This window comes from Paenibacillus sp. JT22N15 (assembly GCF_059383755.1).
In genome coordinates this window covers 57,672-115,342 of record NZ_JBXENV010000011.1, presented here as the reverse complement: position 1 = coordinate 115,342, position 57,671 = coordinate 57,672, and the positions used below count along the sequence as shown (strand labels likewise).

Below are 57,671 nucleotides of genomic sequence, written 5' to 3'. Positions count from 1 at the left end.
GCGCGTCGTTTTGCCCCTTACTGTACCAGCGCTTGCAACGGTATCGCTGTTCGTGGCGGTTGGACAGTGGAATTCCTGGTTTGACGTATTTTTGTACAATTCCTCGCGAATTGAGCTGAGTACGCTGCAGTATGAGCTGATGAAAATATTGCAGACGTCGAATACGGCGGCCACCTCATCGACCGCAGCCGACCAGTTCGCTTCCGGCCAGAGCGGGGTGACGTCTGTCACGCCTACCTCGATTAGAGCTACGATGACGATTATAGCGAGCGTACCGATCATTATGGTATATCCGTTTTTGCAAAAATATTTTGTGAAGGGCATGACGGTCGGCGGTGTGAAGGGCTAGTGGAGGAGGATGGGATATGAGCGATAGAAAAGAGGAAAATGCAATTCCGGGGCTTGCTGCACAATACGGCGATTATTTTGATATTGGCGCTGCCGTCAATCGAAGAACGATTAAGACGCAGCAGCAGGTGCTGGCCGCCCATTTCAACAGTGTGACGGCAGAAAATGAAATGAAATTTGAGCTGCTGCATCCGCAGGAGCATCTCTATACCTTCGAGGCGGCGGATGAAATCGCCAGCTTCGCAAAGGAGCATGGCATGAAGCTGCGCGGGCATACGCTCGTCTGGCATAATCAGACGCCGGATTGGCTGTTTGCCGGGGCGAATGGCGAGCCTTCTGCCAACCGTGAAACGCTGCTTGCGCGGATGAAGGCGCATATTGCCGCAGTCGTAGGCCGCTACAAGGGGCAAATTTACGCCTGGGATGTGGTGAATGAAGCCATTGAGGATAAAAGCGGCGTGTGGCTGCGGGATTCGAGCTATTTGCGAATCATCGGCGAGGGTTATATCGCTAAAGCATTTGAGTTTGCCCATGAGGCTGACCCATCCGCGCTGCTTTTTTACAATGATTATAACGAATGCTTCCCCGAAAAACGCGACAAAATCATTCGGCTCGTACGGTCGCTGCTGGATCAGGGCGTACCGATTCACGGCATCGGGCTTCAGGGGCATTGGAATGTGCATGATCCAAGCCTGGACGATATTCGCTCGGCGATTGAGCGTTATGCGGAGCTTGGATTGAAGCTGCAAATGACGGAGCTGGATATGTCCGTATTTGCTTTCGAGGACCATCGCACCGACTTGCGCGAGCCGACTGCGGAGATGCTGGAGCGGCAGGCAGAGCGATATGAGGAGGTTTTTCGTTTATTCAGGCAATATAAAGAGGTACTGACATCGGTAACATTTTGGGGAGCGGCGGACGATTATACGTGGCTGGATAACTTTCCGGTGAGAGGCAGGAAAAATTGGCCATTTGTGCTCGATGAGCAGCATCAGCCAAAGCCCGCCTTTTGGAAAATAGCAAGCTGGTAACAGGAAAAACGGCCTGACGATTCACGGAGCTCAGACTTGCGCCCCGCGAATTGGTCAGGCCGTTTTATTAGAATCGGCTAAATAGGCTGAATAGGGTTTAAGCAGGCGGACAGGCTGCTAGATTAGCTCTTTGCGCGCCGCTAAATAACGGTAGAGGAAAACGCCGGTTATTGCGCATAAGAGCAGGCAGAGGCCGATGAAGCCGTAGCCGGCTTGAAGTCCGCGCAGCAAGCCGATTTGCGTCTCGGCGCCGTAACTATTTTTCACCAGCTGGGTAACTGCGCCTATCAAATAGTTGAAAATAACGCTGCCGATACCCATGATCGTGACTGTAAAGGTAATGGCGGATTCGCTGCCGCGCGGATAGCGCTTGGCGATGAAGGCCATAACGGTCGGATAAATCGGGGCGATGCCAATGCCGGCAGCGGCGAATAGAAACGCCAGCGATTCGCCGCCCCAGACTGCGATAAACGTACAGATCGACGAGACGCCGGCGAAGAGCAGCAGCGACAAGTTAAAGCCGATTTTGTCCGTAAGCGGGCCAAGCAGCAGCCGTGCGCCAGCGAAGCAGAGGAAGAAGGCGGACAGCATGCCGGCTGCGGAAACATTTTTCCAAGCGTAAGCCTTCTCCAGAAAATTGACCAGCCAGCCGCCTACCGCAAGCTCTGCGACGACGCCGAAGGTGAGAATGAGCGCCAGCAGCCACAATGCCGGATCACGCATCAGCTCCCGAAAGCCGGAGCGCGGACCATCTGCGGGATCATCGCCGGGAAATTTGCTCAGCAGCGTCGGTATCATCGGAATGAGACAGAGCGACAGCATAATAAGATACATGCCGCGCCAATCGAGAACATGGCCGTAGACGCTCACTGTAATGAGACCCGAGGCGATCATCGGGGCAACGGTTGAGCTGAGCCCATAGAAAAAATGGGATAAATTCATCATCGTTCCGACATTGCGCACGAAGATGCGCGCCCCGATGACCGCTAGCGCAATTTCCAGCATGCCGTTGCCAATATACATGAGGAAATAGGACGCTCCGAAGAAAGAATAGCTTTTGGAAAAGAAAATAAGTACGCCTGAGAGAACCATCGAGCCGAATGCAACCAGCGTGACCAGCTTGACGCCGAACTTGCGTGTCAGAAAAGCGGTGAAAGAGCAGGCGAGCATATAGCCGAGCGCGTTTAGCGACAGCAAGGAGCCAAGCTGCTGCTCATCAAGGGCGAAATCGTATTGGATCCGGGGAATCGCGGGTCCTTTTACATTTTCAGAAATGCCGAACACAATAAAGCCGATGAAAATAGCTGCGAGCTGCAGCGCATAATTTTTGTTAACGGTACGAAGTCGGTTGAACATTTGCAATAGCCACCTTAAGGGAAGTAAATTTGGTACCTGCTCATTGTATAGACTCACCCGCTTGTTTTCAATATAAGCTTTTTCATCGGCCAATATGAAAGTATAAGGATATGAATGTACAGGAGGCTTGAATCTGGTACGCTAGAAGGGATTTCGCTTCAATGGCCCGAATTATGGTTATAAATAGTTACATAGGGCTAGTTAAACAGGTATGTTTTTGGGAGAGGAAGGACGAGCTGCAATGAAGCAAAACTTATATGTAAATGGTCAGGAAGCAGCTGCACAGCAGTACGATTCATTACGCTCGCCTTATTCAGGCGAGGTAATTGCTGAGGTTGCGAGCGCAACAATCGAGCAGGCCGATCAAGCGATTGAGGCGGCGCTGGAAGCGGCAGCGGTTATGCGGAAGCTGCCCGCCTACCGCCGGGCGGAAATTTTGGCCAAGGTGGCGTCGCTCTTGCAGGAACGCAAGGAAGAAGCAGCGCGCATAGTAGCTATGGAGGCGGCAAAGCCGATCAGGACAGCTCGCGTCGAGGTGGATCGGACCGTGCAAACGTATCAATTTGCGGCGGAAGAAGCGAAGCGGATTCATGGCGAGATGGTGCCCCTTGATGCTGCTCCAGGTGGCGAGGGACGGCTTGCCTATACGCTGCGCGAGCCGCTCGGTGTTATTGGCGCGATTACGCCGTTTAATTTTCCGCTGAATCTGGTTGCCCATAAAGTGGGACCTGCGCTTGCGGCAGGCAACACCGTCGTGCTGAAGCCTGCTCCGCAGACGCCGCTGTCTGCTTATTTCATTGCCAAGCTGTTCGAGGAGGCCGGCCTGCCGCCAGGAGCGCTCAATGTTATTAGTGGAGACGGCAAGCTGCTTGGCGAGAAGCTGGTGCAGGATGCCTGCGTGAAGATGATTACATTCACCGGCAGCCCAGAGGTCGGTATAGGCATTCGCAAGCAGGCGGGACTGAAGCGGGTGACGCTGGAGCTGGGCTCGAATTCCGCTGTCATAATTGACAAGGACAGTGACGTCGATGCTGTCGCGGCACGGTGCGTAACCGGAGCCTACTCGTATCAAGGGCAAATTTGCATATCCTTGCAGCGGATTTTTGTAGTGGACGAGCTGTATGAAGCCTTTGTCAGCAAGTTTATCGCATTAGCTGTAGCGCTGCGGACAGGTGATCCGCTGAGCGAGCATACGGATGTATCCTCGCTTATCTCGGAAACCGCGACGAAGCGGGCGATAGATTGGGTGGAGGAAGCGGTTCAGCTAGGCGCCGAGCTAGCTATTGGCGGCCGAGTCGACGAGCAAGGCGTTATGCAGCCGACCGTGCTGCTTCATGTGCCAGCGGAAGCGAAGGTTTCCTGCAAGGAGGTGTTTGCGCCAATCGTGCTGATCAATAAAATCAGCAGCATCGAGGAAGGCATTCAGCAGGTGAACGCCTCCGATTACGGCCTGCAAGCAGGCATTTTCACGCAAAATATTGGCAAAGCGCTTGATGCGGCGGATGCGCTGCATGTGGGCGGCGTGCTGATCAACGATATTCCTACGTTTCGCGTCGATCAAATGCCTTATGGCGGCGTGAAGCTCAGCGGCACAGGACGCGAGGGCATTAAATATGCGGTGGAAGAAATGCTGGAGATGAAGCTCGTTATTGTGAATCGGAACAAGTAGCCCGGAACAAGTAGCGGAGCGATTCGTCGCTCCGCGCCTAAGCCCTATTTTTATTAGCCAGTTTGTAACTTATAGGGTGGTATATGCGTCTACAATGATAATGAATTCACGGAGAGGAAGATGAATGATGAATATGAATCCTTTTAAAAATATGACCTACAAACGTACCCTGGCTTCGATTTTGGCTGCGAGTCTTATAGTAGGCGCATCTCCTGCCGCATTTGGTTTTCCCGGCATAGAGAAGGCAGCAGCGGCAACGGCTGTGCAAACTTATCGCGTTGTCCCGCAACCGTTTATCATTGACGACTACAAATATTCCATCCCGACGATTAACATTGGCGGCAGCACCTATATTGGCATTCGCTCGCTCAATGAGAAGCTGGGCCTGGATATTACGTGGAATGTGAATAGCCGCACGATTACACTCGATGGAAGAGGCCGCAAGCTAACGGCGAATCCGGAGGATGGCAGCTATGTAATTAATGGTCAGAAGACGTACGGCGATTCGGCCCTTATTTATAAAGGCTCGGCTTATGTGCCGCTGCGCTTCTTGCTGGAGCGGATGGGCTATGGCATTTCCTATGAGAAAGGCAGCAAGACCGTAGTTATTAACACGATTGAGGAAAATGAGCTAACGGTTGCTCTGGGCACGATTCAGGAGAATAACGATAAGCAAACGCTGCTCGTCAATTATCCGGTCATCGAAGACCTTAAGGATAAAGCGGTTGAGGGGAAAATTAATACCTTCCTGAAGCAGGAAGCGGAGTCCTATGCGGCAGCGGGTCAGAAGGATCTTACGAAAGCAACGGCCACAAATGCAGCGTACATTAAGAAAAATCCGGGCACAACGTTTCCCAAGGCGACCTTCGAGGGCATTTTTAATGTGACCTATAATGAACAGGGGCGCCTCAGCCTGTATGTGGATTATTACTCCTACCTGGGCGGAGCGCATGGGATGACCTTCCGCGTGCCTTATACATTTGATCTCAATAACGGCGAGCTGCTGACGTTGAAGGAAGCTGCCGATTACAATTCGAAATACTTATCCATTATTAATGCTTCGATCAACAAGCAAATTAAAGAACGCAAGCTGCCGCTAATTGCACCGTTCGATGGCATTAAATCGAATCGTTCCTTCTACTTAAAGCATGAGGGAATCGCCATCGCTTTCGAGCAGTACGAGTATACGTCTTATGCCGAGGGCATGCCGGAGTTTGTGACGCCATTTGAGGCGTTTGAGTAAGAGTAGAATTTGGATTGCTTAATCTGTATTCCGCCAGTTCTGTCAAGGACTGGCGGAATATTTTTTTGTATGAAAGCTTGTCTCCCTACTGTATAATTTTGCATAGATCTGCTATAATCGTTTTTAATTCCTACTTTAATGGTAGGATTAGTGATGACGCAGGGTGTTATATTCGTAAGCTTGGAAAAACTAACGTTCTGGGAGGTTTTTTATAATGGCTAAGCAAGAAAGACAATATTCACCTGAAACTTTAGCGGTACACGCAGGTCAGCAAATTGATCCCGCTACACAATCGCGTGCGGTACCGATTTATCAGACGACTTCCTATGGCTTTAAAGATACAGATCATGCGGCAAGATTGTTTGGACTTGAGGAATTTGGCAATATCTATACACGTATTATGAACCCAACGACTGATGTGTTCGAGAAGCGGATTACTGAGCTTGAAGGCGGAGTTGGCGCACTTGGCGTGGCATCCGGTTCAGCGGCGATCACTTACTCCATTCTGAACATTGCATCCGCAGGCGATGAAATTGTTTCCTCGTCCAGCCTGTACGGCGGTACGTACAACCTGTTCGCTCATACCCTGCCGAAGCTCGGCATTAAAGTGCATTTCGTCGATTCCTCTGATCCGGAAAATTTCCGCAAAGCGATCAATAGCAATACGAAGGCGGTATTCGCGGAAACGATCGGCAATCCACGTGGCGATGTGCTCGATATTGAAGCTGTTGCTGCGGTTGCCCATGAGAATGGCATTCCGCTCATCGTGGACAATACGTTCCCAAGCCCGTATTTGCTTCGTCCAATTGAACATGGAGCAGACATCGTTGTACACTCGGCGACGAAGTTTATTGGCGGTCATGGAACATCCATTGGCGGCGTTATTGTAGACGGAGGCAAATTCGACTGGGCGCAAAATGACAAATTCCCAGGTCTGACTGAGCCGGACCCAAGCTACCATGGTCTTGTATATACGCAAGCTGTTGGTGCGATTGCTTATATTATTAAAGCTCGCGTACAACTGCTTCGCGATATGGGAGCTTCGCTGTCGCCATTCAACTCGTTCCTTCTGCTGCAAGGTCTTGAAACGCTGCATTTGCGTATGGAACGCCACAGCTCTAATGCGCTTGCCGTTGCCAATTATTTGGAACAGCACGAATCAGTGGAATGGGTAAGCTATCCAGGTCTCGCAAGCCACGCATCGCATGCGCTGGCGCAAAAATATTTGCCGAAGGGCCAAGGCGCGATTATCAGCTTCGGCATTAAAGGCGGCGTAGAAGCAGGCAAAAAGCTGATTCATGGCGTGGAACTATTTTCACATCTTGCTAACGTCGGCGATTCGAAGTCGCTCATTATCCATCCGGCAAGTACGACGCACCAGCAGCTGGATGAGCAAAGCCAGCTTGCATCCGGCGTTACGCCAGGACTCATTCGTTTATCTGTCGGCACCGAAGGCATTGACGATATTATTTATGATTTGGAGCAAGCGATCAAAATCAGTCAGGAGTAAGCGATGTTTGCAGAACAACTTTATACAGGAACGAAGGAAGAGAACGAACGCCTGCTGCTGAAGCAATTGGAGGGGCTTATCGAAGATGAGCCCAGCCAGCTCGCTAATTTGGCCAATGCTTCGGCGCTGCTCCAGCAATTTTTGAGCGATATTAATTGGGTCGGCTTTTATTTGCTGGATGGGGAGGAGCTTGTGCTCGGACCCTTCCAAGGCAAGCCGGCATGTACGCGCATCAAAGTGGGCAGAGGCGTCTGTGGAACGGCGGTTAGCCGCGGCGAGGCGGTATTGGTAGCGGATGTGCATCAATTTCCCGGCCATATTGCCTGCGACAGCGCATCGAATTCCGAGCTTGTCATTCCGTTGAAGCGGGATGGAGTGGTTATTGGTGTTCTCGACATTGACAGTCCGCAGTTCTCGCGGTTTGATGAGACGGATTTGGCGACGTTAACGGCTTTCGTGAAGATTTTGGAGAAGTATTTATAAAATGATTGCAGCATAAAGAGCTCCAGGCCGCCGATTGGCGTTCTGGAGCTCTTTGTTGTTCCACCTCTGATGGGCAGGGCCGCAGCTAAAAATAAAACTTATCCATTTCCTTCGGCACGCCGTTACGCTGCAGCAGCTCGCCAATGGATTCCGAGCGGCCAATCGTGTCGCCGGAGGTCAGCAGGCGGACGGCGAATTTATTCGCTTGGCGCTCATATTTTCCAACATTGATAAAGGACTGCTCGTCCAACCAAAAACGGCTGAAGCCGGGATGCAGGCGGTCATGTCCCAGCTCATGCGCGCAAACAAAACGCTGCCAGTCATCCGGCAGACGCTCGTGTATGACGATAAACCGGCGGCGCAGCTTCTTATAATAAAAGCCTCGCGTTTCTTGCCCCAGATCGGCGTAACGAATATGGATACCCAAACCGTTTGCAATCACAAAAGGATCTCTTGTCTGGAATTTTCGTACAAGGCGCAGTATTAGTTTGTCCATGGCAGCACCTACCCTTCGGCATGATCTGTTGTTTTGTCCGTGATATCTGGTTTGGGGGTACGTTTGTTCATTTGCTTAGCTTCCCAGAATAGTCCGGTCAGCACATCCATGACACGCTGGCGGTCGCCTTGGCTCATCGGAACGCCGTCAAACATGACTTCTCCGTCCTCCTCCAGCATTTTTTTGAAATCGCGTTTGTCTTTAGCGGTTGCCCAGTCTGGCACATGCTCCGCAAACGCATCGCGGCGTCCGAGCAAATAGTCGGCAGTCGTATGCAAAATGTCTGCAATTTTCTGCAAATCCTCACTGGTCGGGACGACACGATCATTCTCGATATGCCCAAAATTAGAGCGTCCCATGCCAAGCTGTTCGGCAATTTCCTGCTGTGTTAACCCTCGTTGTGTGCGCAATTGCTTGATCCTTGCTCCCATCGCCATGGTAATACCCTCCGTCTCTTGAAAAGGTATTTATAATACTTGACGGTATTATAAATATCAATTATAATAAGATTCACAGTCGTTACAGCGGCTATGAAATGATTCCGCAAATGCTACTGAAAATAGCAAGTTAATCGTTTGAAAGCGAGTATATAAGCCAATTAAGTGGCTAAAACGTATTTTTAATACTATATTTATATTTTACCTTTTAACGATGGTATTGTCAATATCGCAGGTTCGCTATTATTTTTTTGAAATATAGGGTAATAAAAATACTTAATTAAATAGAAAGAGGGTATTTTAATGGACGTAGAAAAAATGACAATTGAGCAATTAAAGTCGTACAAGCGTCTCGTCGCCAGGAAAAAACTGATTGAGAAGCAAAAGGTAGGCAGCGGTTTAACGGTTAGCACCGTATATGAGGATGACAAGCTTCAGGAGCTTCATCGCCAGCTGCGCGGACTTCCTTCCTATATGTATTTGGACAAGCAGGAGCAGCAATTAGAGAAGCTGGCACATACGCATTTGACGAGGTACCCCGCTGGAACGAAAGCGCAGCTTAGGGAAGTAAAGCAAATCCAGCCGGGCAATGCCGATGAAGAGCAGCTCGTACAGGAGCTCAGCCGCAAAATCGCTAAAGTTATTGAAGCAAGGGCAGGTGCAGCGCCGGAAGGTTATGAGGGTGTCATTGAACGTTTGAGCGAGCTGCAGGATTTGGAGCGCCAGCTGCAAACGATCGATGAGTCGCTGGAAGCGCTGGAGGCTTGCTTCCCTGAATATGCGACGCTGCTGAGGCTCCGTTATATTGAAGGAAAACCAGCAGACTTCGTCGCATCGGAGCTTGGAATCGTTGATCGTACCTTCCGCAGATGGCGTCAAAAAGCGGTTTCTGAGATTGTCCGGTTTATGTCCGTATAGTGTCCGCTGAGTGTCCGAAACGGCCTCCAAAATCGTGTTATTATGATATTGTCACCAAATGAGCAACGGCAACAAACGACGCTTGTTAGGTATTTTAAATCCTCTTTTCATAAATCGAAGTAATTTAAATATCTCAATATGAAAGGGGGTGAGGACATGTAGCTCCAGACGAAGGAAGCTTTACAGCAGCAGCGTCAAGGCCGGTAATCGCCGATTGAGGCGGGGACAGCGCCGCAAGGCTAGCTTGGAGGAAACAGGAGGGAAGCAGCGGTGAACGATCAGGAAAATCGGCAAAGCACGATGGAAGCAAAGCACAGCAAGCAGAAGCTGCTGGCAGCAGCGCGGTATTCCGCAGGTGAGAAGGATGTGCTGAATGTCATTTTGGACGAGCACAGCACTTACTCCCATGAGCAGGTCAAACAGCAATTACAAGCATATTCACAAAAGGAGGTCATGTAGATCATGGCAGGAGGAACTTGGACAACGCAAACGAAGGCAAGACCAGGGGTATACATTAATTTCGCGGCTGAGCCGCAATCGGCAGCAAACGTAGGGGAACGGGGCATCGTATCAACGGCGCTGACGCTAAACTGGGGTGCGCCGCAAACGATGATTTCCATTAAAGCGGGTGACGATCTGCGCAGCGTGCTCGGTTATGATGTAACCGCACCGGAAATGCTGCTCGTTCGTGAGGCTTTGAAACGGGCACAAACTTTGCTGCTCTACCGCTTGAACGCAGGGACGAAAGCGACTGCAACAATTGGCGGTTTGGTTGCAACGGCTAAATTTGGCGGTACACGCGGCAATGCGATTACCGTATCGGTTCAAAGCAATGTGGATGATGAAGATCAATTCGACGTTGTCACTTATTTGGCAGGTGAAGAAGTGGATTCGCAGACGGTTGCTGCGATTGCTGGCCTTGAATCCAATCGCTTCGTTGATTTCAGCGGCACTGGCGCGCTTGTAGCGACAGCTGGTACGGTACTTGCTGGCGGTGCGAATGGCACGGTGACGAATCAAAATCATCTGGATTATTTGGCAGCTGTTGAGCTGCAGGAATTTAATGCGGTGGCGCTTGTTTCTGGCGACAGCTCGCTGAAGTCGGTTTACGCCGCTTTTGCCCGCAGACTGCGCGAAAATGATGGCAAGAAAATTCAGGTCGTGCTGGCGAATGCTCCACTATCGGATTACGAAGGTATCATTAGCGTGAAAAATGGCGTCAAGCTGGAAGACGGCACAGAAGTGAATGCCGAGCAAGCAACCGTATGGGTGGCAGCTGCTACTTCCGGCGCAAGTATGAGCCAATCGCTTACTTACAGTGTGTACGAAGGTGCAGTGGATGTCGACGTTCGTTATTCGAATTCGCAAATCGAGCAGGCTTTGCGTGCGGGCGAATTTTTGTTCACGCCGAACGGCGGCCGTGTCATCGTTGAGCAGGATATTAACTCTCTGGTCACCTATGTCCCAGGCAAAAATCCTTCTTTTGCGAAAAACCGTGTTATCCGCGTGCTGGACGGCATTGCGACCGACATGAAAAAACTGTTCGAGACGCAATACATTGGCAAAATCGACAATAATCCGGATGGTCGCAGCCTATTCCGCAGCGAATGCGTGAAATATTTGACGCTGCTCCAGGATGGCAATGCGATTCAAAACTTTAATTCCCAAACGGACCTGACGGTTGAAGCGGGCGAGGCTTCCGACAGCATCGTCATCAACGTTTACATCCAGCCGGTTGACAGCATTGAAAAAGTATATATGAAAGTGACGGTGAAGTAATATGGCATTTTTGCATGCAGGAGATACGATTTCGGGGCAAGAGGGACGCGCTTATGCGAAAATCAACGGCCAAAACGAGGAAATGTTCTATATTAAAACGCTTGAAGCAAGCGTGGAGAAGACGAAAGCGGAAATTAAGACGCTGGGTCATCGCGCATTGCAGCATAAAGCGACGGGCTGGTCGGGTACCGGCAGCATGACGGTGTATTATGTGACGTCGAAATTTCGCCAAATGATGCTCGATTACGTGAAAACGGGTATTGATACGAACTTTGATGTCCACATCATCAACGAAGATCCGACTTCGACGATCGGCCGCCAAGAGGTTGTGCTGTACAACGTCAACCTGAATAAGGTCATCATCGGCAAGCTCGACACGGAGAGCGAAGCGCTTGAGGAAGAGCTTGAGTTCACTTTCGACGGCGTCGATATTGCCGAAAGCTTCAAAGCGCCAGCACGCGTATAAAATAGCTTTATTATAAAATAAACCCAATCCATGGAGGTAGCAAATGAGTGACTTAAGCTTGTTTTTTGCGCAAAATACAGCTGCGGAGGCGACGGAGAAATTCGTCGTGTCCGAGCGATTCAAGGATGCAGACGGCAATCCGGTAGCCTGGGAGCTGCGCAGCATGACGGAGGCGGAAAATGAAGAATGCCGCAAATCCGCAACCCGCAAAGTGAAAGGCAAAAATGGCACCTTCGTGCCTGAGACGAATACGGATGAATATTTGGCCAAGCTGGTCGTAAGCAGCATTCAATATCCGAGCTTGAAGGATGCCGAGCTGCAAAAATCGTACGGCACGATGGGTGCCGAGCATCTGCTCCGCAAAATGCTGCGTCCGGGCGAATATGCATCGCTCGTGCAGCGCGTGCAGGAAATCAACGGCTTCAATCAAAGTCTGAATGAGCTGGCCGATGAAGTAAAAAACTAATTAAAGAGGGCGACGGTGAAGCGAATTACGCTTACTACGCCCTCCACGAGCTTCGCATTTTGCCCCATGAGCTGATGAGCATGTCGCGCCGCGAGCGGGCGGCGATCTACGCCATGATCGATGTCCGCATCGACAGCGAGAAAAAACAGCGGGCCAAGATGAAGAAGAAATAATGAAAGTTAGCGGGACGGCGCTTCTCTATTAGAGGGCGCTTTTGTTCTGTAAGGAGGTGGAAGGATGGCGAGTACGATAAATTTTAATACCAGTGCTGCTGCCAGTGCCGTTAAAATGATGGATCAGCTGAAAAGCACCCTGATGTTCATGGCACAGTCAAGCGCTGCATCTACTAATCAAATGGCGGCTGCAGCCGCAGAGTTTTCTAAGCTGAATAAGACGATGAATGAGATGAAGCGTTTGGTTTCTACGCTTAATGAGATGCTCATAAATTTTAATGCGACGGCAGCTACTAGCAGCAGTTCGGGTGTTTCGGGGTTAAGTAAATTGTTTTCTGCTTTTGGTGAGCAGGGGAAAAAAGCTATAGAGAATTTAAAAGGAGTAAAGACAGAAAATCGCCCGATTGAAGATATTATGTTGAGCGCTGCTAGTGCTGTCGGAAGAGAATTTCTAAAAGTAGCCGCTGAAGTTGCTGCATTATCTATCAATGGGGCCTTGAAGGAACAACAACAAAAAGACATGCTAATTGCACGGACTGGTAGTACAGAAAAGGGTACAGCTATTTTTGATCAGGTTAGGCAGCAATCCATTCAAGCAGGTGTTGATCCTAGCGAGGTCATAAAAAGCACTCTAACTCTATTGCCAATGGCAGAGAATATTGAACAATTTACAAAGATGACTTCCATGGCTATTCAACTTGCCGCACTTGATCCTACTGGTGGGGGGACTGCTAAGTCGAGTGAAGCCATAAAATCAGCCATGAATGGTGATACAACAATGCTTACTAGGCAATATGGTATTGCTCCTGAGGCTGCACAAGGTTTTGATCCTCAACAATTTATAAACAATAGCGATATGGATGGTTTTTTAACAGAGTTGAATCAAGTCTTTGAAAATGCCCATCTTGGACAAGCTGCGCTTGATGTTGTATACAGTAGTCCTCAAAGTCAACTGGACACAATTGCAAACAGCATGAAAACCTCATTGGCTGGTGCGGGTATGGATGCAATTTCGATTCTCTCTCCATTGTTTGCAAAGATTATTGAAGCCTTCGATAGTGGAAAGCTTCAAGGCTTCTTCGATATGTTGAATGTTGGCTTGAATTTTGCAGCTAGCATACTTACTGTTATGGGTGAGGCTGCATTATGGGTTGCAACAATTTTCTCGCAATTTTGGCCTGTTATTGCTGCGACATTATTAATTATAGGCTTGACACTAATACCTGCTATGTTAACAGGTTTATGGGCGATGTTAGGGGCATTATGGGCAATGCTAACTCCTCTTTTGGCTCAGGTTATAGGATGGTTGATGATAAATATACCAATGCTTATTATTATTGCATTGATGGGAATATTAATAGCTGCTTTCATTTTAAGTGGTACAACTATGGAGGAGGTTGTGGGCTCTATAGTAGGTGCATTTTATTGGTTATGGGCAGTAATAGAAAACTTTATAGCTATGTTGTGGAATGCATTTGTCGATGTAGGTCAATTCATCTATAACATTTTTTCAAAGGTAGCTTTCACTATTCAAAATATCTTTTATAATGTTGTAAATTTCATTGTTAATAAATTTGGTAGCGGAATTGATTTTATGAGGGAAAAGATAAATTCTCTCATAAGTAAACTGAATAATATACCCGGAGTATCTATACCGCTTATACCGGTAATTAATTCAAAAACCATAAGTTCGTTGAAGCCTACTGCACCAAGTGGGAATGTGAGTTTCGGTGGTTTTAAAATGGCTACTTCGAGTCCTGGTGACGCATATGATAAAGGATATTCACAAGGTGCAGGTTGGGCTAATAAACTGACAAATACTGTGGACAATTTTAGTACCGATTTAGGTGGAGGATTTACAGCACCTAAAACAGTAGAAACCCCAACAACGCTAGAGACTCCGGCTAGTACAGCGATGGCAGCTGGTAACACTGGTGCCGGAGCAGGCGCAGCAGGTCTTGGAGCAGGAACTGCAGGCATGGGAGCCGGCAATGCAGGCAACATCGCCAACGTCAACAAAGTCGATGAAGTCGGTAAAGTTAACGACACCGTCGACATCGCCAGCGAGGATCTCAAGACGATGCGGGAGCTTGCGGAGATGAAAAACATTCAAAACTTCGTATCGCTCCAGCCGACCGTGAGCGTGCAGACCGGCGATATCAACAATGGCACGGATATTGACACCATTATTAGCCGAATTGAGCGTTCCTTGAACGAGCAAATCGCTTCGTCGGCGGAAGGGGTGTATGCTTAATGATTACGAACAAGCATCATGAGTACGGTATTTGGCTCAGCTACAACAATCAGGAAATTGGCTTCCAGCTTCCGGTTAATCCAGCTGAGCTGCAAATTAGCGACGCAACTAGCGGCAAGTCTTACGACGTGTCCGGTCTTGGCGAAATTAATGTGATTCAAAGCCCGAAGCTGACGGAGATTTCCTTCGACAGCTTTTTTCCTGCGCCTGGAGCGAATTATTCGTTTATCGCTAGCGAGACGCTGCTCGAGCCTTATGTTTATTTGACCTTGATTCAGGACTGGATGAAAAAGAAACGTCCGATCCGCTTTATTTTCACAGGTGCCTCCTTCGATCTGAATCTTGCCGTCAGCATTGAGAAGTTTGAATGGCGGGAAGCAGCTGGTTCGGGCGATATTGAGTATAGTCTGGGGCTGAAAAAGTACGTATTTTACAAGGCAAGGCCCGTCAAAGTTAATAAAAAACATGAGAAGAGCGGCGGTAAAGAACGCGATACAAAAGGGCGCCTGACCAAGGAAACTCCAAAAACCTACACGCTCGTAAGCGGCGATACGCTCATTGGGGTAGCCAAAAAGCAGCTCGGAAATGAGTCGCGTTGGAAGGAAATACAGAAGCTGAATGGCATCGCCGATTCTGAGCTGCGCAAGCTGCAAATCGGTAGGGTGCTGAAGCTGCCGGGGTGATGAGATGCTGGAAATTTTGATCGATAACCGGAATGGGAAAGTGTGGAATGTGACAAATCTCGTGCCTTCCCTGACGTATAAAACGAAGCGGATAGGCTCCGCATCGAGCTTGGATTTTACCCTTATTAAGGGCGCTCCGTACCAGCACCAAGCGTTTGAGATTAACAATGGCGACGTCGTGCGGCTGTCGAAGGATGGGAAGGTCGTATTTTACGGCTATGTGTTTGAATACAATTTCGGCAGGGACGAGAGTGTCACGATCAAGGCGTATGACCAGCTGCGTTATTTGCTGATGAGCGATACGTATGTGTTCAGCAACAAAACCGCCACCCAAATGATTAAGCAAATTGCGGAGGATACGGGCTTGAAAATAGGAACGCTGGCGGAGACGGAGTATGTCATTCCTTCGATGGTGGAGGACAACAAAAAGCTGCTGGATATTATGTGCAAGGCGCTCGACTATACGCTAATTAATGATAAGGGCAATTTTGTATTATTCGATGAAGCGGGTGCTTTGTCTCTACGCAATATTGAGGACATGAAGACGGAATCTATCATTGGCGATTGGAGCTTGATGACGGATTTTGGCTATAAAAGCTCGATAGACAGTGAATCGTACAATAAAATCAAAATCGTGCAAAACAATAAAGAAACCGGGAAGCGCGACGTCTACATTGGACAGGACAGCGCGAATATCGCCAAATGGGGCCTGCTGCAATTTTATCAGGTAGCCGACGAGCAAATGAACAGCGCGCAAATCAATGAATTGCTGGACCAGCTGCTGAAGCTGAAAAATCGGGAGCAGCGCAGCCTCAGCATTGAAGCGATTGGCGATTTACGCGTGCGTGCAGGCTCCTATGTTCCGATTGTCATTGAGGAACTGGATATTGGACAGTATTTTCTGGTCGATGAATGCTCCCACAAGCTTGAAGCGGACGCGCATACGATGACATTAGAATTGAAGGTGATATGATGGCACTGCTTGATGCGATTAAAAAAGCGGGCGCTGCCGCCCATGCGTCGGGCAATCCCGTCGCTGTGTTAATCGGCCGGGTCACCGGCACGAATCCTCTGGAAGTGAACGTTGACCAACGTTTCACTCTTTCGGAGGATTTTTTAATTGTTCCGGAAAGTATGACACAGTTGGAGACAGGTCTCATGCTTACCTATGATGCAGGAACGGACGAGGCAGAGGGAACGAGTACGAACCAGGGAGTTATTGAGACAGCTGTCGCTGGCTCAGGATCAATGCTGCGCATTCGGCGTGCGTTGGATATTGACGATAAGGTGCTGCTGCTTCGGGTTCAAGGCGGTCAGCAGTTCGTCGTGCTGGATCGGGTGAGCGTATGATCCCACAAGGTGCAATTATCGACGAATTGGATATCGAAGCGGCCATTGAGCCCAGCCGGACGTATTATATTGATTTTGCCAATAAGCGTATGTCCGGCATGACGGATGGCCTCAGTGCGATTAAGCAGGCTGTGTTCAAAATTTTGCAAACGGAGCGTTATCGCTATTTTATCTATAGCTTTGATTATGGCTCCGAGCTGGATTTATTGAATGAATCCTCCCATCTCTATGTACGCTCTGAGCTCAAGCGCCGCGTAACCGAAGCGCTGCTGGCGGATGATCGAATAGCAGATGTAACTGATTTTGAACTGACGGTTGAGGGGGACAAGGCAGCGGTGAGTTTTACAGTGGTTACCGATGAAGGAAGCTTTAAAGAGGAGGTGATGGCCCGTGTATGAGGCATTTACGTACAGCTTTATTTTACAGCGTATGCTGGACCGGGTTTCAGATGATGTAGATAAGCGAGAGGGCAGCGTTATTTATGATGCCCTGGCGCCGGCAGCTGCCGAGCTGTCTGAGATGTATGCGCAGCTTGATGTGAATCAGGCGCTCTTATTCGCGGATACGGCTTCGGGCGAGTGGCTGGAGCGGCGGACGGCCGAGTTTGGTGTGGAAAGGCAGCCAGCGACCTTCGCCCAGCGGCAAGGGGAGTTTTTTGGCAGCAATGGGCAGCTTGTAGATGTTCCTTTGCAGAGCAGGTTTGCCCTCGATGATTTGAGGTATACGGTGACAGGGAAAATCGGAACGGGACTTTTCACGTTGACCTGTGAGACAGCGGGTATCGTTGGCAATCAGAAATATGGGGCGCTGCTGCCGCTTGCTTATATTGATGGGCTTGCGCGCGCAGAGCTTGCGCAAATTATAGTGCCTGGCGAAGAAGCTGAAACGGATGAGGCTTTGCGGGCAAGGTATTATAGCGTCGTGAATGAGCCAGCGTTTGGCGGCAATATTGCCGATTACAAGCAAATGATTAGCTCGATTGATGGTGTAGGCGGGGCGAAAATTTTTCCGGTGTGGAATGGTGGTGGCACTGTCAAATGCACGGTGATTGCTGCGGATTGGACAAAGCCAGCGGAACCGCTCATTGAGCTTGTTCAGACCGCTGTCGATCCAACCCTCAATAGTGGACTCGGTCTTGGCATGGCTCCTATTGGGCATGAGGTAACGGTAACAGGTGTCGACGTGGTGCAGGTGGCTGTAGAAACGACGGTTGTACTTTCGGAAGGGCGAACGGCAGGACAGGTTCAAAGCGATATTGAGGATAAAATTTCTGCCTATTTGCTAGAGCTGCGCCAAGAGTGGATGAATCAACAGGAGCTTACCATCCGCATTGCTCAAATTGAGGCACGGATTTTGACCGTTTCAGGAGTGGTGGATGTACTTGGCACAACGCTAAACGGTACCACTGCCAATTTAGCTTTGGCTGAGGATGAAATCCCGTTATTGGGGACGGTGGTTGTGCATGACTAAGCCTGTTTCATCCTATTGGCCGGAGCTGTATGCGGACATTAAGGAATTCATCAAGCTCGCGGCTGCGGAAGATGTAGAGCTGGCTCTGCTGGAGCAGGCACAACTGCAGCAACTGGATGATGGATTTGTAATGACGGCGAGCCTGCCCGCTATTAAGCGAAGGGAGAGAATGCTAGGCATTCAAGCCGACCCGAATGCGGAAACCTTTGATTTTCGCAGGAGACGGATCGTCAATCGTTATTCGACCAAGCCTCCTTTTACGATGAGATATTTGCAGGAGCGGCTGGACTTTCTTGTCGGTACAGGCCGCGGAGTCGCTACTGTTGATGTGCAGAACTTCATATTGACGGTAACGGCGGCAATTGACGACGCTAATATTTTTCAAGAGGTGGAGCGCACGGTTTCTGCGATTAAGCCGGCCAATATCGTGTATCGCCAGCAGACGGCTATTATGGATGGCGTTGTTTTGGAAGAACGGATTGTTGGAGTTCCGCTAGTACGGAACACTAGGCTCGGCAACTGGAAGCTTGGCGTTACACCATTTACAGATAGGGAAGCGGAGGTGATTGTGAAGTGATTACTTCAACGTTTAAGCAGGAGGTCGCGGAGTTTATTGATTCAAAAATTACGAAGGTTGTGCTGAATAGCGGAGCTTACGAGATTACGGATTTTATAGTGAAATCGGTCAGCGAAGGCGTGCTTAGCCTGAATTATTTGATTCCGGTGGGCGCGGTCGCTACCGTCACTCGCATTGAACTGAAAAATGCAGCCGGAGCCGTCAGCGACAACAGTGTAAACCTGCCGGTTGCATCAGACACGCTTATGATACAAACGATTTTTGTGAAGGAGGAGTAACATAAATATGGCTAAAACAGATTGGAAATATAATGATATTGTGACCGAGACGGATATGAATGAGTTGGGTCAGGAAGTGAATGACGCGAAGGCCGATTTTGGAGATATGGCTAGTGTGCCGACGGAAGCTAAAGATGTGGCTGGAGCGATTGGGGAGCTGCACGCTAAGAAATTGGACCAAGCTGGCGGCAAAATGACGGGAGCTTTGTTCGTCGAGACAGCTGCACGAGAAATCAGTGCAGGGTCTTGGGCAGATATGAGTGCGAATAGTACGGGATACGCTCTTTTCGCGCAAAACTGCTATACAGCTAATGTCAACGAGTACCGTTATAGCAATACGCATGCAACTTTAGGGGCGAGGGGTATTCGTTTTAATCAAACGACTGCTTCGGTGGAGTATTTTGATACTGGGGCAGTAGCTACAACGGCCGATCAGGTATTTACGCCAAGCTGGGTTAGCATGCGGCCCGATGCTGCTGCTACAGCAAATCGTACGATTTTGCGTGATGCCAGTGGTCGAGGGAAAGTAGCAGCACCAATGGCGCCGGATGATATTGCAAGGTTGGATACGGTGACAACTGCACTTGCAACAAAACTAGGAACTGGAGCGGATGCTAATACATTTTTGGAAAACGGAAACTATTATTCCGTTAACTCGACCAACGCTCCTATAACTGGAGGCGTGTTATATATGGTTGCGAGACACCCCACAAATGCAGCAATTATTGTACAGACTGCGTATTCTGATGCATCTAATCGTATATTTTCGCGCCGTCTTAATGGTACATGGATAGCATGGGAAGAATTGACAGGTAAGATATCAAAAGATAATTCAGGGTTAGCAAAAGGTTTATTGATAGATGTAGGGAATAATGGTGGATATTTGAAATTTGTTTCGAATGGATCAACTGGTGGAGATGGAGCTTATATACAGTATGTTCCTCCGTACACTGGAAATACCGCGAAAGCTCTCCGTATTACTATGGATGGAGGTGGTATATTTGATGTCATATCGTTAAATGCTATGACTACTTTGTTATCTAATAATGAAGCTTTCATAGGTACGAACAGGATATTGCATGAAGGGAATATACATCAACTAGGTAAGGCTTATGTAGTAGGTTATTACACAGGGGATGACGCAGAATCTCGTGATATTACATTGCCTTTTAGTCCTAGCGCAGTCCTACTAGTTTCTGCTTATAGGGGATTTGCGTACGGAAACAATGGTGGCGGACTGGTGTCCAACATATCTCCAGTTGTCGAGGGTACCTTGAACTTAATGGAAGTTGGGATTAACAAATTCACAATAAAAAAGATGATTAACGCTAATTATTTGCAACATCCAAATCTCTCGGGTGTTAGATACAACTACATGGCATTCAGATAAGGAGGCTACAAAATGATTTTATGGAAAAATGGTAGTTACGAAATGGCCTCATGGCTGACGGCGGAGTCGTATGAAGGTTCAGATCATTATTTCATTGATGAAGCAACGGAGAGGGGGCAAGCATTAGCTGTCAAAGTGCAGCAGTTGTATCCTTATTTCAAGCTAATTGTTGAAAATAGTGAGCTGATAGATGTAGTACCGAGGGAGAAAACAGCTCAAGAATTAGTAGCTGAAAATGCCCAACTCCCAAAAACACCTGAACAAGAGCGCATTGAACAACTGGAGGCTAGCAATCTTGCACTAATGGAAGTTGTTGCTGAGCTTTATGAGAAAGTAATTGATGGGAGGTAAGCGAAAATGGCAATTGTAAATGTATATGTATCCCTAATTATTGCAGGGCGACGAACGTTTGATCAGGTTCCGGAAAGTTTAAAGGCAGCTGTTGAAACCGAGTTGGCAGTTAAAAGGATTTAAGAGTAATAACCCAGGCTCCGCTCCGGCGGAGCCTTATTTTTTGTCTCTAGCGCTACAACCGCGCGGGGACTAATACGAAAGGAGGCAACACTAAAATGTTCAAACCAATTTTCAACGTCGATATTACGCCGGGGACGACGATTGCGGGAGCGGTGGGCGCTTTTTTGGCGCCGTGGATTGGACTGATTTATGGGGAGGGGAGGCTGATTCCGATTTTGCTGCTGATGGTGGTCATTGGGCTGGACTGGATCACAGGCATTGCCGCTTCGCATAAAGATACGACGTATTCCTCGGAATACGGCATGCAGGGCGTGCTGCGGACGCTGTTTCTTCTGGCTCTGCCGGTGCTGGCGAATTTGCTGGATATGATGCTGGCGATGCCGGGGCTGTTTTTCTACGCAATTACGATTGGGCTGATTTATCACACTTGGCAGTCCTTAACGGCCAACGCCTACCGCGCCGGCTGGGGTAAATGGATTCCCGAGGCCGTCGTCAAGCTAATCGAGAGTGAGCTGAAAGCGAAGATGGAGCGGGCGACAAAACGCGGTGCGGAACCAAAAGAGCCAACTGAATCTACAGACCAAACAGAACCAACAGAACCAACAGAACCAACAGAAAGGAACGATTCCTAATGCTGACCTTATTGCAGGTGAAAAATAAATCCGTACCCAAGCTCGAAGGGCTGCTAGCCCCTGTTCGCGCCGCCGCAGAGCGACTTATTGAACGCTGCTATGCGCGTGATATTCCCATCGTCATTACGCAAGGCTTGCGTACAATTGCTGAGCAAGACAAGCTCTACGCGCAAGGCCGAACGTCGGCGGGCAGTATCGTCACTAACGCAAAAGGCGGCTACAGCTACCATAATTTTGGCGTAGCAATAGATTTTGCGCTGCTATCCCCGGATGGGAAGCAGGTTTACTGGGATACGAAGCGCGACGGCAATGCCAATAAAGTCGCGGATTGGGCCGAGGTAGTAGATGAAGCGAAGCGGCTTGGTTTTGCATGGGGAGGAGACTGGACCTCATTTAAGGATTATCCCCATTTCGAAATGACGTTTGGCCTGACGACGGCGCAGCTCCGGGCTGGCATTCGGCCAACAGCGGCACAGATTGCGGCTGCGATGGCCCATATAACGAAGGAGGACTCGTATATCATGAAAGCCGAGGATGCTAATGATCTTATTAAACGTTACTTGCAGCCCGCCTGGACAGCATGCAAGCAAAAAGGCGATGCAGCAGGCATGCAAGAAGCGCATCGGCTTGCAAATGAGCTTCGCAAAGCAAGCGGACAAAAAGAACAATAAACCGCCTGCGGCCATCTATTTTGCCGACTTGCAAATAGAATCTGAACAAAGAAATGGAGAGAAATTACGATTTCGACGCACTTTTGCGTTACTCACCAGACGCTCTCCATTTCGGCGCTTGCCGCAAGCTTACTTTTTGACCACGATGTACTGCTGCTTCCTCCATTCGAACTCCTCTGCTAGGAGCAACTCAGATATTTCTAGCGTCAGATCAGGTTCCAGCTTGGCCGCTTCCCTAAAGCGCTCCATTCCATCCGCCCAGCAGGAAAATAGCTCGATTTCCTCACCGATTTCCAGATTGCGGTCGAAGTAATGGAACAGCTCCGTCAAGCATTTTTTGCTGCATGGATAGGCAGTGGGATACAAGCGCTTTATTTCCTCATTCATTTGAAAGGAGCCGCCATCCGGGTGTACTTCGTATACATAGGGGAGGCGGAAAATATGAGAGGCATCTTGATCTTCCATAGGCCCGCGCACATATAACCCCGCAGCATCCTCTTCGGTTTCATAAATTTCTATCAGTTTGTCCCCTTTCGGATATTTCTCCAATAAAGTTTTCATATGTCCATGATTTTTAGCCTCTGGATTCACATAAGTGACGTAATCCATTAGTGTCATCGTCTTATTTTTCATCCCGAACGAGCCCGTTGGAAGCTCATGGCTAGCGGCCATATAATAAAAAAGAGACATGGGCAGGGTCACCTTCCTTTCATATGAATGTAATTTCACGATGTCCTCAGTTGAACTATATTCTTCAGCAAAGTCTATTTTCCTACCGCATCCTTGTGAAAAATAAATCGTAGTTTTTGTTAAATAGTCATACTTTCCCCTAAAGAAATAGAAGCGTTATTACGTTAAAATAAAACGGTAGCAAAGCAAACGAATAGGCGAAAAAGCACATGAACGTAAGTTTGTCTCTCACTCCAATGATTGCCTCTTCCATGTTAAACTAAAGCTTATAAGCTATTTTCGCAGGAGGAGGGCTAGCGGATGACTTTTTCGGCAGCAGCATTAAAAGATATTTCCCCATTCGTGCGTTTTGTTAAAATCATCAAATCCGCCGAGCTATCGGGCGAGTGGCTGGATTTTGACCATGTATTTACGTTTATTGAGCAGGGGCAAGCCGATTTTATATTAGATGGCGTTCGCTATCAGCTTGGAGAAGGCGATGCCATTGTGATGCCGCCGCTGATGACGCATTTTATTCGCTCTACGTCGAGCGAGCCGCTCATTCAGTATATTTTTCACTTTGATTTATTCCATGATGATAACCGCGAACGTTGGCAGTCCATTGGCATTGTAACGGGTGAACAGCTAGTCATTCCACAGCGTGAGCAATTGCTGCAAGGCTTGCATCCGGTTTCCGCCATCAGCGGGCCTGACCGCATGGAGCTGAAGAAGCTGTTTCTCATCATGCGAAAAAGATTTATAGAAGGCGGCGCTACTAGCGAGCTGGAGCTTAAGGCAATCGCACTGCAGCTGCTCGTGCTTTTTCTGCGCAATCAAAGCGGGCATGAGCGCCAGGAGGGCACACAGGCGAAAGCGTGGGCGCCAATCCAGCAATGCATTGACTACATTCAGCAGCATTACGCTGATCCTGAACTGGATAATGATCGCATAAGTGAGCAGTCCGGGCTGTCGCCGGGCTATTTATCCAACTTATTTAAAGAGCAGACGGGTGTCACGCTTCATAAGTATTTGACGTATGTGCGCATTGAGCATGCCAAAAAACGGATTATGGCAGGCAGGGAGACGTTGACAGCGATATCGGCGGGCAGCGGATTTTCGAGCATTCATCATTTTAGCCGAATATTCAAACGCGAGGCGGGCTTGACCCCCAGCCAATTCAAGGCCGAAGCATCCGGTCCTATCCGGAGTCTCATAAGCGGGTAGTCCAACCAATACATAACGGGAGAGTGCGTCTCATGAAAAACACGCAAATTGAATTTACAGCGCCATGGAAAGTAGAAGTGAAGCAGGAGGAGCTGCAAGCCCAGGTTCCAGAGCTTACAGGCAATCAGGTGCTGGTGAAAAAGCATTATACGCTCATTAGCCCTGGCACGGAGCTTGCTTGTCTTTCGGGAGGCGAAGGCTGGTTCCATATGCCATCTGTACCAGGGTATGCGGCAGCTAGTGAAATTGTAGCATTGGGGCCGGATGCGGCTGAAGGCTTCCAAATTGGCGATATGGTGTTTCACTACGGGAAGCATTCCCGCTATGAGCTGACGACGACAAGCGGGGTGTTTCTTAAAGTGCCGGACAGCTTGCCGCTGGCTTGGGCTCCTTTTACACGAATGGCTACGGTAGCGATGACAAGCACGCGAGTATCGTCAATTGAACTGGGCGATTATGTAGCGGTGACAGGCCTTGGCCTAATTGGCAATATGGCCGCGCAGCTTGCTGGACTTCAAGGCGCTTCGGTTATTGGCATTGATTTAGCTGCAAAACGCAGAGACCTCGCGAAAAATTGCGGCATCCAGCATGCCATTGAGGCAGGCGCGGATACGCATAAGCGGGTTATGGAGTTGACGGGCGGCAAAGGGGTATCTACACTTATCGAAGCGACCGGCGTCCCGCAAGTTATTTTGGACAATGTAGCGCTTGTCGGCCAATATGGGGAAGCGATTCTGCTCGGCAGCCCAAGGGGAGAGCTGCAAAGCAATGTAACCGACTTGCTGAACAGCATTCATTTGAATGGTCGCGGCTGTGTGACGTTCAAGGGAGCACATGAATGGCGTTATCCGCTAACGCCTGAAGCATTCGTCAAGCATTCCCTTGTGCGCAATTCAGAGGTCGTATTCCGCCTCATGCAATATGGCAAGCTGCAGGTCGAGCCGCTCATTAGCCACATCATGAGTCCTGCTGATGCACCTGCTGCCTATGAAGGATTACGCAGTAAAAAAGATGAATATTTAGGTGTGCTATTTAACTGGGAAGAGGTGTAGGGGAATGATTAGAGGATTAAGCAAGTCGGGATTAGGCTCCATTACAGATGAACAGCTGATTGCAAAAGCTTCAGAGTATGGATTTGGCGTCGTGGATATCGATGCTAAAGCGCTTGTAGAAAAGCATGGGGAGCAAGGAGCAGTGAGGCTGCTGTCTGACCATCATGTGACTTTAGGCTCCATAGGGCTGAATGTTGAATGGCGCGGCACGGATGAGCAGTTTCGGGAGGGCCTGAAGCAGCTTCCGCTGCATGCAGCGGCTGCGGCACAATTGGGATGTACAGCCTGCTGTACATACATTTTGCCCTCGACGGACTATAAATCGGCCCTGTTCACAGCGCTTGCGATATCCCGTTTGCGCCTAATTGCCGACATTTTGGACGCGTATGGCATTCGTTTTGCGCTGGAGTTTGTGGGACCGCATCATTTGCGGACAGCATGGGCGAACCCTTTTATATGGACGGTTGAGGAGACGCTAGCACTTATTTCGGCAATAAATCGGCCAAATGTCGGCTTGCTGGTGGACGCTTATCATTGCCATACGACGGGTTTTACGCCGGAGCATTTGCGGAGCCTTAGAGCTGATCAGGTCGTTCACGTTCATATTAATGATGCCCGCGATCTTCCTGTTGCTGAGCTGCTGGACAATGACCGCCTTTACCCTGGTGAAGGGATTATTGACCTGAAAGGCTTTCTTGCTGCGCTCGCCGACATCGGCTACAAGGGGCCAGTTGTACAGGAAATATTGACCCAGACTGCTCCTGAAGGAACTGCTGATGAACTGCTAAGCCGCTCCAAAGCCGGATTCGACAAGGTTTTTGCATAAAAGGCTCCTTAAGCCAGCAAGCCCGTAGTTAAGGAGCTGCGAGGAAATTAGTACTCGCTTTTGTCAACAAATTAGCGGTACTTCATTTCGTCGCAGTCTCTAACGGGGCAAACGCACATTTCTTGCAAGCGCCTATACCGTTTCGCCATTTCGTCCATAGGATACTGTGTACTTCAACCAAAGGAGATGGACAAATGAGCTACAATGTGGCAAACGCTGGAATTGGCTGTGCCCCTTGCGGTGTAGGCGGAGCTTTCACAAGCGTAGGATCGATTCTTGTACTTTTCATCCTGCTTGTAATTATTACTCGCGCTTGCTGGCTATAGTCCAGTTATAGGATCTGGCGGTTCGGCACCGAACTAGGCGCTGGGCTGCAGAAACGTATATCTGAACAAAAAGGAGTTGAACAAATGAGCTACAATTTAGCAGGTGCAGGCTACGGCCACGGCCACGGCTGCAGCCCCTTTACTAACGTAGGAGCGATCCTTGTCCTTTTCATTCTACTTGTTATCATCACTCGCGCTTTCATCTAATGAATAAATGTTGATGTCTGCCGACATGGCTCATAACTTTATTAGGTTTTGCATAACCGCTGCAAGCTATTTCGTTCAGACTGCCAGCTTTCCTGAGCGTGCAAAATCATGAAATAGGCTTAATCGTCCCGGAGCTTCCCGCGCTCCGGGCTTTTACATAGCTTGGGCCGTATTTAAGGTGCGAAAACGTAACTATTACGATATAATAAAGCTTATGTAGAAGGACAATAATGGGATACGGGAGTTTTGGAGATGGAAAATAGCAAACCGCCAGTACCAGTCTATTTGCTGACCGGGTTTCTTGGAAGCGGCAAGACGACGTTGTTGAAACGCATGCTCGATTATTGGCAGGCTGAAGGTAAGAAAGCAGCTGTCATTATGAATGAGCTGGGCGATATTAATTTGGATGGACAAGAAGTCGGAGATGAAGTGCCGATGGCCGAGCTGCTGGGCGGCTGTATTTGCTGTACGATTCGCGGCGATTTGAGCTTGGAGATGAAGCTGCTGATGGATGAGCATCAGCCTGATATTATCGTCATTGAATCAACGGGTGCTGCGAATCCAATGGAGATTTTGGACGGCGTAACCGAAGCGGCCATGTATATGCGCATTGATCTGCGAGCGGTTATTACAGTTGTAGATGGCCCTGAGCTGTTAAAGCGTACCCGTGCCGGCAAAGGACGGACGCTTAAGCTGATGCAGGACCAAATTCGCTGCGCGAGCTTTTTGCTGCTTAATAAGGTGGACAAGCTGGAGCCGGAGCAGCTGGTTGAAGCGCAGCAGGCGCTGCGGGAGCTGAACGCCCACGCCCAAATCGTTGCAACGATGCGCTGCATTATAGACGAGTGGTCCTGGCTGGACGCTCAGCAACCGGTGATTGCAAGCTCCGCGGCCTTGCCGCCGACTGCGAACCAGGAAAACGCTGAAGCTGTCCATGCCTGTGGCCCGGGCTGCTCCCATGAGCATGATGAGGATCATCACCAGCATTCTCCCGAGCATAAAGAGCAGCATGCGCACCACCACCATTCGCATGACCATGTCATGGCGCTGACCCATTATTTGCAGGGACCCGTAGACAGTGTTCAGTTTGAAGCGCTGCTAAGAAATTTGCCTGAGCATGTTTATCGGGCGAAGGGCATCGTGACCTTTACGGATACGGCGAGCCGCTTCTTGTTTCAATATGCCTATGGGGAAAGCGATTTTATGAAAATAACACCGCAAGGCAAAGTTAATGATGTAGCCGTGTTTATTGGCGAGCATTTTTCCCGGGAAGAGCTGATTGCACAGCTTCAGCAGTTGGAGTACGGCGCTTCTTCTGAAGCATAAAGCGAGCCAGCAGTAAGAACGGGGCAAATGGGCTGTCTCCATACACATAAAGCTGTATTTGCAGCGCCAGACGTCAGAGCAGAAGCTCTGGCGTTTTTTATGATTCTTCCGCTTTTCTCATGATTATGTTAAATCGTTGATGGACAAAATAACCAAGTAAAGGGGCTGAAGCGATTCGCCCTCTTGCATCAAGAATTCAGGCATGGCGCTGAAAGGATTTTAAAAATAGCCCTTTCTTTCTTCGCTTGTGCTCAGCAGAAAGGTTGTGTCCAAGGATGAATAAGTCAAAAATAGTGAGGTCAGCAGCGGCATGCCTGCTCGCAGCAGCCATAGCGTTACCCGCCTATGCCGCCGAGCCTGTCCAGCCGCCACAGACGGAGGAACAGCCTGGCAAGCTGCCAGCTGCCAAGGGCCATTTTCACGAGGAGCATAAAAAGCAGCATCGCGAGCACGTGCTGGGCCACGAGCAGTATCGTCTCGCCAAGCTTCGTTATATGGCTGAATATTTCGGCATTGCGGTAGAAGGCAAGACAGCCGAGCAATTAAAGAGCGAGCTGAAGGCAGCGAAGGAAAAAGATCCGGCGAAGTGGGAAGCTTTTAAAGCGGAGCATCGGGCCAAGCGTTTGGAAATGCTGCGCAATGCAGCGAAAGAGTATGGTCTTGAGACTGAAGGAAAAACGGCCGAGCAGCTGCGCGAGGATATTCGCAAGTTTCAACGCTCCAAGGACACGGCAGACGACAGCAGGCGTTAAATTCGCCGTTATTTCCCTTGAAACGGTAGCTGTGCCGCCAAAGGATGGCAAAACAAAAGCAGAGCCGGAAAGCGCGAAAGCTCCCATCACATGTAGGGGAGCTTTCGGCTATAACAGGCAATGATTCGGAGGAAATACAGTTTTTTGAACGTCAGCAGCCAGGTGGAAATGGCGGAAAAACAGCTTTTTTTCAGCAGATAGGGCAGTTAAATCGAGATTCGACAATAATTGTCGCAATTTGTCGTGGTAATTTAAAATATTAAATTAATTTGGCGTTGTGTTTGGATTAATGCGTCAAGTATACTAGAACTATATCATAATTTGGCAAAATTCGTCGATTCAATAAGCAGCTTCATTTGGAGGAGGATAGGCACTTGAAAACAATGAGGGTTGGTATTGCACATAAATTAATTTTTACTTTGGGAGCCCTCATGATCCTGTCTTTCACTTTGCTTGCTTCCATTCAATTAATGAAGCTTTACGACGTCAGCTTGCGTCAAGGGGAACTGGTTGCGCAAAATCAGTCCAATGCCTACACAACCAAGATGTCCATTGAAACGAACGATGCCTTGATTAGACTTGAAGGACTGCAGCAATCGTTGCAGCAAATGAAGGAATATAACATGACTGACCGCTCGGAGGCAGTTAGACTCATTGAAAATTTTGTGCGGGAACAGCCTTATATACTCGGTGTTTTTACGGTTTGGGAGCCTAATGCGTTCGATAATCAGGATGGGAATTTTCGCAACAAAAGCAGCTACGATGATGACACGGGACGTTTTGTCCCCTATATTGTGCGTCAAGGCGACAAGATAGTAGCCTATCCTAATAAAAACTATGAGAATATTGGCGACGGGGACTATTACCAAATCCCCAAGCGGACGAAGAAATTCGCTCTAATGGAGCCTTATTATTATGATATAAATGGCGAGCGGATTTTGATTTCGTCATTTGTTTATCCGATTTTGGATGAGCAGGGCAAGTTTCTAGGTGTCGTTGGAGCGGATATTTCCCTCGACATGGTGCAGCAGGAAGTGGAGAAAATCCGTCCTATGGGCGGCTACGCGACGATGATTACGGCTGGTGACAGCTACCTTGCTAATGGATTTGATCGCGCGCTGGTATCCAAGCCTTATTTGCCTTTGCCTAAGGGCGAATCGTTAGAGGAGCTGAAGGAGCAGGCTCTAACCATTATGTATACTTCCGACCCCATGTTGGGCGGAACGGTAATGAGGCTGCTTAACCCGATACATATAAAGGATCAAACATGGTATTTTGAAACGATCATTCCGAAGGGCAATATGCTCAAGGACTACTATAAAGGCTTAAGCAATACCATCATCATTTCCCTGGTTGCTTTTGTTTTCACAACGATGCTGATGATTTTGCTCATTCGCAAAATTGTGCTCCAAAACATCCGCAAAGTGGTCCACGTGTCCTCGGCGCTGGTGGAGGGAGATACCGACCAGAAGCTGGACATTGATACGAAGGACGAGTTTGAATTTATGGCGCAGCAGTTCAATCGCATGATTGATCACCGCAAGGCGAGCGAGGAATTAATCGAATTTCAAGCGACTCATGATTTGTTGACAGGCTTGCCTAATCGTTACGGCTATACGCGTCATATTGAGCAAATACATACTGTTCCTTACAGCAATAAGCAGGCAGCACTGCTGTATATCGATTTGGATCGCTTTAAAGTCATTAACGATACGCTTGATTATGCGATGGGCGACCAACTGCTCAAGCAGTTCGCGGACCGTCTCAAACAGACCGTTGGTTCTAATGGGCGGGTGTTCCGTTTTGGCGGAGATGAATTTGTTGTGCTGCTGAATGACGTCAATCATATGAATCCGCTGCTGCTGGTAGCTGATGATATTTTGCTTACGATTGCCGAACCTATACAATTGAATGACCGGCTATTTTACATTACCGCTAGTATTGGCATTAGTTTGCAGCATGAACTGACAGAGGAAACCGGCGACCGTATGGTCAAGGAGGCGGACACCGCGCTTTTTGTCGCCAAGAAGCAGCGCAATACAAGCAGGCTGTATTCCCCATCGATGAAGGATGTTTCAAAGCGGGAGCAGGAGCTTGAAAATGGGCTGTTCCCTGCGCTTGAGGGCGAGCAGTTCGTGTTGTATTACCAGCCAAAGGTGGATTTGAAATCCGGACAAATATACGGAGCCGAAGCTTTGATCCGCTGGCGCCATCCTGAGTTTGGCATGATCTCGCCGCTTGATTTCATTCCGCTTGCCGAGAAGACGGGCTTCATTATCCCGCTGGGGGAATGGGTGCTTCGAACGGCATGCAAACAAATCAAGATGTGGGAGCAGCAAGGCGTCACAGCGCTGACGGTCAGCGTCAATATGTCGATGCTGCAATTTCAGCAAAAGCATATCGTGGAGACGATCCAGTCCATTATTACAGAAGCTTCTGTCAGACCCGAGCAAATTGAGCTTGAGCTGACGGAGACGATTTTTATGGACAATCCCGATCACACGCTGAAAATATTGCGCGAGCTGCAGCAGCTTGGCATTCGGCTTTCTCTAGATGATTTTGGTACGGGGTATTCGTCCCTTAGCTATTTGCAAAACATTCCGCTGCATTATCTGAAGCTGGATAAATCATTTATCCATGATATTGTCTCGGATTTTAAGAAGCAAATGATTTTTAAATCGCTCGTCGTTATCGCCCATAACCTGAATATGAAGGTTGTGACGGAAGGCGTCGAAACCGACGAGGAGCTGCAAATTATTCGCCAGCATAAATGCGATCTGGTGCAAGGCTATATTTATAGTCCGCCGGTTACGGCTGAGTGTTTCATCGAGCTTTACCACAAGCATGTGTCTTAAGGCTTGTATGTCTTAGAGTTTGAATGCCTTAGAGTAGGTTAAAGAGTAGGTTAAGCCAGTCATGTGTAAAATAAGGAAAGACTAGCAGGAGCTTCCCGTCCGAGGGTAGGCTCTTTTTTTCGTTCTTTAAGACAAGGCTTGTTGTGCACCAAGAAATTTGCTAAAATAAAGCGGAAGTTATTTAGTAAATTTATTAACTAAACGAATGTGGTGGATGAAATGGCGACGATTAAAGAAATTGCGGCTATGGCGGAGGTGTCTGCCGCGACGGTGTCACGTGTGCTTAACAACGATATGACGCTCGCTGTCGGCGAAGAGACGCGTGCGCGCATATTCGCGATAGCGGAAAAGTTGCAGTATAAGCCATCGCGTCTAAAACGGCTCAAGCAAGAAAGCCAGCGTTCACAGCTGCAAGTTGGCTTATTGCTGAGCTTTACGCTTGAACATGAGGATATAGATCCTTATTTCCTGTCTATTCGCAGAGGGATCGAGCGCCGTTGTGAGGAGCTCGGCATCGCCATCGTTAAAGTATGGCGCATTGGCGGAGCTATGGAGCCTCATCCGCAGCTGGATGGCCTCATTGTCGTTGGCGGGGTGGCAGAGCGTGACGTTCGGATGCTGTACGAAGGCGACAAAGTCGTTATGATTGACCATCTGGGCAAGCTGCGGCATTATGACACGGTCAACTTGAATTTTGAGCAGGCGGTTGAGGATGTTATGGAGCATCTGCTGGAGCTTGGACATACCCGCATTGGCTACATTGGCGGTGGAGTAGATCAAGCCGCCGACGAGCCGCGGCGCAAGCATATGCAGCACCTGCTGGAGTCGCACGGTATTTTGCGTAAGGATTGGGTGCTTGCCGGGGAATGGACAACAGGCAGCGGTTATGAGCTGATGAATGGGCTGCTGGGCCTGGAAGAACGTCCTACCGCATGCTTTGTCGGCAGCGACCCGATGGCAATCGGTGCGCTTCGCGCGCTGCATGAACACGGTGTAGAGGTGCCGGAGCAAATGGCAATTGTCGGTTTCGACGACATTGAGGTATCGGCTTTCGTACAGCCGCCGCTAACGAGCGTCAAGGCATATACGGAGCAAATGGGCAAGACAGCAGTACAACTGCTTTTGGAACGGATTGAAGGCCGTGAAGTTCCGCTGCATGTCATGATGAATACGACGCTAATGGCGCGTGAAAGCAGCGGGACAGCCGGCCATAATAAGGAGGCTAATGAATAATGGCTATTATTTTTGACGAACAAAATCAGCTTTTTCATCTGCAATCGAAAGAAACCAGCTATGTGATCGCGTTGGTGAAAGGCGCTTACCCGGCACATGTGTATTGGGGTAAGCGGGTACGAGGCAGCCATCTCGGAAGACTGCTTGAGCTGAAGGAGCGCTGCTCGTTCAGTCCTTCAACAGAAGCGGATGATTTAAGAGTGTCGCTTGATACGCTTCCGCAGGAATATCCGGCATTCGGCAATTCGGATTTCCGCTATCCGGCATATCAAGTACAGCTTGCTGACGGAACGACGGTAACGGATCTGCGTTACGATTCTCACCGGATCGTACAGGGCAAGCCGTCACTTGAAGGATTGCCGTCTGTCTATGTAGAAGGCGAAGACGAGGCACAGACGCTTGAAATTACACTTGCTGACAGCTACTCAGGTCTGCGTGTCGTATTGCTCTATACCGTATTCGAATCGTATAACGCGATTACTCGCTCGGCTCGTGTCATAAATGGCAGCGAGAACACGCTGCAGCTGCTTCGGGCGCTTAGCATGAGCTTAGACCTCCCTAATGACCATTATGATATGCTTCAGCTGTCTGGTGCATGGGCGCGCGAGCGTTACATTCACCGCCGCCAGCTGGAGCCGGGACTGCAATCGGTGGAAAGCCGCCGCGGCGCAAGCAGCCATGCGCAAAATCCATTTATCGCCCTGTTATCTGTTGGGGCAACAGAGGATCATGGCGATGTATATGGGGTAAACCTCGTCTACAGCGGAAACTTTGTAGGAGGCGTTGAGGTCGACCAGTACCATGCGGCAAGATTGTTTATCGGAATTAATCCGTTTGATTTCAATTGGAGACTGGAGCCAGGCGAGCAATTCCAGACGCCAGAGGCGGTACTCGTGCATTCCTCCGAAGGGCTGGGCGGCATGTCCCGCAGCTTCCATGATCTCTATCGTTCGCGTCTATGCCGCGGCAGCTTCCGTGACGAGAGCAGACCGATTTTGATCAACAACTGGGAAGCGACTTACTTCAACTTTACAGCGGATAAAATTGAGGATATTGCTAAGGTAGGCAAGGAACTGGGCATGGAGCTGTTCGTGCTCGACGATGGCTGGTTTGGGCAGCGCAATAGCGACAATTCATCGCTTGGAGACTGGTTCGTTGACAAAAACAAGCTGCCGGGCGGTCTTGAGGATCTAGTAGCGCGCATTCGCAATCTGGATATGCAGTTCGGCCTTTGGTTTGAACCGGAGATGGTATCGCCTAACAGCGAGCTGTATCGTGCTCATCCCGAGTGGTGTCTGCATGTCGAAGGAAGGCGTCGTACAGAGGCTCGCAATCAGCTGATTTTGGATCTGTCCCGTGCTGACGTTCGCGAATATATCGTTAAAACGATTTCTGATGTTCTCGCTAGCGCACCGATTACGTACGTAAAATGGGACATGAACCGCAATATGTCCGAGATTGGCTCTGCACTGCTTCCAGCCGAGCGCCAGCGTGAGACGGCTCATCGTTACATGCTTGGCCTTTATGAAGTGCTGGAGCGCATTACGTCTGCTTTCCCGCATATTTTGTTTGAAAGCTGCTCCGGCGGCGGCGGACGCTTTGATCCGGGCATGCTGTATTACATGCCGCAAACTTGGACGAGCGATAATACCGATGCCGTATCGAGGCTGAAAATCCAATATGGCACGAGCCTCGTTTATCCGATTAGCTCGATGGGCTCCCACGTATCGGCTGTTCCTAACCATCAGGTTGGCCGCAGTACGCCGCTTGAGACGCGCGGCAATGTGGCGCTGTCCGGCAACTTTGGTTATGAGCTGGATTTGACGAAGTTCACCGAGGATGAGAAGGAAACGGTGAAAGACCAGATTGCGCTCTATAAAGAAGTCCGCCATCTCGTGCAGTTTGGCGATTTCTATCGTCTGTCCAGCCCATTTGAAGGCAATATTGCCGCATGGATGTTCGTTTCGAAAGACAAGAGCGAGGCGTTTGCTGTCTACACATCCGTCTTGCAGGAGCCGAATCCGCCGCTCAGCCGTTTTGTGCTGAAAGGGCTTGATCCAAGCCGCGATTATGTATGGCAAGAAAATGGCGAGACGTATGGCGGCGATGAGCTGCTATATGCTGGACTTGCGACGCCGCAATTCCATAACGATTATGCAAGCAAGGTTTATCGTTTCCGCGCTGCTGGCGTTTAAGCTGTCGCGTAGTCGAGCATAGTCACGAATTGTCACGTCGTTGACGATCCAAGATAATAAGTTATGAATCAGAAAAAAGCTTCCGCTGCCACGAAAAGTGGTGCTGGAAGCTTTTTTCAAATACATATAAGTACCGTTGTTTTTATAATCCTTAAGGCAGCGCTTTGCCGCGCGAGCAGTTATACAGCCTGTACCATTCTTCGCGCGTTAAACGAAGCGTATTGGCATCTTTGCAGGCGAGGATACGCTTCGGATTGATTGAGCCGATAACAGGCTGAATGTAAGCCGGATGTCTCATCAGCCATGCGAGTACGATCGCTTCCGGCGTCGTATCTTTACGCTCGGCGAATTCAGCGACGAGCGCGGCTGTTGCAGCAACCGATTCAGGGCTGTCGCCGAGCGGCGCGCCGGAATAGATGCCTTGAGCGAGCGGGCCCCACGATTGCAGCTGAATATTTTCCATTCGGCAATACTCAAGCGTTCCTTCCGGGAACACATTATCGCGCGCTGCGAGCTGATTGACATGCAAACCTGTATCAATAAATCCATGCTTGAGCAAACTGAGCTCCAGTTGATTCACGATAAACGGCTCATCCGTATAAGCGCGAAGCAGCTTAATTTGCCCTTGGCTCATATTGGAAACGCCGAATGCGCGAACTTTGCCGGAAGCCTTGAGCTTCGAAATCGCACTGGCTACTTCCTCTGGCTCAACAAGCGCATCTGGGCGATGCAGCAGCAAAATGTCGAGATAATCGGTTTGCAGCCGCTCCAAAATACCATCGACACTGCTTAATATATGGCTTTCCGAAAAATCAAAGCGCTGCGGATCATCATCGCCGCCTTGCAGGCGAATTCCGCATTTGGATTGCAAAATCATTTGCTCACGCAGGCCCGGACGGTCCTTCAGCACTTGGCCGAATACTTGCTCGGCCTTGCCGAATGTATAAATGTCTGCATGATCGTACATGTTGATGCCGATTTCCAGCGCTGCGTCGACGGCTTCATGGCCTTCCTTAAAATGCTCGGCCTCAATCGGATTACGGTTCCAGCCGCCGCCAAAGCGCATACAGCCGAGAACAAGCTGGCTCGCTTCAATGCCGCGTTTATGCAAAGGGATCGAACTCATACGTTTATCAACCTCCATGTAAGTGATTACATCACTTCCTATTATAATGCTAAATGGACAGGCGTACAGTGCTTATTGTTGAAAAAAGGAAAAGCAAAACGTCATTCTCCATGAGTCGAAGCCCATTAAAAAACACGCCGTACCTCGTCCAGCAAGGACGATCGTACGGCGTGTTCAAAAGCCAGAGGCTTATTAAATGCTTATTTCACCATTGCTTTCAGCACATCGTCAATGATTTGCCCATTGGCGATTTTGCCTTTGTACAGCCAGCTGCTGGACGAATCCAGCTCAATGACATTGCCCGCTTTGACGGCCGGAAGGCCTTGCCAAATGGGACCATCAATGATGGAAGTATCGCCAGCTTGCTTGTCGCTATTGAGCAGGAAAATATAATCGGCATCCAGCTCGGCCAGCTTCTCCAGTGATACGGGGTTCCAGTTGCCGCGGCTTTCTACGGGCACTTCGGTAACCAGATTCGGAGTTTTGAGGCCCAGATCCTGATAAAGAACAGCTCCGCTTGATACGACTTCATCTACCATATAGAAGTTTTTTTGTGTCAGCCAAAAGACAGCTGCGGATTTCTCGCCGACTGCCGCTTGAATTTTAGTTTTGGCATCGGCTGCTTTTTGATCATATTCGGCAATCGCTTGCTCAGCGCCTGCTTTATTATTCAGCAAATCGCCGATTGTGAGCAGCGTTTTACGCCAGTCTTTAGCAGTCGCGCTTCCGAGCACGTAAGTTGGGGCGATTTTGGCATATTGCTCATAAAGGCCTTTTTGTACGGCACTTTCCTCGCCAATAATAATCAAATCAGGAGAGAAGCTTGCCACAGCTTCTACTGGAAGATCGTAGGCAATCGTAGGAACATCCTTCAGACTGCCTTGCAAGTATTGCTGAATGCTGTCGCTGCCAACGGTCCATTGTGCGACTGGAATTTTGCCAAGCGTGACGACTGGATCCTCCAAATAAGAAGCCAAAATACGCTGAGGGTTGCCAGGAATGGTTACTTCATGACCCATAGCATCCGTTACTACTTTATCTGCTGCAGGAGCCTCGGAGGCTTCAGCGCTTGCTTCCGGCGAGGCGGATGGTGCGGCTGAACCTGCGGTATTGTTATTTGTCGTTTCCTTCCCGCCGCAAGCTGCAAGAAGCAGCGTTAGAGCAAGCAGAGCAACGAGGGTAACCTGTGATTTGCCTTTCAGAAATCCAAAACGTGAGAGCATAATTTCCTCCTAGAAATCTCTAATTATCAAGCACGGCCTAAACCTATTCTTGACTCCAATTAGAATGATAATCATTATCGAAATCAATGTCAATGTTTCATTTATTGGGAGATTCAAGGTTGAGTTTTGGCGCGCTCTTTCATATAAAAGGTCGGCGTCCTTCCCGTAAAACGCTTGAACAGCCGCTGAAAATAAGAAACGTCGCGATAGCCGACAAATTCAGCAACCTCACCAACCGTCAGCATCGAATCGACGAGCATATAAATCGCTTTTTTCATCCGCGTATCATGAACGAAGGTGCTAATCGTTTGCCCAGTGACACGGCGGAACAGGGTAGCAGCATAATTGGGGCTTTTCTGAATGTAGCTGCCTAGCTCTTCCTTCGTAATTTTTTCACGATAATGGTTGAAAATATAATGCTTCATACGCTCTACTTGCTGATTCGTATCAGCCATTGCGGGACCTTTATTCCATTCGCGGTTCCAGACCGCCAGCCATTCCGTTACGACAGCTTGGGCGATGATAGGCGCATACTCGGCTTGCTCCAGCCATTCCGCATGAAGATGCTTCATTCGGGCCAGCAGCATGTCGTACATGCCAATGCGGGATTTCACCCACGTCTGGCGCTGAAGCAGCGGCAATACGGGAGCAGAAGACAAACTTAATGTAACAACAAACTTCTCATGAAAAACAGTAGGCACACATTTTCCATAATACGCTTGGTTCGGCGGTATATAGAGCAGGTCGCCTTTCTCGGCGATCACCTTCTCGTTCTCAATCCAATAGACGACCGTCCCATAGCTGACCAGAATCAACGCTGCTTCGTTCGTGTTTTTTGTGTTTTTTTCGTAAAACCATTCCATTCCTCGGTCCTGTCGAACCGCTGTTACTTGCAGCATTTGGGCCATCGGCCTCCTTATCAAAAATATAAGAAATTATAAGTTTCACTCTTATATTCAGCTTATATTTCACCCTCGAAACGGAAGCTTTGCGGCCAAAGGACGGCGAAAGCCGTTTACGCTTGAACAGTACTATATTACATTTAGAATACTATATTTCGTAGTCGATTGAAACGGCTAGGTTTATAATAGGGGTATAAATGTTCAGGAGGAATGAGACTTCATGCGTAAAACCAAAATTGTTTGTACGATGGGACCTGCTTGTGATTCGGTTGATACTTTAAGGGAAATGATTCGATCGGGGATGAATGTGGCGCGTCTGAATATGGCGCACGGGGAACTGGAGGATCATGCCCGGCGTATTGAGCGGATTCGCGAAGCGGCTGCTGCTGAAAATGCAATCGTGCCGATTTTGCTGGATATTAAAGGACCAGAGGTGCGGATTGGCAAGCTGGAGGAAGCTTCTTACATGCTGGTGGCTGGCGAGACGCTGACACTGACGACGGAAGAAGTGCTCGGCAATGGCCGCCGCATTCATGTTAACTATAGCGAGCTTCCGCTTGTCGTGAAGCCTGGCAATACGATTTTGCTTGATGATGGCCTGATTGATCTTGAGGTGGCATCGGTGGAAGCGACGGAAGTACACTGCACGATCGTAAACGGCGGTCTGATCAAGCCGCGCAAAGGCGTTAACCTGCCGGGCATCCGCACGACGCTGCCAGGCGTAACGGAGCGCGATATTCGCCATATTCACTTCGGCATTCAGCAAAACATCGATATTATTGCGCCTTCCTTCGTAAGAAGAGCGGAAGATATTTTGGAAATTCGCGAGCTGCTGCAAGCACACGGTGCTGGCCACGTTCAAATCATTTCGAAAATTGAAAATGAAGAGGGCGTCGTAAACCTGGATTCCATCATTGCAGCTTCGGATGGCATTATGGTTGCCCGCGGCGACTTGGGCGTTGAAATTCCTGTTCAGGATGTGCCTTCGATGCAGCGCGACATGATTAATAAGTGTAACGTAGCAGGCAAGCCGGTTATTGTTGCGACCCATATGCTGGATTCCATGCAAGTAAACCCGCGTCCTTCACGCGCAGAAGTGAGCGACGTTGCAGGTGCGGTTATGCAAGGAACAGATGCAATCATGCTGTCTGGCGAGACGGCTGCAGGCAAATATCCGGTTCAATCGGTTGCAACAATGGCTGCTATTGCGCTTAAGGCGGAGTCCCAACTGGACTACTATGCAGGCTTCCAGGAGCGCCGTCAGCTTGCTTCCACGACAATTACTGAAGTCATTAGCCAAGCGGTCGTCAGCTCATCTCTGGAGCTGAAGGCGAAAGCGATTCTTACTCGTACGGAAAGCGGCTTTACGGCGCGGATGGTATCCAAATATCGCCCGCAATCGCCAGTTATTGCGATTACTTCCGACGAGAAAATTTTGCCGCTATTGGCGCTGATTTGGGGCGTTATTCCGGTGAAGGGCACGAAGACTGGCACGACGGACGAGCTGCTGCATGCGGCAATGGCGGATGCGGAGCAAACCGGGCTGCTTGCTGAGGGAGATTTTGTCGTCATTACGGCTGGAGCGCCTGTTGGCTTATCCGGTACGACGAATTTGATTAAAATCGAGCAATACGGCGTATAGCCGCAAGCCTAGACACGATAAGCTGAACGCAAATTAAACGCAAGCTAAACGATAAGACATGGATGATAGACTGGCCTAGGCGGGGCAGGATTATCGATCCATGTCTTTTTTCTTAGGTTAGGCTTGCTTAGTAAAGTCGAATGCTGGAGAAATTAGCTTAAATCTGTGGAATATGGACCATAATTTTGTTGAAAAACAGGAAAATTGTTCTTATTATTAAATAATAGAGATAGAAGTTTTGATAGTGCAGTGAAAAAGGCGAAGCTTTTCTTGCAGAATAGCCTCTGTTTCGTCAAGCTGCTAGTGAGTGACAAAAAAGTCAACATGTTAGAGGTGAGAGGGAATGGCTATAGTAGAGGTGGTCAAATACGACGGTTCACCGGACGTATACGCTTGGAAATATCCGAATGCGGAGCTAGGTACTTGGACGCAGCTCATCGTTAATGATACGCAAGAGGCGCTGTTATTCAAGGGCGGTCAGGCGCTCGATTTATTCGGGCCCGGCAGGCATACGCTCAGTACGCTTAATATACCGATTTTAAACCAGTTGGTTAATATTCCTTTTGGCGGGAGATCGCCGTTTTCGGCCGAGGTGTGGTTTGTGAACAAGCAGGTATCTCTCGATGTGAAGTGGGGAACGGCGTCGCCGATTCAATTGCAGGACCCGAAATACAATATTGTCATTCCGGTTCGGGCTTTCGGCCAGTTCGGCATTGCAATTGAGGATTCACGCCGGTTTTTGTCCAAGCTGGTTGGAACGCTCCCGCTGTTCAATCAAGAAACGCTGTCCAAACATTTGCGCGGCATGATTATGATGAATATTAATGAGCTGCTTTCTTCCTATCTAGTGTTCAAAAAAGTGAGCCTGCTTGAAATCAACGCCTACATCGGCGAAATTTCCAAGCACGTCGAAGAACGAGTTGGGGCGCTGATGCACCCATTCGGCATTCGGCTCGTTAATTTCTTCATTGATTCCATCAGTACACCGGAGGATGATGCCTCGCTGAAACGGCTGCGCGAAGCGCTTGCACGCAAAGCAGAGATGGACATTATCGGCTACAACTACCAGCAGGAGCGTACCTTCGACACCTTGGAGGGCGCAGCGAAAAATGAAGGCAGCTCGCAAGCTGGCGTCATGGGCGCAGCCCTCGGACTTAGCATGGGAGCGGGAATTGGCGGCATATTCGGCAGCCAATTTGGACAGCTGGGCGAGCAGCTGTATGGAGCAGCCGGCGCAGCTCAGGTTTGTCCAAGCTGTCAAAGCCGCAACGATGCGCAGGCGAAGTTTTGCAACAGCTGCGGCAAAGGGCTTGCTGGCAGCTCCGCTGGCGGTCAGGCAGGAGCGCCGAGACCGATTCATAATTGCGATAAGTGCGGCATGCCGCATCGGGAAAATTCCAAGTTTTGCGCCAACTGCGGCGATGCTTATAATCCTTGTCCAAGCTGCGGCGCGGATTGTGCGGAGGATGCAGTCAATTGCAGCGCTTGCGGCGAGACGTTGCCGCGTCCGTGTAGAGGCTGCGGCGAGCAAGTAGCTGCAAGCGCTAAATTTTGTCCGCACTGCGGCACCAGCAACAACAGCGGAAGCCAGCAATGTCCAGGATGTCGTCATGAAGTGCAGCCGGGGCAGAAGTTTTGTCCGGAATGCGGGCATGGACTTGCTGGCAGAGCATAGCTCTTTTGCTGCTCGAGTGCAGTGCACAGGGGACGCAAATATTGGGCTGTGGCAGCTATCAAAAGCAGCACATTACTGCGCGTGAGACGTAATGGCGTTGCTGCTGGGAAAGAGGGAAAGCTTCATGAGTTTGCTGTTTCGCGTAATTGGAGTGGGATTATTGCTAATTGTAGGTTATATGCTAGGCGGTTTCGATAATAGGCCAAGTTCGCTTTTATTTACACAAAAAGTAGGAATATATTTATTAGGAGCGATTCTTCCTGCTTTGTTCTTTTTTATTATGGCGTATTTTTTTGCCAAGAGTGAGAAGAAGCGTGATGACGCATGGGTCGCAAACATCCGGGCGACCCATGCCACGATACAACAAAATACCTTCGAGGCTAAAAAAATGGCCGACGAAATGAGGCATGCCCGTTTGCAGAGAGAGCAGGCAAGGGAAGGCAGGGCTCCAGCGGGCAGCTCAGGACAAGGGAGAAAATCTGTTGCTTGCCCAAGCTGTGGCAACCATACGATGCTATGGCCTAAACAAACAATCCTCTGCGAATATTGCCATGCAAGTATTGAATACCGCTAGGTGTAAAGGCTCCTATGCCATGCAGAGCGAAAGACGGGGTGAATGAAAATGGCAGCTGGTTTTTGGCACAAGGCAATTGGCGTATTCTGGGCTGCTTTAGGTCTCATCTTATATCCGAATACATTGGACCCAAGTTATGGATTAGATGGACTCATAGCCTCTTGGGTTGTCTTCTCTTTATTTCCTGGCGCTTCCCTTTTTTGTGTTGGGGTAAGGAAGAACAGGCGTTTTAATTGGAAGCAAAAATATTTAAATGAACAGGAGCCATATCTAGTCCAGTTTCGAATAGAGCTACAGAAGCTGGAGCATGAGCAGGAGCTTGCAAGAGAAGAACGCGAACGAGCCGAGGAAGCGGAAGCAACGGCTAGGCTAGAGGCTGAGAAGGAAGCGACGCTGGCGGCTTTGCGCGCAGAAACAGAGGCAGCGGCAAGGCGCGAAGCCGCGAGCCGTACATCACCGCCTCCACCGTCGTCTCCGCCACCGCCACCCCTCATGCCTAAAAATATCAGTTGTCCGGGTTGTGGCGCGAGAAAGGTGCTGCAGCCTATGCAGAGCGTGGAATGCGACTATTGTGGAACGATGCTGGTGTATAGTTAATTTTAAGCCAGCCTATTTGAGGGTCTCCAAAGAGAAATAAGAGCAGCAAGCGTTTAGCCTATAGCGGGTTTAACGGATGCTGCTTTTTTTACTAGGGTAAGAGATTCAATATAATAGCAGCTTATGGTCTCAAATGATTGCAGCAACGAAAGGGAAAGGGGATAGCGGGATGGGTGGAGTACTTAAAATAATTGCAATCGGATGTCTTGTGAATGGCATGCTGTATATGCCCTTATATAGAGCAGGTGAGATGTCCTTCGCGGAGCAGGCTTTATTTTTCGGGAAATATTTCGGGATAACAGCGGCAGTCATATTTATATTGGCGGCAATGATCGAGAAGGTCGATAAAATAAAACAAAAAGAATACATGGAAAAAGCACAGAAGTATTCAGCCAGCTTGGAGCAGCGATTGCATGAGATGCAAAACGAAACAAGTGAGCTGAAGAGGGCAAGACTTGCACGAGTACAACATTTAAATTAAAGAGACTGGACGATGATACAGAGGCGGGATGAGCAATGCGGAAGGGATACGATTCATCTAAAATGATTTCGTATGTAAACGGAATTGTGTGGTTAGTTATTGGTGCTTTCTTTATTAAAAATGGAATATCGACTCCAAATCGGGAAGAATTAATGTTTTATATTCTTCTTTATTCCTTGATTTTCGTTTTCCCAGCATGGATTGGAGTGTACCTTGGTTTGCGCTATTCGAACCGTAAATCAGTCCAAAAGAAGCATAAGGAAACGATTGATTCTTTAGAGCTTGAATTGCATATCGCAAGACAAGAGCTATTGCATGAGAAAAGTCTTGCTGAAAATGAGGAGCAAGCGAGAAAATCTGCAAGAGAAGCGGAGGAGCAAGCGGCAGCAGCTGCCCGTTTAGTAGAGCAGACAGAACACGATAATGCAAGGCAGAGCTCTCCGCCCCCAGCATCATCTGAACCTAAAACAATCAGCTGCCCAGGCTGCGGGGCGAATAAGGTGCTTCTTCCCCAGCAAAGCGAGGAATGCGACTATTGCGGGAGGATGCTCGTGTATCGTTGATGGAATATGAACAGCAGGATTTGTTTGCGAAACCTTTTTTTAGGGTAAAGTAACATAGAGCCCAAACAAGAAGGAGCGTGTAAATGATGACGCAAATGAAGAAGGTGGCTTTTCTGCTGGCCGATGGCTTTGAAGATTCAGAAATGCAAAATCCGTATGATGAAATGGTGAAAAATGGCCATGAGGCGGTTATTATAAGCTTGCGCAGCAATGAGGAACTAAAAGGCAAGCAGGGCACAGTTGCCTATAAGTCGCATCTTGCGATTAATGAGGCGAAGGCGAGCGATTATGCGGCTATTATTATTCCTGGCGGCGCATCACCTTCCCACTTGAAGGAAGATGCGGCCGTGCAAGCTTTTGTCAAAGAGGCTGATGAAAAAGGCATTACCATTGCTGCCATTTGCCATGGCCCGCAAATTTTGGCGGAAGCTGGTTTGCTGCAAGGACGCACACTGACGGCTTATCCAGAGCTGGAGCAGGAAGTGCAGGCAGCCGGGGGGCATTTTCGCAATGAGGAAGTCGTAGTTGATCGTAATTTGATTACTTCCCGTACGCCAGAGGATGAGCCGGCTTTTATTCAAGCAACGATTGAACAACTGGGCGTCAACGCCTGGTAGACTGTCTAGCAGAACAACTGGATCGTGTATTCCATCTATTATCGCTGCGAGTTTTGCCTGTAGGCAAAACCAAAACCGCAAATCGCAAGAGCAGCAAGCGTTTGACCTGCCTTAGGTTTAACGCTTGCTGCTCTTTTGCTATATAAATTTTCCTGAATTTGTAACGACTATTCATGCCAAATGATTGCGGCAACTATTTAACTGCATTATAATTGTTGTCAGCATGGCAGAGTTTGTGAACGAGTGGTTATTTCGTATATTAAAGGAGTCAAGCATGAAGGTTATCCTTGTAGATGATGAAAGCCTCGCTTTGGATTACTTGGAGCGGCAACTCGTGAAACTAAATAACGTAGAGGTATTGGGGAAATATGAGGATCCAACGGTCGGGAAAGAGCGGATTTTGCTTGATCTGCCGGATGTTGTATTTTTGGATATTAATTTGCCCGAAGTCAGTGGCATTGCGCTTGCCGAGCAACTGCTGGAGGTAAGACCAGAGCTGAATATCGTATTTGTAACCGCTTATGATGAATATGCAGTGAAAGCTTTTGAGCTGAATGCGCTGGATTATGTCGTCAAGCCGATCCATCCTGAGCGGTTAATGAAAACGATGGAACGGATTCAGAAGCGGCTGGACTCCCATGTGAAGGATAAAGGGCAGGCCGTGCAGCAAGTGATAAAAACGAATGAGGAGCAGCACCTGATTTTGCAGCTGCTGGGGCAGTTCAGTGTCGAATTTTCTGGAAAAAAGGATGCAGCCATACGTTGGCGTACGACAAAGGCGCAGGAGCTGTTTCTGTATTTGCTCCAGCATCGCGAACAGCTGGTAAGGAAATCGCTATTAATCGATTTGCTATGGCCCGATAATGGGACGGAGAAAGTATATGCCCAGCTGTATACGACGGTGTACCATATTAGGAAAACGCTTGATCAGTTTGGAAAGTGTTTTCACATCGCCAATACAACAGAAGGATACATATTGACGCTTAATCAGGTTGTGCTGGATGTGGAGGAATGGGAGAGAGGAATTGCTGCTGCACCGCCGCTAGCGGCGGCAACCCTTGCGGAATACGAGGAGGCTATGAATCTTTATCGAGGCGATTATTTAAAGGATTATGATTATTGGTGGGCGGAGAGCGAACGCCAGCGCCTGAAGCGCCTGTGGCTGAATACTTCCTATCGCTTGGAAGCTTGGCATGTCGAGCATGGCCAGCTGGATAAAGCGATTGCCGGATATATTCGAATTATCGAGGAGCATGCGCAGGCGGAAGAGGCTTATTTTGCCTTAATGCAGCTGTATGCGTCTAAAGGGAATCATCTTATGGTTAATCAGCAGTACAATGCTTTAACCGCCGCGCTGATGGAGGAATTGAACGAGCAGCCAAGCGCATACATTACAGAATGGTACAAAGATTGGAAAAGCGGCGTTAATGGTTTGTAGACTGGTGAAGGAAACAAAATGGTAAATAATTGGAGGGGCAAGCGAGTGCTATTGACTTTTTAAACCATAGCCCTCATAAATAGCTCTCCAATCCAATGGCCGTGCCATTCTTCTTTCTACTTGCTCGAGAGGCTTAAAACCATACTTGGCATATAAAGTCTGAGCATCTTTTGTACCTAGATTAAAGCTTGTTCCTTTTAGTTTGGGGTGCTCCAATATGGTTTCTAATAGCCACTTGCTAAGTCCTATACCTCGAAACTCGGGTATAACAAATACATCCCCTAACCAGGAAAAGCGGACAAGGTCGGTGACAACTCGCGCAAAACCAACTAGCTTCGCTTGTTCCTTAAGCGGATTCCCCTGATAAATGCCGTAGCACAAAATGGAGTGTTCAATGGCTGCTTGTACAAGTTCTTTGTCAATTCCGTTTGCCCAATAAGATTCCTCGTTTAGAAATTTATAAATCGTTTCAATATCCAAATAAGCTTTATTTGTGCTAATTGTAAATCCGTCGCTTCTAGTCCAAAGTTTTTGTTCTTCCAAAGGGCTGCAGTCCTTTCTGAGTATTCCTTTGAATTATCATACTGTTGAAGGAATAAAAATTCAATATTCTATGCGGCCTATTATTTTGTAAGTTTTGCGAGATTAAACAGAGATTTTGTCGAGAAATTGTAGAGTTGCCCTATTTATAATGGAGGAGTAGGTGAAAATGGAGACGGACAAGCTTTACGAGCTTCATTTTCAAAAAAATAGCATGTCCAAAGGAATGGTTGAAGAAGATGATGATAACCGAGAAGCGGCAAATGAATGTCATTCGCCATTTTCGCTATCCTGAGCTGGCTTGCTGTATAAGCGAGGGAGCCCAGCACCTACGACAGCTGAATTTGAATCAAATGACCGATTACACCATCGTTCGTGGCTTTTATACCCATCATAGAGGTCATTTTATTGGCATTACAGCTACTTCTGAGGGGCCTTTGTTTTTTTATGACAAGCAGTATTTTCAGCTTTCGGAAGGGAAATTTATGATTACTCTGGAGCATGATGATAAGCGGAACACGTTTTCTTTTTGGTGGGACGGGGTGGAAATATGCCGCCTGAACTACCAGCGTCAGCTTTATCGGTACAATGAGGGAATCGTAGATGATGGTATTCGTGATTTTTTTGCGTGGCTTTATTTGTCGACAGGACCAAGGAAGTTTTGGAGATTCCAAAAGTTTTACACGGTCAAAAGCAGCTAAACGCTGTTTCGGGTATCGGAATTTTATCAACCGACATAGGATTGATAAAACGCATGATGGAGTTGAAGCGAGATGGGCGCAGAACATTTGAAAGAATTTCAAAGCTTGAAGCACGAAGATGAAATGCGGTATATGCTCCTGCTTAGAGACGTAAAGGGCATGCTTAAAGAGCGGAAGGAAGAGCCTTTTATGAAACGGTTAAAGCGGAGATGGATGAAGAAAAACCAGAAAATACAAGCCTCAGCCTGGAAATAAAAAAGATTTAACGTATTGTTTATTGCAAATAATGGGTATATACTAGAGATAATCATAGTTTAATATAAGGTAGTTTTTCTACCTAACACCACTTACAAAACTTTACACGATAACGGCAAACCTGTCGAAAGGCAGGGACGCAAAGCTAAAGGGCCTTCTCTATTATTAGATGGCAGCCTAGCCACCGAAGGGAGTTTTTTTTATGCGCAAAAGTTTAACGGTTATGATTTTGCTGGCGTTGATTCTGTCCGTGTTCCCTCAAGCAACTGCTCAAGTGGCAGCGGCAGCTGGGACAAGCTGGCTCGACGAATCCAATGTGGATAAAGGAAGCATCGGCATTCGTTATGAGGTCAAGTCAGGCGTAGATACAAGGCTGGTTGTAGCCAAAGACGGCAAAAATTATACGTATGCGCTCCGGACAAACCAGACAGAAGAATGGTTTGCGCTTCAACTGGGCAATGGAGATTATACGATTTCATTATTGGAAAACGTAAGTGGTACCAAAAAATATAGAGCAGTTCATACAGGCAAAGTTACCTTGAATTTGAGTGACAGCAGCCTCGTCTATTTGAACTCCATACAAAATATTGATTGGAGCAGCAACAGCAAAGCGGTTAAGAAAGCATTGGAACTGACTAAGGGAGCAAAGACGGATACCGAGAAGGTAACGGCGGTTTACAATTATATTGTAGCGAATATTTCTTACGATCATCAGCTTGCGGCTAAGGTGACCAACGATTATTTGCCTCAAATCGATCGTACCTTTAGTTCGCAGAAAGATATTTGCTACGGCTACGCTGCATTAATGGCAGGCATGCTTCGCAGCTTGGACATTCCGGCCAAGATGGTGACGGGCAAAGCGTCTGATGTATCAAATTATCACGCTTGGAATGAAGTATATTTGGACGGCAAATGGATCACGATCGATACGACGCTTGATGCTGGCCTGAAGAACAGCAAGAAAGCGGGCAAAATGATTAAAGACAGCTCGCGTTATACGGCTGCTAAAGTTTATTAAACGGAAATAAACACATATAACTCAATAGGTACACACAGAAGCTTCGTCTATCCTTCATCGGATGGACGAAGCTTTTTTGCAGTTATTTAGCTGACGGATAAAGGGGAGGCTTGTAAAGTTTTTGTACAGTTGGGCTGGATATAATTTTCTTATTTGAATACAAGGAGGAAGAGGATGGAAAATGACGTGGTATTCGTAAGGTAATGTTTTTGTACTAGGCATTATCGGTATTCACAACAAGAGAGAAACTAGAGGAGATAGAGAAAAAGAGAGGATTGATGAGATGCCCGCAAGTAGACAGAGAGCGATCAGGCACAAGATTTCCTGGATCATGCTGCTCGTTTTGCTGCTGCAAGCTGCATTACAGCCATTCGCAGCACCGGTACAGGCAGCAGGACCGATTACAGGGCTGACTTTTACAAAGACAGCCAGTGTGAGCACTGTTAATGTAGGAGATACCTTCAAGTATACGATCTTGTATCAGGCAGATGGAGCGACTCATGTCGGTAAGAATGTAACGATTGTTGATACAGTACCGGCACAATTTGAAATTGTAGATGGCTGGGAGGATGGAGGCTGGGATACGAAAAATGGCCAAACTCTAACCGTCAATGCACATCCATTGCCTTCCGGTACTTCGGTGAAGCTGGAAATTCCCGTGAAAGCGAAGCCGACTGGCTCAAGCTCGGTTGTGCCTACGACGAATACGGCGACGATTACACTCGTTGATTCAGCGGAAAGTACAACGGCATCGGCGAATGTAACGATTAACGCGGACCCGAATCCGGTAGCTACACCGACGCCTACAGCAACACCGACGGCGACGCCAACTGCTTCGACCTACGACAAGTGGTGGGCTTATAAAAGCCAAGCTACTGGATTTGGCAGCACAGTTCCGATTATTGGCGGAGCGGTTGAGTATACGGTAGGCATTAAAGGCGAAGCCGGCAATGATAACCCTGGCAGCTTGAAAAATGCGACGTTAGTCGATACACTGCCGCCAGATGCTGTATATGTGAGCTCAACAGAAGGCGGTGTCTATGATTCAACAGCTCGCACGATCACTTGGTCGAATATTGAGCTTGCTTCCGGACAATCTTTCGAAGCGAAAGTATCGGTCACCTTCCCTGACGATTTAGGGTATGGTCATCCGACCGGAACACCGCTGGAACGCAAAAATAATGTTGAAATTTTGAGCGGTTATACGCTCGAAGGTGGCGGCTCGGTCACTGATCCTGACGCTGATGTGACAACTAAATTCGGAGAGCCAGTATCTGGCGTTTCCGGACTAACCAAGTCGCGTGTTTACCAGTATCGCTGGCATGGCCAAACACAGAAGTTCAACATCGGCGGCATCAGCAATACGGGGACGAATGTAAATACCTCTTTGTCGAACCTGGTATTGACAGATGTGCTGCCTGCGGAAATGGACTACAGCAGCATTAAAATGCCAAATGTTTTCACTTCCCAGCTTCGTTATAAAACAAGCGATGGTACGACTGAAACTTGGCATGCGTATAGCGGCAGCCTTGCGCCTAACGGCACAATTACAGTGAGCACGACAGCTGGTACGAACCGCATTGTGCTAAATGCTGGCGAATTTTTGGTTGCCTTGGAGTGGTCGTTCAGCACCCTAGCTCCAGGAGGTACAATTGGCGGCATTGAAATTACAGGGACCGTTAGAGATTTTGCTAATGGCACGAACACCCCTGTCGTCCACGGTGATCAAGTAACGAATCAAGTCACGCTGGATTATCAAGCGCTGAATGTTACCATTCCGGGCCAATGGGATGACAAGCCTCAGAAAACGGCTCAGGCAGATTTCAACATCAACAATGAGAAGCCATGGCTTGTAGCTAATAAAGCGATTGGAGCGGGAAATTTCCGTCCACTCAGCACGGTGCCGTTCACACTTACGGTCCGCAACGATATTAAAGCAACGGGACCTTATATTAATCCAGTTGTCTATGATTTATTGCCAACAAGCTTTGATTATTACACGAATCCTAAAATAGCTGATCCTGCTGCGGCACTGGCAGCCTCGTTTACATTTACGGGCACGCCTGCTGGAGCAAGTGCTCCACAGCTGGAGCTTGTTGATAAAAACTGGAACGGTACGGGACGGACCCTTGTGAAATGGTCATGGTCCGACGGCACCTCTTTTGCTCCAGGTACAAGCTTTGAAATCAGCTATAAAGGCGAGGTCCGTGCAGGTACGCCTCAAGGTACTACCTACACGAACGATATGTATATTACAACAAGCGATCCAAATTCAGAGTTCTGGCATACAGGGGATTCCGCACAGGATAATCCGCAAAGTTTGCCAGCGTGGCAAACACGCAACAATACGATTAAAGATACAGTTATAGGCTTTGATCCAACGGCGGGAACGGATGAGTTTTTTGTTCATGCTTCAGCGAACGTAACGGTACGCAAAGCATCTCTCGTCCAGTCGACAAAATGGAATCAAGGCGATTTGGAGCCTATTTTCCGGGCATCAGATGATGCTACGTATGATGGAGAACCAGCTCTTCCTGTACAGCCATTTGATTATGATGGCGATATTGAATACACCGAGTACCCGCGCTACAGCGTAACGTACGAAGGCGGAACAGCGGATTACAGATTGGCAGTTCGCAATAGCGGCAATACGAGACTCGGCGTCATTGATGTGCTGGATATTTTGCCGCATGTAGGCGATAATGCACTGCGCGTCAACAGCGGTTCGCCTTATGAAGCAAGGGGCTCCCAATGGCAGCCTAACCTAGCGGAAGTACTCTCTTCCGGCAATAAAACCTTTACATCCTCAGCGGCAGCGGGAAGCAGAACGGTAAACTACACGCTGTCCGCGTATTACAGCAAGTCGGTTAATCAGGAGCAGGTTGTCAATTTCACGAATGTGAATGACAGCAAGCAGGGCTGGATCGAACAAGGGAATTACCAAAAGGATGATTTGACAGACATCAAATCGCTCTACTTCCAGCTGTCGAACATTGTAGGCAGTGATGGAGCATCTGGACTTGCGCCAGGCGACTATATCGTATTGGATTGGAAAATGGATGCCCCTGTAGGAGCACCGACAAATGAAGTAGCTTGGAACTCTTTTGCCATTCAAGCAACTGAAATCGGTGCAGGCAATGATGAAGGCAGCAAAATGCTTCCAACAGCGCCTAACAAAGTCGGCTTCCTGATTCACCCGAATGACGAGCATGTACCGCTTGGCGAAATCGGCAATTTTGTCTGGTTCGACAGCAACCGTGATGGCACGCAGGATGAAGAATATCCAGGCGACAGCGGCCAAGGTGCAGGTATTAACGGCATTACCGTAAATCTGTACAAAGCGGGTGAAACGACACCGTTCAAGTCAAGCAAGACAGGCTATCATTACAATGGAAGCCCAGGCTACTATTTGTTCCAGGGACTTGAGGCAGGAAATTATTTCGTAGAGTTTGTGCTGCCAGATCGCTACATGCCGACGACAGCCAATGTGCATGGCGCAGATCCAAGCCATACGAATGACAATGACTCCAACCTGGTAACGAAAGGCGCTGCAGTAGACGGTTATACGCCATATCGTACGGATACGATCAGCTTGGGTACTGCTGGTAAAATTCCGACAATCGATTTGGGCTTAATCGAAACAGCATCACCTACTGGCGAGTCTTACCCAACCATCACGTTTGAGAAAGAAATTACAAGTGTGACGCAAGGCTCCTCGACAATTGCTCCATCGCAGCAATATGTAGTGGTAGGGAACGATGTGCATTATAAGCTTTCTTTGAAAAATACATCTTCTGTTACTTTGCATAATTTTAAAATTTCAGATGCGCTTGACAGACTGCAAGCTGGCTTTGAATTTACTAAGCTGACGTATAATGGCGAGGAAGTTGCCTTGAATGGCGGCAGCCATGACAGACCAGACATTATTGGCCAGTTGGCTAATAGCGGAACGAATCCGTCTATTGTCATTAAAAATCTTGCAGCAGGAGCGGGATTGACGCTTGAAGGCGTATACCGTGTCACGAGTGCGGATTTGGATTTGACAGATTTGGATAATGTAGCAACCGTGTATTACAATGAATCCCCTGATCCGATTAAGGATGAGGCTAGCATTCCGACAGCAGGGCTTAAGATTGAGAAAAGAGGCAGTGCAGTCGCTGTATCCGATACAGCAGCAGGAAGCTGGATTAACTACACGGTTAAAGTAACGAATACAGGCAAACGCGATTTAACGAATGTTGTGATTACGGATACGAAAGTATCCGGCATACCGAGCATTCCATCGCTAAAATCTGGGGAATCGAAGGAATTTACGTATTCCTATCAAGTAACATCAGTAGATACAGCAGCGGCTTCCATTATCAATGTGGCTAAAGCTGTTTCCGATGAAACACCGCCGGTGACGACTGAGCATGAAATACCTGTCGTTTCGGATGAGCGGGGCTCCATCGGCAATTATGTATGGCTTGACCGTAATGAAGATGGGCTGCAAGATGCAGCGGAAACAGGCATTAATGGCATTATCGTTAAGCTTTATGACGATGCAAACCATGTATTGGCTGAGACCGTGACGCATGATGAAAATGGCAAGCCAGGATTTTATTTGTTTGCCGGATTGCCGCAAGGCGATTATCATGTCCAGTTTGTCATTCCGGCAGAATACGGCGTAACGAAGCCGGAAGCTGGAGCGGCAGATGTGGATTCCAACAAAACGGATGGCCAAGGAATAACCGAGGTCATTACGATTGGGCCGGCAGGCTGGAATGATCTGACGATTGATTTGGGTCTTGTTCCACGCGGAGAAATCGGGAATTATGTATGGCTCGACCGCAACCGTGATGGCTTGCAGAACGAAGATGAGAAAGACGGAATTAATGGCATTGTGGTGAAGCTGTATAAAGGCAGCAGCACAGGTACGCCTGTAGCTGAAACTACAACAGCGAATGATGCAAGTGGCAAGCCGGGTTATTATTTGTTCGATAATTTGCTTGCAGGCGAATATTATGTTCAATTCGTTTTGCCAAGCGATTATTTGAAAACAAGCGCGGAGCAAGGAGCGAACGCAGCCCTTGATTCCAACGCAACGGATGCAGACGGCATAACAGTCAAAATTGTTATTAACGAGACGGCTGGCTGGGTTGATCATACGATTGACCTTGGCGTAGTTGCCAAAGGGGTTATTGGCAATTATGTATGGTTTGACCGTAATGACAACGGCAAGCAGGATGAACTGGCTGCGGATGGCCGCAATGGCGTTACCGTACAGCTTTTTGATCAAAACAAACAGCAAATTGGAGAAACCATTACAGCAAATGATGCGAGTGGAAATCCTGGCTATTATTTGTTTGATCAATTGCCAAGCGGACAATATTTTGTGAAATTTATTGTGCCAACTGGCTACACCGTAACGAAAGCTGAGGCAGACGGCGTGTCTGCTGAGGAAGATTCAAACAAACAGGTAGATGGATACACAGAAGTTATTGTTATTGGTGAAGGAGCGCCGCGTGGCTGGGAAGATTTGACGATTGACCTTGGGCTTATTAATAAGCCAACTAGTCCAGGTGGAAATTCGGGCAACCCATCAGTACCGACGCCGACACCTACGCCAACAGCAACACCGTCTCCTACACCAACACCTGCTGTAACGGAGACGCCAACAGCGACGCCTAAGCCAACACCGGTGGCTCCAACTCCTGTTCAGCCAGGCACACCGACACCAGCACCAACGGCGACTCCTGTAGTAGAGAAAGATAAGACTAAGGAAAATACGCCAGTTGAAGGTAAAGTTGATGTTCCGAAAGGTGGAAATACAGACGTTGGCAAGCAACCGGAGCATGGACAAGTAACGGTTGACGATAATGGACAATGGGTGTATACGCCTGACCCAGGTTATACAGGCAAAGATGATTTCTCCATTATTGTAAAAGATGCTGACGGCAACGAAGAGGAAATTTTATTTGAAATTGATGTGGATGAAATCCCGCTCGGGGTAGTGGAGGATTCGGATGAAGATGGAGATGGAAATAAGCCAGCACCGAATAACCAAGGCACACTTCCGAAGACAGGTGAGTCCAGTCAATTGCCAATCCAGCTCGCAGGCGCTGCATTAATTGCCCTTGGAGCTATATTGCTTAGAAAAAAACGCTCACGTCCTTAAGCGTGATGCAGTAAGCTTCATAAGAGTAGAAAATTTTTGATTCTGTACGCATTCTACTCTGCACATACGGCCTCCAAAACGAAGATTTTTCATTCGTTTTGGAGGTTTTTTTATAGAAGCGTGTGGCCTGTAGAGAAACTGTAGAGCCAGGCTCTGCATAATAGAGAAGCCTATTCAGTTTAGTTAAGAGACATATAAGCAGAGGGAGCTGAGAATTTGCGTAAAATCGCAATTATATTGGTAGCGCTCGGAGCGCTGCTGCTCATTTATCCGCAGTGGAATGAATGGATGGCTGATCGGGAGCAGGACAAGCTGTTAAAAGAAGCGCTGCTGCTCATGGATACGCCCGAGCCTGTAAATATGGGGGCCGCACAAAGCTACGCACAGCTGAATGATATGTTAAATGCAGGAGAAGAAACCGAGGATGAAGCAGCTTCCCTATTAAACGATTTTCAAAATGGCAAGCCCATTGCAACGATTACGATAGATCGTATTGATGTCTTATTACCGATCCTAGAGGGCGCTACTAAGGCGAATATGAAGCATGCGGCTGTACATATGCGAGAGACCGCTATTTTTGGGGAGGAGGGCAATGCGGCTGTAGCAGCGCATCGTGCCCATACAACCGGAAGGTTATTTAATCGGCTGAATGAAGTAGAAATTGGCGATGAAATTGTCGTGCAGACGAGCACTGCCAAATTTATTTATAAAGTGTACGAGACGTTAATTGTGGAGCCAACCGAATTATCAGTTTTAGATAGTGTCCCGGGAGAAAATATACTTACACTTATTACCTGTGATCCGCTCATTAATCCGACGCACAGGCTAATTGTACACGCTCGTCAAATAGAGACACTATAGAGGTGCGTGATTGCTAAATAGGAAAGAAAAAGCAAGGAGCCACTCTCAATCCACGGAATAAATGGACGAAGTAGAACTCCTTGCCTTGTGGTTTTATGGCTTAGCTTGATTAACATTGCCGTATTTTTCTTTCGGGAGCTTGCTTCTGCCTTCCCGGAAGACAAAAAATCCATTTTTGCCTTGTTTCTTGGCCACATACATCGCAGCGTCCGCTTCTTTTACAAGCATATCATGCTCAGCGTTGCGGGCCGTGCACATCCGAATACCGATACTCACCGTAATTAACACGTGATAACCTTCGACTGCATAAGGCGTCGTCAGTTTATCCAAAATTTGCGTGGCAGCCCGTTTCGCCATAATAGGATCGCAGTTTTTGAGAATCATAACGAACTCATCACCGCCAAGCCGGAATAACTCACGGCTTTTTTTAGACTCCACCTGTTGTAAGCGAACGCTGACCTCCCGAAGCAGTGCGTCTCCAACATGATGACCGAAGCGATCATTTATTTCTTTAAAGTGATCCAGATCGAGATAGAGAATGGCCATACTTTTTTTGCTGCGATATGTTTTCCAGAATTGCTCAAGCCCATGACGATTATATAGACCAGTAATACCGTCCCTAAAAGCAAGCTTCTTCAATACTGCTCTCTCAACAAGCATGGCACGCATTATTATGATTAGTACGGTAATGATGATGACCATAAAGGTGTTGAAGAAGAAAGGAAGGTTCTGGTTAGAGTAGATTGGCTCGGGGAGTCTGAACAGTTGCGTGAAAAACAGCACCAACATTCCCGTTATTGCGGCAATCATAATGGAGGTCGGGAGAATCTTAACCCATTTTTTTAAGCGCATGTTTTATCACCATATTTATTTTTTTTGTTCCCCCAACATTATACACGCAACTTCTATACAATTTCTATACTTGCTCTATAACTTATTTGAATTACCTTCATTGGTTGATGATTTTGGGACAGTAAAGCTTACAACCGTGCCTTGTTTTTCTGTGCTTTCAATGCGTAATCCCTTACCGTATAACTGTTTCAAGCGACGGTCAGTATTGCGCAGGCCAATTCCTCCACGGTTCTGCTCGAGCACGCTCCTAACCTGTTCCTCCTCCATACCTACCCCATTATCTATAATCGCAATTTCAATATAATTGTCGTATTCTTTCAGGCGAATACGCACGCTGCCTCCACTTGAACGGGCGAGTACGCCGTGACGCACGGCATTTTCTACAAGCGGCTGAATGGAAAGCGGTGGAATGCGAAGCCACGGCAGTTCATCAAGCTCCCATTCAATTTGCAGGCGATTGCCGAAGCGTTCTTTCTCTATGAAAAGATAGGAATGAAGCAGGTCGAGCTCATGCTGAAGCAGAACTACGCGTTCTGAATTTTTCATATCAAAGCTCGCTCGCAAATATTTCCCGAATTCCTCCAGCAATTGCACCATTCGCGATTGGTCAATTACACTTAAGGAGGCAATGGAATTTAACGTATTAAATAGAAAATGTGGTTGAATCTGCGCTTGAAGCCAAGCAGCCTCAATTCGCAGCCGCTCATTTACCGTTTGTTTGAGGTCTGTTAAAGCTTGTACGCGAGACTTGAGCTCCATTGCATCGACAGGCTTAGTAACATAATCATTTGCCCCTGCCATAAAGCCTGTGTTGACATCCTCAGGACGGCTGCGAGCAGTTAGCAATAGAATAGGAAGCTCAGAAATGCTGAATCGTTTCCGAATCGTTTGGGTCAACTCATAGCCCGACATTTGCGGCATCATAACATCGGCGATAATGAGATCCCATTCCTTCGTTTCAAGCAGCTTGAGTGCTTCCTTGCCGCTCGTGACGGTAGCCACTTCATAAAACTCTGAATCCAGCAAGTTGAATAATATTTTCAAGTTAACAGGATCATCATCCACGGCGAGCACAGTAGCTTTATTTTGCTGTGTTTCTGAAGCCGCTTTTCTCTGATCAAGGCGCAGTAATTGCGAATCGGCGGCAATGACGGACTTTGCAGATACGGCTGCTTCAACTGCGCTTGGCAGTATAAATTCCGGTTCGTCAGCAGCTGAATGGGGGTCAAGGAGCATGGTGAAGGTGAAAGTAGAACCTTTACCAGGGACCGAATATACCGTTAGCTTGCCTCCATGAAGCTCGACTAACTGCCTGCAAATGCTGAGTCCGAGGCCAATTCCGCCGCTCATAGCCGTCATGCTAGAATCGCCCTGCTCGTAAGCTTGGAAAATAGTGCGCTGTACGTCCGCCTCTATGCCGACGCCTGAGTCCTGTATGTGGATATAGGCTTTATCGCCAATAGCTTCTGCATGGACACTAACAATCCCCTCATTCGTAAATTTAACCGCATTATGGATGAGATTAAATAAGATCTGAATCAGCCTGTTTTCATCCGCGATTATTTTAGGAAATGAACGGGGAATATTCATTTCAAGCCGGACAGGCTTGTCCTCAGTTAAATAACGCAGC

Annotated in this window: 55 protein-coding genes and 1 riboswitch (2 of these 56 cut by a window edge); of the genes, 45 read left to right on the top strand and 10 right to left on the bottom strand. The window is 48.3% G+C overall.

Annotation, left to right across the window (positions count from 1 at the left end):
- Together AC50X8_RS21840 and AC50X8_RS21835 are read left to right on the top strand one after the other, a co-directional pair.
- Positions 1-349 carry the final stretch of a carbohydrate ABC transporter permease gene (locus AC50X8_RS21840; RefSeq protein ID WP_494881458.1) on the top strand. 575 nt of this gene lie to the left of the window's left edge, so the window shows 349 of its 924 coding nt (coding positions 576-924); its start codon lies beyond the left edge, outside the window; it ends in the stop codon at positions 347-349.
- Between the two features lie 16 nt (positions 350-365).
- Positions 366-1,379 carry an endo-1,4-beta-xylanase gene (locus tag AC50X8_RS21835; RefSeq protein WP_494881456.1) on the top strand — a complete coding sequence of 338 codons (1,014 nt, stop codon included), beginning with the start codon at positions 366-368 and terminating at the stop codon, positions 1,377-1,379.
- Between the two features lie 117 nt (positions 1,380-1,496).
- Here AC50X8_RS21835 and AC50X8_RS21830 read toward each other — a convergent pair whose 3' ends face one another.
- Positions 1,497-2,735 carry an MFS transporter gene (locus tag AC50X8_RS21830; protein ID WP_494881454.1) on the bottom strand — a complete coding sequence of 413 codons (1,239 nt, stop codon included), beginning with the start codon at positions 2,733-2,735 and terminating at the stop codon, positions 1,497-1,499.
- A gap of 241 nt (positions 2,736-2,976) precedes the next feature.
- Between AC50X8_RS21830 and AC50X8_RS21825 the strand changes: the two genes are divergently transcribed.
- The 4 genes from AC50X8_RS21825 to AC50X8_RS21810 all read left to right on the top strand — a co-directional run bounded on the left by AC50X8_RS21825 (position 2,977) and on the right by AC50X8_RS21810 (position 7,640).
- Positions 2,977-4,404 carry an aldehyde dehydrogenase family protein gene (locus AC50X8_RS21825; protein WP_494881452.1) on the top strand — a complete coding sequence of 476 codons (1,428 nt, stop codon included), beginning with the start codon at positions 2,977-2,979 and terminating at the stop codon, positions 4,402-4,404.
- Between the two features lie 127 nt (positions 4,405-4,531).
- Positions 4,532-5,647 carry a PdaC/SigV domain-containing protein gene (locus tag AC50X8_RS21820; RefSeq protein WP_494881450.1) on the top strand — a complete coding sequence of 372 codons (1,116 nt, stop codon included), beginning with the start codon at positions 4,532-4,534 and terminating at the stop codon, positions 5,645-5,647.
- Between the two features lie 214 nt (positions 5,648-5,861).
- On the top strand, positions 5,862-7,157 hold the full coding sequence (locus AC50X8_RS21815) for a homocysteine synthase (protein WP_494864215.1): 1,296 nt from the start codon (positions 5,862-5,864) through the stop codon (positions 7,155-7,157).
- A gap of 3 nt (positions 7,158-7,160) precedes the next feature.
- Entirely contained in the window at positions 7,161-7,640 is a 480-nt protein-coding gene (locus AC50X8_RS21810; protein ID WP_494881448.1) for a GAF domain-containing protein, read from the top strand.
- Positions 7,641-7,725: 85 nt separating this feature from the next.
- On the opposite strand, the gene AC50X8_RS21805 is transcribed toward AC50X8_RS21810, so the two are convergent.
- Positions 7,726-8,136, bottom strand: a complete 411-nt coding sequence (locus tag AC50X8_RS21805) for an ImmA/IrrE family metallo-endopeptidase (RefSeq protein ID WP_338552900.1) — start codon at positions 8,134-8,136, stop codon at positions 7,726-7,728.
- Positions 8,137-8,144: 8 nt separating this feature from the next.
- Positions 8,145-8,573: a helix-turn-helix domain-containing protein gene (locus AC50X8_RS21800; protein ID WP_056043733.1), complete on the bottom strand. Its 429-nt coding sequence runs from the start codon at positions 8,571-8,573 to the stop codon at positions 8,145-8,147.
- 303 nt (positions 8,574-8,876) lie between these two features.
- On the opposite strand from AC50X8_RS21800, the gene AC50X8_RS21795 reads away from it, so the two are divergent.
- From AC50X8_RS21795 to AC50X8_RS21710, 18 genes are all read left to right on the top strand, one after another.
- On the top strand, positions 8,877-9,491 hold the full coding sequence (locus AC50X8_RS21795) for an RNA polymerase subunit sigma-24 (protein ID WP_494864217.1): 615 nt from the start codon (positions 8,877-8,879) through the stop codon (positions 9,489-9,491).
- A 270-nt stretch (positions 9,492-9,761) separates the two neighbouring features.
- The gene (locus AC50X8_RS21790) at positions 9,762-9,950 is read left to right on the top strand and encodes a hypothetical protein (protein WP_056043740.1); all 189 of its coding nucleotides are present in this window, start codon (positions 9,762-9,764) and stop codon (positions 9,948-9,950) included.
- A gap of 3 nt (positions 9,951-9,953) precedes the next feature.
- Positions 9,954-11,270, top strand: a complete 1,317-nt coding sequence (locus tag AC50X8_RS21785) for a phage tail sheath family protein (RefSeq protein ID WP_494881445.1) — start codon at positions 9,954-9,956, stop codon at positions 11,268-11,270.
- A gap of 1 nt (position 11,271) precedes the next feature.
- Positions 11,272-11,736, top strand: coding sequence for a phage tail tube protein (locus tag AC50X8_RS21780; RefSeq protein WP_046229141.1), 465 nt, complete (start codon positions 11,272-11,274; stop codon positions 11,734-11,736).
- Between the two features lie 43 nt (positions 11,737-11,779).
- Positions 11,780-12,202 (top strand): phage tail assembly chaperone, encoded by a 423-nt coding sequence (locus AC50X8_RS21775; protein WP_056043746.1) that lies wholly within the window; start codon positions 11,780-11,782, stop codon positions 12,200-12,202.
- Between the two features lie 237 nt (positions 12,203-12,439).
- A complete protein-coding gene (locus tag AC50X8_RS21770) occupies positions 12,440-14,629 on the top strand; it encodes a phage tail family protein (protein ID WP_494864220.1) in 2,190 nt (729 codons plus the stop codon).
- Positions 14,629-15,312 carry a LysM peptidoglycan-binding domain-containing protein gene (locus AC50X8_RS21765; protein ID WP_494881443.1) on the top strand — a complete coding sequence of 228 codons (684 nt, stop codon included), beginning with the start codon at positions 14,629-14,631 and terminating at the stop codon, positions 15,310-15,312. Before AC50X8_RS21770 ends, AC50X8_RS21765 begins: the two co-directional genes overlap by 1 nt.
- Positions 15,313-15,316: 4 nt before the next feature.
- The gene (locus tag AC50X8_RS21760) at positions 15,317-16,285 is read left to right on the top strand and encodes an XkdQ/YqbQ family protein (RefSeq protein ID WP_494881441.1); all 969 of its coding nucleotides are present in this window, start codon (positions 15,317-15,319) and stop codon (positions 16,283-16,285) included.
- The gene (locus tag AC50X8_RS21755) at positions 16,285-16,662 is read left to right on the top strand and encodes a DUF2577 domain-containing protein (protein WP_494881439.1); all 378 of its coding nucleotides are present in this window, start codon (positions 16,285-16,287) and stop codon (positions 16,660-16,662) included. Before AC50X8_RS21760 ends, AC50X8_RS21755 begins: the two co-directional genes overlap by 1 nt.
- Positions 16,659-17,060: a DUF2634 domain-containing protein gene (locus tag AC50X8_RS21750; protein ID WP_494881437.1), complete on the top strand. Its 402-nt coding sequence runs from the start codon at positions 16,659-16,661 to the stop codon at positions 17,058-17,060. Before AC50X8_RS21755 ends, AC50X8_RS21750 begins: the two co-directional genes overlap by 4 nt.
- A complete protein-coding gene (locus tag AC50X8_RS21745; protein WP_494881435.1) occupies positions 17,053-18,132 on the top strand; it encodes a baseplate J/gp47 family protein in 1,080 nt (359 codons plus the stop codon). The genes AC50X8_RS21750 and AC50X8_RS21745 overlap by 8 nt, the downstream gene beginning before the upstream one ends.
- Positions 18,125-18,709 carry a putative phage tail protein gene (locus AC50X8_RS21740; RefSeq protein WP_494881433.1) on the top strand — a complete coding sequence of 195 codons (585 nt, stop codon included), beginning with the start codon at positions 18,125-18,127 and terminating at the stop codon, positions 18,707-18,709. Before AC50X8_RS21745 ends, AC50X8_RS21740 begins: the two co-directional genes overlap by 8 nt.
- The gene (locus AC50X8_RS21735) at positions 18,706-18,987 is read left to right on the top strand and encodes a ketopantoate hydroxymethyltransferase (protein WP_494881431.1); all 282 of its coding nucleotides are present in this window, start codon (positions 18,706-18,708) and stop codon (positions 18,985-18,987) included. The genes AC50X8_RS21740 and AC50X8_RS21735 overlap by 4 nt, the downstream gene beginning before the upstream one ends.
- A 7-nt stretch (positions 18,988-18,994) precedes the next feature.
- The gene (locus AC50X8_RS21730) at positions 18,995-20,377 is read left to right on the top strand and encodes a pyocin knob domain-containing protein (RefSeq protein ID WP_494881429.1); all 1,383 of its coding nucleotides are present in this window, start codon (positions 18,995-18,997) and stop codon (positions 20,375-20,377) included.
- 12 nt (positions 20,378-20,389) lie between these two features.
- On the top strand, positions 20,390-20,728 hold the full coding sequence (locus AC50X8_RS21725) for a hypothetical protein (protein ID WP_494881427.1): 339 nt from the start codon (positions 20,390-20,392) through the stop codon (positions 20,726-20,728).
- 6 nt (positions 20,729-20,734) lie between these two features.
- A complete protein-coding gene (locus tag AC50X8_RS21720; RefSeq protein WP_494881425.1) occupies positions 20,735-20,851 on the top strand; it encodes a CD1375 family protein in 117 nt (38 codons plus the stop codon).
- Between the two features lie 95 nt (positions 20,852-20,946).
- Positions 20,947-21,483 (top strand): phage holin family protein, encoded by a 537-nt coding sequence (locus AC50X8_RS21715; RefSeq protein ID WP_494881423.1) that lies wholly within the window; start codon positions 20,947-20,949, stop codon positions 21,481-21,483.
- On the top strand, positions 21,483-22,154 hold the full coding sequence (locus AC50X8_RS21710) for a M15 family metallopeptidase (protein WP_494881421.1): 672 nt from the start codon (positions 21,483-21,485) through the stop codon (positions 22,152-22,154). Before AC50X8_RS21715 ends, AC50X8_RS21710 begins: the two co-directional genes overlap by 1 nt.
- Before the next feature lie 129 nt (positions 22,155-22,283).
- On the opposite strand, the gene AC50X8_RS21705 is transcribed toward AC50X8_RS21710, so the two are convergent.
- The gene (locus tag AC50X8_RS21705; protein ID WP_494881419.1) at positions 22,284-22,826 is read right to left on the bottom strand and encodes a hypothetical protein; all 543 of its coding nucleotides are present in this window, start codon (positions 22,824-22,826) and stop codon (positions 22,284-22,286) included.
- 318 nt (positions 22,827-23,144) lie between these two features.
- Here AC50X8_RS21705 and AC50X8_RS21700 point away from each other — a divergent pair, with 318 nt between their 5' ends.
- The 9 genes from AC50X8_RS21700 to AC50X8_RS21660 all read left to right on the top strand — a co-directional run bounded on the left by AC50X8_RS21700 (position 23,145) and on the right by AC50X8_RS21660 (position 34,819).
- On the top strand, positions 23,145-24,047 hold the full coding sequence (locus AC50X8_RS21700; protein WP_494881417.1) for a helix-turn-helix domain-containing protein: 903 nt from the start codon (positions 23,145-23,147) through the stop codon (positions 24,045-24,047).
- 32 nt (positions 24,048-24,079) lie between these two features.
- Complete coding sequence (locus AC50X8_RS21695) at positions 24,080-25,099, top strand: zinc-dependent alcohol dehydrogenase (RefSeq protein ID WP_494881415.1); 1,020 nt, start codon at positions 24,080-24,082, stop codon at positions 25,097-25,099.
- A gap of 4 nt (positions 25,100-25,103) precedes the next feature.
- Positions 25,104-25,925: a sugar phosphate isomerase/epimerase family protein gene (locus AC50X8_RS21690; RefSeq protein ID WP_056043792.1), complete on the top strand. Its 822-nt coding sequence runs from the start codon at positions 25,104-25,106 to the stop codon at positions 25,923-25,925.
- A 785-nt stretch (positions 25,926-26,710) separates the two neighbouring features.
- Positions 26,711-27,784, top strand: a complete 1,074-nt coding sequence (locus tag AC50X8_RS21685) for a CobW family GTP-binding protein (protein ID WP_494881412.1) — start codon at positions 26,711-26,713, stop codon at positions 27,782-27,784.
- 275 nt (positions 27,785-28,059) lie between these two features.
- Positions 28,060-28,536 carry a hypothetical protein gene (locus AC50X8_RS21680; RefSeq protein ID WP_494881410.1) on the top strand — a complete coding sequence of 159 codons (477 nt, stop codon included), beginning with the start codon at positions 28,060-28,062 and terminating at the stop codon, positions 28,534-28,536.
- Positions 28,537-28,580: 44 nt separating this feature from the next.
- Entirely contained in the window at positions 28,581-28,799 is a 219-nt protein-coding gene (locus AC50X8_RS21675; RefSeq protein WP_494864237.1) for a hypothetical protein, read from the top strand.
- A gap of 120 nt (positions 28,800-28,919) precedes the next feature.
- Positions 28,920-31,391, top strand: coding sequence for an EAL domain-containing protein (locus AC50X8_RS21670; RefSeq protein WP_494881613.1), 2,472 nt, complete (start codon positions 28,920-28,922; stop codon positions 31,389-31,391).
- 219 nt (positions 31,392-31,610) lie between these two features.
- A complete protein-coding gene (locus AC50X8_RS21665; protein ID WP_494864238.1) occupies positions 31,611-32,624 on the top strand; it encodes a LacI family DNA-binding transcriptional regulator in 1,014 nt (337 codons plus the stop codon).
- A complete protein-coding gene (locus AC50X8_RS21660; protein WP_494881408.1) occupies positions 32,624-34,819 on the top strand; it encodes an alpha-galactosidase in 2,196 nt (731 codons plus the stop codon). Before AC50X8_RS21665 ends, AC50X8_RS21660 begins: the two co-directional genes overlap by 1 nt.
- Before the next feature lie 151 nt (positions 34,820-34,970).
- Here the strand turns inward: AC50X8_RS21660 and AC50X8_RS21655 are convergent, their stop codons facing one another.
- The 3 genes from AC50X8_RS21655 to AC50X8_RS21645 form a co-directional block, all read right to left on the bottom strand.
- Positions 34,971-35,945 (bottom strand): aldo/keto reductase, encoded by a 975-nt coding sequence (locus tag AC50X8_RS21655; RefSeq protein ID WP_494881406.1) that lies wholly within the window; start codon positions 35,943-35,945, stop codon positions 34,971-34,973.
- 200 nt (positions 35,946-36,145) lie between these two features.
- Positions 36,146-37,168, bottom strand: a complete 1,023-nt coding sequence (locus AC50X8_RS21650; protein WP_494881404.1) for an iron-hydroxamate ABC transporter substrate-binding protein — start codon at positions 37,166-37,168, stop codon at positions 36,146-36,148.
- Positions 37,169-37,281: 113 nt separating this feature from the next.
- Positions 37,282-38,067: an AraC family transcriptional regulator gene (locus tag AC50X8_RS21645; protein WP_056043814.1), complete on the bottom strand. Its 786-nt coding sequence runs from the start codon at positions 38,065-38,067 to the stop codon at positions 37,282-37,284.
- A gap of 223 nt (positions 38,068-38,290) precedes the next feature.
- On the opposite strand from AC50X8_RS21645, the gene pyk reads away from it, so the two are divergent.
- From pyk to AC50X8_RS21605, 8 genes are all read left to right on the top strand, one after another.
- Positions 38,291-39,712 carry a pyruvate kinase gene (gene pyk, locus AC50X8_RS21640; protein ID WP_056043818.1) on the top strand — a complete coding sequence of 474 codons (1,422 nt, stop codon included), beginning with the start codon at positions 38,291-38,293 and terminating at the stop codon, positions 39,710-39,712.
- Positions 39,713-40,055: 343 nt separating this feature from the next.
- On the top strand, positions 40,056-41,387 hold the full coding sequence (locus AC50X8_RS21635) for an SPFH domain-containing protein (RefSeq protein WP_494881402.1): 1,332 nt from the start codon (positions 40,056-40,058) through the stop codon (positions 41,385-41,387).
- 91 nt (positions 41,388-41,478) lie between these two features.
- A complete protein-coding gene (locus AC50X8_RS21630; RefSeq protein WP_494881400.1) occupies positions 41,479-41,961 on the top strand; it encodes a hypothetical protein in 483 nt (160 codons plus the stop codon).
- Between the two features lie 48 nt (positions 41,962-42,009).
- A complete protein-coding gene (locus AC50X8_RS21625) occupies positions 42,010-42,558 on the top strand; it encodes a hypothetical protein (RefSeq protein WP_155973664.1) in 549 nt (182 codons plus the stop codon).
- Between the two features lie 133 nt (positions 42,559-42,691).
- On the top strand, positions 42,692-43,039 hold the full coding sequence (locus tag AC50X8_RS21620; RefSeq protein WP_056043829.1) for a hypothetical protein: 348 nt from the start codon (positions 42,692-42,694) through the stop codon (positions 43,037-43,039).
- Between the two features lie 35 nt (positions 43,040-43,074).
- Positions 43,075-43,602 (top strand): hypothetical protein, encoded by a 528-nt coding sequence (locus AC50X8_RS21615; protein ID WP_056043831.1) that lies wholly within the window; start codon positions 43,075-43,077, stop codon positions 43,600-43,602.
- A 95-nt stretch (positions 43,603-43,697) separates the two neighbouring features.
- A complete protein-coding gene (locus AC50X8_RS21610) occupies positions 43,698-44,219 on the top strand; it encodes a DJ-1/PfpI/YhbO family deglycase/protease (protein ID WP_056044072.1) in 522 nt (173 codons plus the stop codon).
- Between the two features lie 223 nt (positions 44,220-44,442).
- The gene (locus AC50X8_RS21605; RefSeq protein ID WP_494881397.1) at positions 44,443-45,657 is read left to right on the top strand and encodes a response regulator; all 1,215 of its coding nucleotides are present in this window, start codon (positions 44,443-44,445) and stop codon (positions 45,655-45,657) included.
- A gap of 48 nt (positions 45,658-45,705) precedes the next feature.
- Here AC50X8_RS21605 and AC50X8_RS21600 read toward each other — a convergent pair whose 3' ends face one another.
- On the bottom strand, positions 45,706-46,200 hold the full coding sequence (locus AC50X8_RS21600) for a GNAT family N-acetyltransferase (protein WP_063892706.1): 495 nt from the start codon (positions 46,198-46,200) through the stop codon (positions 45,706-45,708).
- Positions 46,201-46,427: 227 nt separating this feature from the next.
- On the opposite strand from AC50X8_RS21600, the gene AC50X8_RS21595 reads away from it, so the two are divergent.
- From AC50X8_RS21595 to AC50X8_RS21580, 4 genes are all read left to right on the top strand, one after another.
- Positions 46,428-46,898, top strand: a complete 471-nt coding sequence (locus AC50X8_RS21595; protein WP_494881395.1) for a hypothetical protein — start codon at positions 46,428-46,430, stop codon at positions 46,896-46,898.
- Positions 46,899-47,257: 359 nt separating this feature from the next.
- Positions 47,258-47,342: riboswitch (cyclic di-GMP riboswitch) on the top strand.
- 13 nt (positions 47,343-47,355) lie between these two features.
- Positions 47,356-48,171 carry a transglutaminase-like domain-containing protein gene (locus AC50X8_RS21590; RefSeq protein WP_056043845.1) on the top strand — a complete coding sequence of 272 codons (816 nt, stop codon included), beginning with the start codon at positions 47,356-47,358 and terminating at the stop codon, positions 48,169-48,171.
- A gap of 283 nt (positions 48,172-48,454) precedes the next feature.
- Complete coding sequence (locus AC50X8_RS21585; protein ID WP_494881393.1) at positions 48,455-54,328, top strand: SdrD B-like domain-containing protein; 5,874 nt, start codon at positions 48,455-48,457, stop codon at positions 54,326-54,328.
- A 216-nt stretch (positions 54,329-54,544) separates the two neighbouring features.
- Positions 54,545-55,189: a class D sortase gene (locus tag AC50X8_RS21580; protein WP_056043851.1), complete on the top strand. Its 645-nt coding sequence runs from the start codon at positions 54,545-54,547 to the stop codon at positions 55,187-55,189.
- A gap of 93 nt (positions 55,190-55,282) precedes the next feature.
- Here AC50X8_RS21580 and AC50X8_RS21575 read toward each other — a convergent pair whose 3' ends face one another.
- Both AC50X8_RS21575 and AC50X8_RS21570 read right to left on the bottom strand, forming a co-directional pair.
- On the bottom strand, positions 55,283-55,999 hold the full coding sequence (locus AC50X8_RS21575; protein WP_494881391.1) for a GGDEF domain-containing protein: 717 nt from the start codon (positions 55,997-55,999) through the stop codon (positions 55,283-55,285).
- Positions 56,000-56,116: 117 nt separating this feature from the next.
- On the bottom strand, positions 56,117-57,671 hold the 3' portion of the coding sequence (locus AC50X8_RS21570) for a hybrid sensor histidine kinase/response regulator (RefSeq protein ID WP_162241958.1). The gene runs 1,421 nt beyond the window's last position; only the last 1,555 of its 2,976 coding nucleotides appear in the window; its start codon lies off the right edge, out of view — the gene reads right to left on this strand; it ends in the stop codon at positions 56,117-56,119.

Bases quoted from the DNA above. Each gene is read 5' to 3' on its own strand.
- AC50X8_RS21835 (WP_494881456.1), top strand. From the start codon at position 366: ATGAGCGATAGAAAAGAGGAAAATGCAATTCCGGGGCTTGCTGCACAA.
- AC50X8_RS21805 (WP_338552900.1), bottom strand. From the start codon at position 8,136: ATGGACAAACTAATACTGCGCCTTGTACGAAAATTCCAGACAAGAGAT.
- AC50X8_RS21820 (WP_494881450.1), top strand. From the start codon at position 4,532: ATGAATATGAATCCTTTTAAAAATATGACCTACAAACGTACCCTGGCT.
- AC50X8_RS21830 (WP_494881454.1), bottom strand. From the start codon at position 2,735: ATGTTCAACCGACTTCGTACCGTTAACAAAAATTATGCGCTGCAGCTC.
- AC50X8_RS21810 (WP_494881448.1), top strand. From the start codon at position 7,161: ATGTTTGCAGAACAACTTTATACAGGAACGAAGGAAGAGAACGAACGC.
- AC50X8_RS21770 (WP_494864220.1), top strand. From the start codon at position 12,440: ATGGCGAGTACGATAAATTTTAATACCAGTGCTGCTGCCAGTGCCGTT.
- AC50X8_RS21620 (WP_056043829.1), top strand. From the start codon at position 42,692: ATGATTGCAGCAACGAAAGGGAAAGGGGATAGCGGGATGGGTGGAGTA.
- AC50X8_RS21615 (WP_056043831.1), top strand. From the start codon at position 43,075: ATGCGGAAGGGATACGATTCATCTAAAATGATTTCGTATGTAAACGGA.
- AC50X8_RS21795 (WP_494864217.1), top strand. From the start codon at position 8,877: ATGGACGTAGAAAAAATGACAATTGAGCAATTAAAGTCGTACAAGCGT.
- AC50X8_RS21725 (WP_494881427.1), top strand. From the start codon at position 20,390: ATGATTTTATGGAAAAATGGTAGTTACGAAATGGCCTCATGGCTGACG.
- AC50X8_RS21730 (WP_494881429.1), top strand. From the start codon at position 18,995: ATGGCTAAAACAGATTGGAAATATAATGATATTGTGACCGAGACGGAT.
- AC50X8_RS21650 (WP_494881404.1), bottom strand. From the start codon at position 37,168: ATGCTCTCACGTTTTGGATTTCTGAAAGGCAAATCACAGGTTACCCTC.
- AC50X8_RS21675 (WP_494864237.1), top strand. From the start codon at position 28,581: ATGGCAAAACAAAAGCAGAGCCGGAAAGCGCGAAAGCTCCCATCACAT.
- AC50X8_RS21785 (WP_494881445.1), top strand. From the start codon at position 9,954: ATGGCAGGAGGAACTTGGACAACGCAAACGAAGGCAAGACCAGGGGTA.
- AC50X8_RS21765 (WP_494881443.1), top strand. From the start codon at position 14,629: ATGATTACGAACAAGCATCATGAGTACGGTATTTGGCTCAGCTACAAC.
- AC50X8_RS21815 (WP_494864215.1), top strand. From the start codon at position 5,862: ATGGCTAAGCAAGAAAGACAATATTCACCTGAAACTTTAGCGGTACAC.
- pyk (WP_056043818.1), top strand. From the start codon at position 38,291: ATGCGTAAAACCAAAATTGTTTGTACGATGGGACCTGCTTGTGATTCG.
- AC50X8_RS21585 (WP_494881393.1), top strand. From the start codon at position 48,455: ATGCCCGCAAGTAGACAGAGAGCGATCAGGCACAAGATTTCCTGGATC.
- AC50X8_RS21660 (WP_494881408.1), top strand. From the start codon at position 32,624: ATGGCTATTATTTTTGACGAACAAAATCAGCTTTTTCATCTGCAATCG.
- AC50X8_RS21680 (WP_494881410.1), top strand. From the start codon at position 28,060: ATGAATAAGTCAAAAATAGTGAGGTCAGCAGCGGCATGCCTGCTCGCA.
- AC50X8_RS21590 (WP_056043845.1), top strand. From the start codon at position 47,356: ATGCGCAAAAGTTTAACGGTTATGATTTTGCTGGCGTTGATTCTGTCC.
- AC50X8_RS21690 (WP_056043792.1), top strand. From the start codon at position 25,104: ATGATTAGAGGATTAAGCAAGTCGGGATTAGGCTCCATTACAGATGAA.
- AC50X8_RS21670 (WP_494881613.1), top strand. From the start codon at position 28,920: ATGAGGGTTGGTATTGCACATAAATTAATTTTTACTTTGGGAGCCCTC.
- AC50X8_RS21700 (WP_494881417.1), top strand. From the start codon at position 23,145: ATGACTTTTTCGGCAGCAGCATTAAAAGATATTTCCCCATTCGTGCGT.
- AC50X8_RS21645 (WP_056043814.1), bottom strand. From the start codon at position 38,067: ATGCTGCAAGTAACAGCGGTTCGACAGGACCGAGGAATGGAATGGTTT.
- AC50X8_RS21800 (WP_056043733.1), bottom strand. From the start codon at position 8,573: ATGGCGATGGGAGCAAGGATCAAGCAATTGCGCACACAACGAGGGTTA.
- AC50X8_RS21740 (WP_494881433.1), top strand. From the start codon at position 18,125: ATGACTAAGCCTGTTTCATCCTATTGGCCGGAGCTGTATGCGGACATT.
- AC50X8_RS21685 (WP_494881412.1), top strand. From the start codon at position 26,711: ATGGAAAATAGCAAACCGCCAGTACCAGTCTATTTGCTGACCGGGTTT.
- AC50X8_RS21760 (WP_494881441.1), top strand. From the start codon at position 15,317: ATGCTGGAAATTTTGATCGATAACCGGAATGGGAAAGTGTGGAATGTG.
- AC50X8_RS21705 (WP_494881419.1), bottom strand. From the start codon at position 22,826: ATGGCCGCTAGCCATGAGCTTCCAACGGGCTCGTTCGGGATGAAAAAT.
- AC50X8_RS21655 (WP_494881406.1), bottom strand. From the start codon at position 35,945: ATGAGTTCGATCCCTTTGCATAAACGCGGCATTGAAGCGAGCCAGCTT.
- AC50X8_RS21825 (WP_494881452.1), top strand. From the start codon at position 2,977: ATGAAGCAAAACTTATATGTAAATGGTCAGGAAGCAGCTGCACAGCAG.
- AC50X8_RS21755 (WP_494881439.1), top strand. From the start codon at position 16,285: ATGGCACTGCTTGATGCGATTAAAAAAGCGGGCGCTGCCGCCCATGCG.
- AC50X8_RS21665 (WP_494864238.1), top strand. From the start codon at position 31,611: ATGGCGACGATTAAAGAAATTGCGGCTATGGCGGAGGTGTCTGCCGCG.
- AC50X8_RS21750 (WP_494881437.1), top strand. From the start codon at position 16,659: ATGATCCCACAAGGTGCAATTATCGACGAATTGGATATCGAAGCGGCC.
- AC50X8_RS21710 (WP_494881421.1), top strand. From the start codon at position 21,483: ATGCTGACCTTATTGCAGGTGAAAAATAAATCCGTACCCAAGCTCGAA.
- AC50X8_RS21630 (WP_494881400.1), top strand. From the start codon at position 41,479: ATGGCGTTGCTGCTGGGAAAGAGGGAAAGCTTCATGAGTTTGCTGTTT.
- AC50X8_RS21775 (WP_056043746.1), top strand. From the start codon at position 11,780: ATGAGTGACTTAAGCTTGTTTTTTGCGCAAAATACAGCTGCGGAGGCG.
- AC50X8_RS21780 (WP_046229141.1), top strand. From the start codon at position 11,272: ATGGCATTTTTGCATGCAGGAGATACGATTTCGGGGCAAGAGGGACGC.
- AC50X8_RS21575 (WP_494881391.1), bottom strand. From the start codon at position 55,999: ATGATTGCCGCAATAACGGGAATGTTGGTGCTGTTTTTCACGCAACTG.
- AC50X8_RS21715 (WP_494881423.1), top strand. From the start codon at position 20,947: ATGTTCAAACCAATTTTCAACGTCGATATTACGCCGGGGACGACGATT.
- AC50X8_RS21695 (WP_494881415.1), top strand. From the start codon at position 24,080: ATGAAAAACACGCAAATTGAATTTACAGCGCCATGGAAAGTAGAAGTG.
- AC50X8_RS21625 (WP_155973664.1), top strand. From the start codon at position 42,010: ATGGCAGCTGGTTTTTGGCACAAGGCAATTGGCGTATTCTGGGCTGCT.
- AC50X8_RS21610 (WP_056044072.1), top strand. From the start codon at position 43,698: ATGAAGAAGGTGGCTTTTCTGCTGGCCGATGGCTTTGAAGATTCAGAA.
- AC50X8_RS21635 (WP_494881402.1), top strand. From the start codon at position 40,056: ATGGCTATAGTAGAGGTGGTCAAATACGACGGTTCACCGGACGTATAC.
- AC50X8_RS21605 (WP_494881397.1), top strand. From the start codon at position 44,443: ATGGCAGAGTTTGTGAACGAGTGGTTATTTCGTATATTAAAGGAGTCA.
- AC50X8_RS21720 (WP_494881425.1), top strand. From the start codon at position 20,735: ATGGCAATTGTAAATGTATATGTATCCCTAATTATTGCAGGGCGACGA.